At 62.7% G+C, this 43,304-nt stretch carries 43 protein-coding genes and 1 tRNA gene; 15 read left to right on the forward strand and 29 right to left on the reverse strand.

The window, feature by feature from the left end; translation table 11 throughout:
* Nucleotides 1-352 precede the first annotated feature (352 nt).
* Nucleotides 353-526: a DUF1328 domain-containing protein gene (locus tag ACTHNE_RS09505; protein ID WP_440269135.1), complete on the forward strand. Its 174-nt coding sequence runs from the start codon at nucleotides 353-355 to the stop codon at nucleotides 524-526.
* A 61-nt stretch (nucleotides 527-587) separates the two neighbouring features.
* On the opposite strand, the gene ACTHNE_RS09510 is transcribed toward ACTHNE_RS09505, so the two are convergent.
* The gene (locus ACTHNE_RS09510) at nucleotides 588-1,424 is read right to left on the reverse strand and encodes a class I SAM-dependent methyltransferase (RefSeq protein WP_440269136.1); all 837 of its coding nucleotides are present in this window, start codon (nucleotides 1,422-1,424) and stop codon (nucleotides 588-590) included.
* Between the two features lie 36 nt (nucleotides 1,425-1,460).
* On the opposite strand from ACTHNE_RS09510, the gene ACTHNE_RS09515 reads away from it, so the two are divergent.
* Entirely contained in the window at nucleotides 1,461-1,925 is a 465-nt protein-coding gene (locus ACTHNE_RS09515; RefSeq protein WP_324940630.1) for a GNAT family N-acetyltransferase, read from the forward strand.
* Here ACTHNE_RS09515 and ACTHNE_RS09520 read toward each other — a convergent pair.
* The 5 genes from ACTHNE_RS09520 to ACTHNE_RS09540 all read right to left on the reverse strand — a co-directional run bounded on the left by ACTHNE_RS09520 (nucleotide 1,914) and on the right by ACTHNE_RS09540 (nucleotide 5,150).
* On the reverse strand, nucleotides 1,914-2,762 hold the full coding sequence (locus ACTHNE_RS09520) for a lysophospholipase (protein ID WP_440269137.1): 849 nt from the start codon (nucleotides 2,760-2,762) through the stop codon (nucleotides 1,914-1,916). The two genes, ACTHNE_RS09515 and ACTHNE_RS09520, sit on opposite strands and share 12 nt — an antisense overlap.
* A 121-nt stretch (nucleotides 2,763-2,883) precedes the next feature.
* Nucleotides 2,884-3,633 carry a DUF4386 domain-containing protein gene (locus tag ACTHNE_RS09525; protein WP_324940635.1) on the reverse strand — a complete coding sequence of 250 codons (750 nt, stop codon included), beginning with the start codon at nucleotides 3,631-3,633 and terminating at the stop codon, nucleotides 2,884-2,886.
* Nucleotides 3,634-3,714: 81 nt separating this feature from the next.
* The gene (locus ACTHNE_RS09530; protein WP_440269138.1) at nucleotides 3,715-4,095 is read right to left on the reverse strand and encodes a hypothetical protein; all 381 of its coding nucleotides are present in this window, start codon (nucleotides 4,093-4,095) and stop codon (nucleotides 3,715-3,717) included.
* Nucleotide 4,096: 1 nt separating this feature from the next.
* Nucleotides 4,097-4,240 (reverse strand): hypothetical protein, encoded by a 144-nt coding sequence (locus tag ACTHNE_RS09535; RefSeq protein ID WP_324940639.1) that lies wholly within the window; start codon nucleotides 4,238-4,240, stop codon nucleotides 4,097-4,099.
* Nucleotides 4,241-4,316: 76 nt separating this feature from the next.
* A complete protein-coding gene (locus ACTHNE_RS09540) occupies nucleotides 4,317-5,150 on the reverse strand; it encodes a helix-turn-helix transcriptional regulator (RefSeq protein ID WP_324940641.1) in 834 nt (277 codons plus the stop codon).
* Nucleotides 5,151-5,312: 162 nt separating this feature from the next.
* Here ACTHNE_RS09540 and ACTHNE_RS09545 point away from each other — a divergent pair, with 162 nt between their 5' ends.
* Nucleotides 5,313-6,362, forward strand: a complete 1,050-nt coding sequence (locus tag ACTHNE_RS09545; protein WP_440269139.1) for an isocitrate lyase/PEP mutase family protein — start codon at nucleotides 5,313-5,315, stop codon at nucleotides 6,360-6,362.
* Nucleotides 6,359-7,285: a transporter gene (locus ACTHNE_RS09550; RefSeq protein ID WP_324940648.1), complete on the forward strand. Its 927-nt coding sequence runs from the start codon at nucleotides 6,359-6,361 to the stop codon at nucleotides 7,283-7,285. Before ACTHNE_RS09545 ends, ACTHNE_RS09550 begins: the two co-directional genes overlap by 4 nt.
* A 41-nt stretch (nucleotides 7,286-7,326) precedes the next feature.
* On the opposite strand, the gene ACTHNE_RS09555 is transcribed toward ACTHNE_RS09550, so the two are convergent.
* A complete protein-coding gene (locus ACTHNE_RS09555; protein ID WP_440269140.1) occupies nucleotides 7,327-9,123 on the reverse strand; it encodes a right-handed parallel beta-helix repeat-containing protein in 1,797 nt (598 codons plus the stop codon).
* A gap of 339 nt (nucleotides 9,124-9,462) precedes the next feature.
* Here ACTHNE_RS09555 and ACTHNE_RS09560 point away from each other — a divergent pair, with 339 nt between their 5' ends.
* The 4 genes from ACTHNE_RS09560 to ACTHNE_RS09575 all read left to right on the forward strand — a co-directional run bounded on the left by ACTHNE_RS09560 (nucleotide 9,463) and on the right by ACTHNE_RS09575 (nucleotide 13,865).
* Entirely contained in the window at nucleotides 9,463-9,837 is a 375-nt protein-coding gene (locus ACTHNE_RS09560; RefSeq protein WP_324940653.1) for a BlaI/MecI/CopY family transcriptional regulator, read from the forward strand.
* Nucleotides 9,837-11,429, forward strand: a complete 1,593-nt coding sequence (locus tag ACTHNE_RS09565; RefSeq protein WP_324940667.1) for a M56 family metallopeptidase — start codon at nucleotides 9,837-9,839, stop codon at nucleotides 11,427-11,429. The genes ACTHNE_RS09560 and ACTHNE_RS09565 overlap by 1 nt, the downstream gene beginning before the upstream one ends.
* Nucleotides 11,430-11,581: 152 nt before the next feature.
* Nucleotides 11,582-12,688 carry a hypothetical protein gene (locus ACTHNE_RS09570; protein ID WP_324940656.1) on the forward strand — a complete coding sequence of 369 codons (1,107 nt, stop codon included), beginning with the start codon at nucleotides 11,582-11,584 and terminating at the stop codon, nucleotides 12,686-12,688.
* Between the two features lie 172 nt (nucleotides 12,689-12,860).
* Nucleotides 12,861-13,865 carry a serine hydrolase domain-containing protein gene (locus tag ACTHNE_RS09575; RefSeq protein ID WP_440269141.1) on the forward strand — a complete coding sequence of 335 codons (1,005 nt, stop codon included), beginning with the start codon at nucleotides 12,861-12,863 and terminating at the stop codon, nucleotides 13,863-13,865.
* 94 nt (nucleotides 13,866-13,959) lie between these two features.
* On the opposite strand, the gene ACTHNE_RS09580 is transcribed toward ACTHNE_RS09575, so the two are convergent.
* Nucleotides 13,960-14,535 carry a TetR/AcrR family transcriptional regulator gene (locus ACTHNE_RS09580; RefSeq protein WP_324940660.1) on the reverse strand — a complete coding sequence of 192 codons (576 nt, stop codon included), beginning with the start codon at nucleotides 14,533-14,535 and terminating at the stop codon, nucleotides 13,960-13,962.
* A gap of 257 nt (nucleotides 14,536-14,792) precedes the next feature.
* Between ACTHNE_RS09580 and ACTHNE_RS09585 the strand changes: the two genes are divergently transcribed.
* Nucleotides 14,793-16,115, forward strand: a complete 1,323-nt coding sequence (locus tag ACTHNE_RS09585) for an alpha/beta fold hydrolase (RefSeq protein WP_440269142.1) — start codon at nucleotides 14,793-14,795, stop codon at nucleotides 16,113-16,115.
* A gap of 134 nt (nucleotides 16,116-16,249) precedes the next feature.
* On the opposite strand, the gene ACTHNE_RS09590 is transcribed toward ACTHNE_RS09585, so the two are convergent.
* Together ACTHNE_RS09590 and ACTHNE_RS09595 are read right to left on the reverse strand one after the other, a co-directional pair.
* Nucleotides 16,250-16,326, reverse strand: a tRNA-Arg gene (locus ACTHNE_RS09590).
* 168 nt (nucleotides 16,327-16,494) lie between these two features.
* A complete protein-coding gene (locus ACTHNE_RS09595; RefSeq protein WP_440269143.1) occupies nucleotides 16,495-18,399 on the reverse strand; it encodes a M61 family metallopeptidase in 1,905 nt (634 codons plus the stop codon).
* A 313-nt stretch (nucleotides 18,400-18,712) separates the two neighbouring features.
* On the opposite strand from ACTHNE_RS09595, the gene ACTHNE_RS09600 reads away from it, so the two are divergent.
* The 4 genes from ACTHNE_RS09600 (at nucleotide 18,713) to ACTHNE_RS09615 (ending at nucleotide 22,902) form a co-directional block, all read left to right on the forward strand.
* Nucleotides 18,713-19,363 (forward strand): outer membrane protein, encoded by a 651-nt coding sequence (locus ACTHNE_RS09600; protein ID WP_324947874.1) that lies wholly within the window; start codon nucleotides 18,713-18,715, stop codon nucleotides 19,361-19,363.
* Between the two features lie 517 nt (nucleotides 19,364-19,880).
* On the forward strand, nucleotides 19,881-21,746 hold the full coding sequence (locus tag ACTHNE_RS09605) for a PKD domain-containing protein (protein ID WP_440269144.1): 1,866 nt from the start codon (nucleotides 19,881-19,883) through the stop codon (nucleotides 21,744-21,746).
* 205 nt (nucleotides 21,747-21,951) lie between these two features.
* Complete coding sequence (locus ACTHNE_RS09610; protein WP_324937447.1) at nucleotides 21,952-22,314, forward strand: hypothetical protein; 363 nt, start codon at nucleotides 21,952-21,954, stop codon at nucleotides 22,312-22,314.
* Nucleotides 22,315-22,539: 225 nt separating this feature from the next.
* The gene (locus ACTHNE_RS09615) at nucleotides 22,540-22,902 is read left to right on the forward strand and encodes a hypothetical protein (protein WP_324937449.1); all 363 of its coding nucleotides are present in this window, start codon (nucleotides 22,540-22,542) and stop codon (nucleotides 22,900-22,902) included.
* 87 nt (nucleotides 22,903-22,989) lie between these two features.
* Here ACTHNE_RS09615 and ACTHNE_RS09620 read toward each other — a convergent pair whose 3' ends face one another.
* The 13 genes from ACTHNE_RS09620 to ACTHNE_RS09680 form a co-directional block, all read right to left on the reverse strand.
* A complete protein-coding gene (locus ACTHNE_RS09620) occupies nucleotides 22,990-23,484 on the reverse strand; it encodes a hypothetical protein (protein ID WP_324937451.1) in 495 nt (164 codons plus the stop codon).
* Entirely contained in the window at nucleotides 23,472-24,125 is a 654-nt protein-coding gene (locus tag ACTHNE_RS09625; RefSeq protein WP_440269145.1) for a hypothetical protein, read from the reverse strand. The genes ACTHNE_RS09620 and ACTHNE_RS09625 overlap by 13 nt, the downstream gene beginning before the upstream one ends.
* A gap of 29 nt (nucleotides 24,126-24,154) precedes the next feature.
* The gene (locus tag ACTHNE_RS09630) at nucleotides 24,155-24,460 is read right to left on the reverse strand and encodes an STAS domain-containing protein (protein WP_324937455.1); all 306 of its coding nucleotides are present in this window, start codon (nucleotides 24,458-24,460) and stop codon (nucleotides 24,155-24,157) included.
* A gap of 11 nt (nucleotides 24,461-24,471) precedes the next feature.
* Nucleotides 24,472-25,653 carry a methyl-accepting chemotaxis protein gene (locus ACTHNE_RS09635; protein ID WP_440269146.1) on the reverse strand — a complete coding sequence of 394 codons (1,182 nt, stop codon included), beginning with the start codon at nucleotides 25,651-25,653 and terminating at the stop codon, nucleotides 24,472-24,474.
* Between the two features lie 16 nt (nucleotides 25,654-25,669).
* Nucleotides 25,670-26,767 carry a protein-glutamate methylesterase/protein-glutamine glutaminase gene (locus ACTHNE_RS09640; RefSeq protein WP_440269147.1) on the reverse strand — a complete coding sequence of 366 codons (1,098 nt, stop codon included), beginning with the start codon at nucleotides 26,765-26,767 and terminating at the stop codon, nucleotides 25,670-25,672.
* Between the two features lie 161 nt (nucleotides 26,768-26,928).
* Nucleotides 26,929-27,513 (reverse strand): chemoreceptor glutamine deamidase CheD, encoded by a 585-nt coding sequence (cheD, locus tag ACTHNE_RS09645; RefSeq protein WP_324937460.1) that lies wholly within the window; start codon nucleotides 27,511-27,513, stop codon nucleotides 26,929-26,931.
* Between the two features lie 68 nt (nucleotides 27,514-27,581).
* The gene (locus ACTHNE_RS09650; protein WP_324937462.1) at nucleotides 27,582-28,460 is read right to left on the reverse strand and encodes a CheR family methyltransferase; all 879 of its coding nucleotides are present in this window, start codon (nucleotides 28,458-28,460) and stop codon (nucleotides 27,582-27,584) included.
* 248 nt (nucleotides 28,461-28,708) lie between these two features.
* The gene (locus tag ACTHNE_RS09655) at nucleotides 28,709-30,430 is read right to left on the reverse strand and encodes a methyl-accepting chemotaxis protein (protein WP_324937464.1); all 1,722 of its coding nucleotides are present in this window, start codon (nucleotides 30,428-30,430) and stop codon (nucleotides 28,709-28,711) included.
* 13 nt (nucleotides 30,431-30,443) lie between these two features.
* Nucleotides 30,444-30,929, reverse strand: coding sequence for a chemotaxis protein CheW (locus ACTHNE_RS09660; protein WP_324937467.1), 486 nt, complete (start codon nucleotides 30,927-30,929; stop codon nucleotides 30,444-30,446).
* 337 nt (nucleotides 30,930-31,266) lie between these two features.
* On the reverse strand, nucleotides 31,267-32,919 hold the full coding sequence (locus ACTHNE_RS09665; protein ID WP_440269148.1) for a methyl-accepting chemotaxis protein: 1,653 nt from the start codon (nucleotides 32,917-32,919) through the stop codon (nucleotides 31,267-31,269).
* 133 nt (nucleotides 32,920-33,052) lie between these two features.
* The gene (locus ACTHNE_RS09670; protein WP_440269149.1) at nucleotides 33,053-35,038 is read right to left on the reverse strand and encodes a chemotaxis protein CheA; all 1,986 of its coding nucleotides are present in this window, start codon (nucleotides 35,036-35,038) and stop codon (nucleotides 33,053-33,055) included.
* A gap of 168 nt (nucleotides 35,039-35,206) precedes the next feature.
* Complete coding sequence (locus ACTHNE_RS09675) at nucleotides 35,207-35,569, reverse strand: response regulator (RefSeq protein ID WP_192675358.1); 363 nt, start codon at nucleotides 35,567-35,569, stop codon at nucleotides 35,207-35,209.
* Nucleotides 35,570-35,583: 14 nt separating this feature from the next.
* Nucleotides 35,584-35,886: an STAS domain-containing protein gene (locus tag ACTHNE_RS09680; protein WP_324941275.1), complete on the reverse strand. Its 303-nt coding sequence runs from the start codon at nucleotides 35,884-35,886 to the stop codon at nucleotides 35,584-35,586.
* Nucleotides 35,887-36,075: 189 nt separating this feature from the next.
* Here ACTHNE_RS09680 and fliK point away from each other — a divergent pair, with 189 nt between their 5' ends.
* Nucleotides 36,076-37,206 carry a flagellar hook-length control protein FliK gene (fliK, locus tag ACTHNE_RS09685; RefSeq protein WP_324941279.1) on the forward strand — a complete coding sequence of 377 codons (1,131 nt, stop codon included), beginning with the start codon at nucleotides 36,076-36,078 and terminating at the stop codon, nucleotides 37,204-37,206.
* Entirely contained in the window at nucleotides 37,203-37,475 is a 273-nt protein-coding gene (locus tag ACTHNE_RS09690) for a flagellar biosynthesis protein (protein ID WP_324941282.1), read from the forward strand. Before fliK ends, ACTHNE_RS09690 begins: the two co-directional genes overlap by 4 nt.
* Nucleotides 37,476-37,586: 111 nt before the next feature.
* Here the strand turns inward: ACTHNE_RS09690 and ACTHNE_RS09695 are convergent, their stop codons facing one another.
* The 6 genes from ACTHNE_RS09695 to ACTHNE_RS09720 all read right to left on the reverse strand — a co-directional run bounded on the left by ACTHNE_RS09695 (nucleotide 37,587) and on the right by ACTHNE_RS09720 (nucleotide 43,178).
* Nucleotides 37,587-38,180, reverse strand: coding sequence for a mobile mystery protein B (locus ACTHNE_RS09695; protein WP_324941284.1), 594 nt, complete (start codon nucleotides 38,178-38,180; stop codon nucleotides 37,587-37,589).
* 6 nt (nucleotides 38,181-38,186) lie between these two features.
* A complete protein-coding gene (locus tag ACTHNE_RS09700; RefSeq protein WP_324941287.1) occupies nucleotides 38,187-38,651 on the reverse strand; it encodes a mobile mystery protein A in 465 nt (154 codons plus the stop codon).
* A 149-nt stretch (nucleotides 38,652-38,800) separates the two neighbouring features.
* Nucleotides 38,801-39,277, reverse strand: a complete 477-nt coding sequence (locus tag ACTHNE_RS09705; protein WP_440269150.1) for a chemotaxis protein CheW — start codon at nucleotides 39,275-39,277, stop codon at nucleotides 38,801-38,803.
* A gap of 7 nt (nucleotides 39,278-39,284) precedes the next feature.
* Nucleotides 39,285-40,361: a flagellar motor protein MotD gene (gene motD, locus ACTHNE_RS09710; RefSeq protein WP_440269151.1), complete on the reverse strand. Its 1,077-nt coding sequence runs from the start codon at nucleotides 40,359-40,361 to the stop codon at nucleotides 39,285-39,287.
* A complete protein-coding gene (locus ACTHNE_RS09715) occupies nucleotides 40,358-41,098 on the reverse strand; it encodes a flagellar motor protein (RefSeq protein ID WP_324941296.1) in 741 nt (246 codons plus the stop codon). Before ACTHNE_RS09715 ends, motD begins: the two co-directional genes overlap by 4 nt.
* Nucleotides 41,099-41,231: 133 nt before the next feature.
* Nucleotides 41,232-43,178 (reverse strand): chemotaxis protein CheW, encoded by a 1,947-nt coding sequence (locus ACTHNE_RS09720; protein ID WP_440269152.1) that lies wholly within the window; start codon nucleotides 43,176-43,178, stop codon nucleotides 41,232-41,234.
* Between the last annotated feature and the right edge of the window lie 126 nt (nucleotides 43,179-43,304).

Here is a 43,304-nt window from a genome sequence, read left to right on the forward strand (position 1 = left end):
CAGCCCTGTCTGTCCGCATGCCGCAGGTACCCGTCTCGACGATGCGCCAGTCTGCCTTCGCCGATGGCCCTGTGGCCTGCGAACAGACAGGGCTGGTGACGACGGCGATACTTATTCAGTGTTGCCTTAAACGCAATCGGCCAATGCAGGCTCCATAGAACGACGCATTCATCACCAACATCGCCCGCTCCTGCACGCGCCACGCACACCCTTTGCGCAAGCCCTTCACCTGACTGAATCCCTCAAGCTTCCACGTACGCCGCGCGTACGTGCCGTTCACGAGCGCACTGATCGAATCACCCTGCCGAACGCATCACCGCGCCAGGCCATTTCGATTTGCATGGAGGTTGTCATGCTCTACTGGGCCGCCGTATTTTTTGTCATCGCCATCATCGCCGCCGTGTTCGGTTTCGGCGGCATCGCCGCCGGTGCGGCAGGTATCGCCAAGATACTGTTCGTGGTGTTCGTCATACTGTTCGTGTTGTCGCTGATCTTCGGCGGCATACGCAGGGGACCGCGTCCGTAAGAACGCAGCCCTTCGCCACAGCTCAAACCTGCCGCAGCACCAGCCGGTGCTGCGGCATTTTTCAATCCGCGGGGATGCTTTGAAACAAAACCGTCCGCTGCGCATCGCATGCGCCAGCTGGCTTCAGCCATGCTTCCTCGGCGACCACCGTCGTGCATGGGCCCAACGTGCAAAGGCGAATGACGCGTCCAGCCGCTTCGCGCCTGAGCGCATCCAGCACCGTGCGCAGGATGCCGCCGGTAAACGGCGTGTACAGATAGAACACGGTGCCGCCCGCAATATCGGCCTCGCGCACGTCCTGCGCGAAGAACTGCGCGTTGTGTACCTGCAACGCCTGCCCGCATTGACGGGCGCTCGCGACGTAGCTCGCTTGCAGCTCGATACCGACGCAGCGCGCATCGGTGCAAATGGCAGTGAGCAACGTGACGTGGCCGAGGCCAGCGCCCAGGTCCATCACCACATCGGCCTGCGTCGGCGATGCCTGTTCGATGAAATCGAAAATATGCCTTGCCGGCGTGGGTTGGTAGAACACCATCTCGGGCCCAAGCTCGATCGCATCCGACGGTTCCTGCAAATCCAGCACGCCACTGATGAGCGCATCGAGCGGACCGTAGCCCTTGCCGTTGTCGCTACTGCGCAGCGAAGCGGCCCATGCACGCAATGATCCGGCGCCTTTGCCGCGCCGGATATCCTCGCGCAGTGTTTGGAAGAGCTGCTGGTTGATCGCCTCCAGCTCGGCCAGCAAGGCTTCACCGTGGGTGGACGACGGCAACAGGCCATGCACAAGCGCGCTTTCCAGTTGATCCAATACTTCGATGCGCCGCCCCAGTTGCTGCGGGTCGCGCAAGGATCGATCCTGTAGCCATGCGTCGAGTCGCGCGTTCCAGCCTTGGGTCATGATGTCTCAACGTTCTTTCGCAACAAGGAAAAAAGCATGGGCCAACCGCTCACCGTCCGAACCCTGATGGAGACGGATTTCGATGCCTGGCTGCCATTATGGGACGGTTACAACGCCTTCTACGGACGAACCGGCGCCACCGCCTTGCCGGCACAGATCACGCAGACGACATGGCGGCGCTTCTTCGACGCCTACGAACCCGTGCACGCGCTGGTGGCCGAACGCGATGGCGAACTGCTTGGCCTGGCGCATTATCTGTTTCATCGCAGCACTATCCAGTTGGCACCGAGCTGCTACCTGCAGGATCTTTTCACCCCGCCGTCCGCGCGCAGCATGGGCGTGGGTCGTGCATTGATCGAGGCGGTTTACCGGATTGCGGCGGACGCCGGCTGCCCGCGCGTGTACTGGCAGACGCACGAAACCAACACCACCGCGATGCGGCTTTACGACACGCTGGCGGAGAAGTCCGGCTTCGTCGTGTACCGCCATCTACTTCCCTGAGATCGACGGCAAGCGCCGCAGCCATTCGGCAAGCTGCGCCAGCACCTGGTGCCGGCCGGTCTCGGCTTCGTTGAAGAGCTCGTGGAACAAGGTATCGAAGAAGCGGCTGGTGAGCTGGTGGGTGGCCCATGCACCGTTGGCGAAGTCGCGGCTGCCAGACGGATCCACCAGGCGATCGCTGCCGGCCGCCAGCAACAAGCTGGGCACGCGCAGGCGCCATGCATCGGCGATGCTTGATGCACCGGCGCGAAAAATGAAGTCGGCCAGGCGCGGCGTGATCCAGCCGGTGCGCAAGGGATCGGTGCGGTACTCCTCCACCACACTTGTATCGTGCGACAGCGCTTCCACCGGCAGGCCGTTGCGCAATGGCAAGTTCGGCAATACGCGCGCCAGCACAGCCGCCAGCCGGCGCATCCAGGGCGGTTCGAACGAGCGCAAGGCCGGCGAAGAAAGCACCAGCCCCGAAGGTTCGACGCGCCCATCCAGCACCGCGCGCAGCGCGACCAGCCCGCCCATGCTGTGCCCGAGCAACAGCGGATGCCTGCCGGAGTGGATGGCGTAGTTTTCGTAGACGGCGGTGAGATCCTTCAGCAGGTCGTCGCTGTGCCGCAGGGCGCCGCGCCGGCCCGGCGTGCGGCCATGTCCGCGCTGGTCGTAGCTGCGAACGGTGTAGCCGTGGCTGACGAACCATTTGGCCAGTGCGTCGTAACGCCCGCTGTGTTCGCCCAGCCCGTGCACGATCAACACTGCGCTATGCGTGGCGCGGCCGGACCAGTCGCGCAAGAACAGCTGCTGGCCATCGGCCATGGTCAGCCATGTCGTACCGCCCCCGGTCATGGCATCTCCCGCCATCGACACGGGCGTCGCCTGTCGCCCCATAACCGCTCCCCCTGTTGGCTTGCGTACCTTACGCCTAGCATGGCTGGCGTGAGAACTCCCCACCGCAGGTACGCGCGCGTCATGGCGCCCACTGCGCCGTACGCGGGTCGGCCGCCCACGCGCGCCATGCCTGGACGTTCAAGCCGACGATGGCCAGCCATAGCGCCAGCGACGCTTCGCCCGGCAAGCAAGGAAACAGCAGATACGGCAACAGCGATGCCTGCAGCGATGGCGCAATGAAACTGATCAAGCCATCAGCGAAATAGCAGAATCCGGAAACGCCCAGCAGCAGCCCGATCAGGCGCGGCAGGAAACCGGAGCGGAAAATCAGGTAGCCGGCCAGCATTTCATCGACGCCATAGAACACGAACGAGATCAGCAATCCCGTGTCCTGCAACTGCACCGAAAGATACGAAAGCGCCTGCAACTGCTGCGGATTGAATGCCGCCATCGCTCCGCTTTCGGCGGCGAGTTTCAGCGGCACGTAGGCATTGACCATGTCGAGCGCTTCGATGGCCGTGCCGACCAACCCGCAAGCCATCGCCATGATCGCGACCACGCCATTGACGCGCCGGAACAGCATGAAGCTGATGACTTCGTCGGGCACGTTGCACAACAGCAGGATAATGTGCGCGGTAAATCCCATGCGGAACAGTGTTTCGTGCGCGGCGATGTTGTGCACCGTCGCCGCGGCGTCGCCCGGCACGATCAGCAGGCTGCGCACGTAGCCGATGTCGAATCCACCGGCCACGATCCCGATCAGGGAAACGATGCCGACGATTCTGGCCAGCACGAGCGGAGAGAACCGCTCCAGATCGGAATTCGACATGGCACTCCTGGCGAAAAGCCTTCCTGCCCTCCACCATGCGCCCGTCGGCGGGGATTTTCCCCGTGCCGGAAGTACTCCCGCTCAGTGCCGGGAATCGGCCTTGGGCAGTTGCAGTGCCAGGCCCTGGCCAAGCTCGTATCGGTCCACGCCGGCGGCCGCGGTTTCGCCGCGCTCGTGCACGCTCACGCGCCGGTCCTTGGTGATCACCCATAGGTCGGCATTGAGGCGATAGATAAGCTCCGCCTGGGTGCGTGCCGCCCGGTAGGCGCCGAGGCGCTTCTCCAGGTTGAACACGCGATCGACCACCATGCATTTGTCGCGCTCGCTGTAATGCTGTTGCAGCAGCGTCTGCACCCGGCTGGCGATGGCGTCCGGCGCCGTTACGTGAGTAGCGGCGCCGGACGCAAGCCGGCAGGCGCCAAGCATGCACATGATCACGACAAGGCGCGTGCCGGCGGTCACATTACGCTCCTCCCTTGGTGTTGGCTTCGCGCAGTTTTTCCGCGCATTCCTCGCAGCACACTTCCACCACCCGACCACCGATGGTGACCTTGATGGCGTTCTCGTCCAGTGCGTAATCGCACGCGGCGCAGGTTTTCTCGCTCATGGGATGTCTCCTTTGGTAACCCGTCAACGGGCACCATCAGGAGACCATTCGCAGCCGGGCTGCGCTGTCGAATTCTTTAGGTGTTTGCTTGCGAGGAGCGACGAAACTCGGCCGGCGAGCGTCCGTAGGCCTGGCGGAAGGCGCTGGTGAAATGGCTGTGGCTGGAAAAGCCCAGCTCAGCCGCCAGGGCCGAGAGATCGTCGTACTGCGCGATGGCATCGAGCGCTCGCGCCAGGCGCAATTGCAACTGGTAGCGATACAACGGCATCCCCTCGACCTGCCGGAACACCTGAGTGAGATACACCGGCGAGCTGCCGATTTCCTTGCCGATCTCGGCCAGCGTCCAGCGCCGCGACAGATCGCTGGACAGCAACACCTTCACGCGATCGGCCAGCCGCTGGCGCGCATGCGTGGAGGCCGGTTGCCTGGACGTGCGCGGCCCCAGGCTGCGGCATACCAAGGTAAGCACCAGTGCCTCGGCTTCCAGCGGCTCGATACTGCCGTTGTCCAGGCTATGGCGCAGCAACGCCACCAGCGCCTGCGCGCGGGCGTCGATGCAATGGGATTGCGTGCGAAAGGCAACGTCGCCCTGCCCCTGCAACAAGGCCTTCGGGGCCAGCTCGGCGAGCAGGCCCGGGGTCAGATCCAAAGACAGGCAGGAGTCGCCGCCATCCACCGGATGGCTGACCTGGTAGCCCTCCTGCGCGTTGAAAAACAGCACGTGGTTGGCGTCCGCCACGGCCTGGTCCGTACCCAGGTGGCGCATGTAGAGGCCACGATAGGGAAACACCAGTTGCGTGCTCGAGGCGCATTCTTCCGTACTGCGATGGCGGCAGGTGCCGCTGCAGTGGACGGTTCGCAGCGTCAACGATTCGGTCGACAGCAGCAGCTTGGACGTAAGCGTGGACATGGCGCGCTGGCGATGTCTTGGCGGAAGGTGCGCGCCAGCTTAGCAAGTCCGCTGTGGGAAGACCTGTGCCAGGACGATGGCTAAAGATTCTGACAGCGCGGCGGGGCCACCCAATGGTCTGCTTCACACACCCGGCGTCGGGTGAAAACACAGGCCAGGATCATGCACCGCGAACAGAGAATACGTGCCGAGCTTTTCCATCAACTGCATGCCGGCCCGGCGCCGCTGATGCTGCCCAATGCCTGGGATGCCGCCAGCGCCCGGGTGATCGAAAACGCAGGCGCCAAGGCGATTGCCACCACCAGCGCCGGCATGGCGTGGGCGCTGGGCTATCCCGATGGCGAGCAATCGCCGGTGCAGGAGCTGCTGGCGGCGTGCCGGCGCATCTGCCAGGTGGTCACCGCGCCGGTCAGCGTCGATATCGAGCGCGGCTATGGCCGCGATGCGCAAGACACCGGCGGCTTGGTCGGCGCGCTGATCCAGTTGGGCGTGGTGGGCATCAATATCGAAGACGGCACCGAGCCCGGCATGCAAACGCTGGCGCACCCGAGCGTACTGTGCAAGCGCATCGCCTGCGTGCGGGCTATCGCGCAACATCACGACTTGCCGTTTTTCATCAACGCGCGCATCGATACGTACCTGAGCAACCTGCCGCCGGAAGCGCGCCTGGAAGAAACCCGCAGGCGCGCACTGGCCTATGTCGACGCCGGCGCCGATGGCATCTTCGTTCCCGGCCTGGCCAATGCCGATGAGATCGCAACGCTCGCGCGAGTGCTGCCGGTACCGCTCAACGTCTACGCGGGTTATCCCCGCGCACCCGAGTCGCATGCGCTTCAACAATTGGGCGTGCGACGCATCAGCCTGGGCTGCGGCCCGATGCAGGCCACGCTGGCGCATCTTGGCGCCATCGCAGCGGAGGCGCTCGATGACGGGCGTTACGAGACGATGGGCAAGCGCATGCTGACCCCGGCCGAAGCGAATGGATTGTTCCGTTCCGTCGCACATACGGCGGAGCAAACGCGCGATGTGCCTTATGTCGGCATGGGCGATGGCCCGGTCGCCCAGCTAGTGGCCCGGCAGCGCCGCGCGCCGCTGCGCGAGATCGAATTGACCACGCGCAACAGCAACGCCACAGAACGCGCTCCGGCATGGCGGCGCCTGGTCGCATCCATGTTCGGCGACCGCGCGACGGCGAAGGCTGGTAGCCCATGATGCGCAAGCTTGCGCACGCGATGGCGTGGCTGGTGGTTGGGGCAGTGGCGCATGCAATGCCGGACACCGCTCGCCAATCGCTGGACGACGCATGGTGGACCGGCCCGATGATGGCCAATTCGGCCGCCGCCTTGCCGCAAGGCCATTTCCTGATTGAACCCTATCTGTACGACGTGCGTTCACCGCACATGGATAGCTTCGGTTCGCTCACCTACATGGAGTACGGCCTGACCAACCGGCTGATGGTCGGCATGATCCCGACCTTCGGCTACAACCGCACGGCAGATGGCCTGCACAGCAGCGGCATCGACAGCGGCGATCTGAGCGTGCTGGCGCAATACAGCCTCAGGTCGTTCCACGAAGGCAGCGCCATGCCGGCGATGGCGTTGATGGTGCAGGAGACGCTTCCGACCGGCCGCTACGATCAACTCAATCATCCAGCCGTGGATGCGCAAGGCAGCGGCGCGTACACCACCACGGTGCAGATGAATACGCAAACCTATTTCTGGTTGCCGGATGGACGCATCCTGCGCATGCGTTTCAATGTGGGTGGTTCCATTTCGCGCACAACCCAAGTCAATGGACTCAGCGTTTACGGCACGCCCGCGGGTTTTCACGGCAGGGCCAGGCCGGGCAACGCGCTAGGCGTCAATGCGGCATGGGAATACAGCATGACGCAGCACTGGGTACTGGCGTTGGATCTCTCGTATCGCTATGCGCGTGGCGCGCGAGTGGAAGGGGTTGCGAATGCGGTGCCGCTCGCCTACCGCTCACGCTCAAGCGCGTATTTCGGCTTCGCGCCCGCCATCGAATACAACTGGCGCAACAACCTCGGCGTGCTGGTCGGCGTGCGCGTATTCACCGGCGGCCACAATAGCCCAACCACAATCACACCGGCGATCGCGCTGAATTATGTGCATTGACGTCGCCCCGGCGTAAACCGGGGCGCAGCGCCGTTACGGCATCAGTTCTGATACGCCCCGCGATCGATCAGGCCGCTACTGGTGGTGCGCGACGAGCCCGCGTAGTCATACACCCCTTCCGCCGCCAAGCCGAGATTCACGCCCGTATTGATGGCCGGCGAACCTGCGGAGAGCTGCAGGTCGGGTGTCGTGGCGCTCCTGAACAGCGGATCGGCAAGCAGGCCGTTGGTTTCGTTCTTGCTCGCCTGTTGGAAACTGCCCAGGTCGGTATACGTAGTGTTGTTCCATATCCAATACGCCGACGCGCCCGCGTCGCTGGTATAGAACAGATCGTTTTTCAGTGTGACCGGTGCCGTGCTGGACGCGACGAAGCTGTTCACCAGCAATCCCTGGCCGTTGGCATACAGAATGTTGTTGGCGAACAGATTGTTGCTGGCGTTGTACTGCACCTGGAATTCGCCGCTGCCCGTCAGCAACGCATCGTTCTGGAACAGCGTGTTGTTGACGATCGTGCAATGGCTGGTTCCGCCGACCGAGGCCTTGTAGCCGCCGATGGAAATGCCCGCGATATTGCTGTAAAGCACCAGATTGTTGCGCGCAGTCACATAGCTGGTGACGCGACCGTAATGCTCGCTGGCCAGCTCGATGCCGAGATCCGCCGCCTGCACGTTGTTCCATTCGATGGTGATCTGCGTGCCGCCATCCACGTAGATGCCATCGGCGCTAGGCTGGTTGTTATACGCGGGATTGCTCGCAGAAGAAATGTTGTAGACGGTATTGCCCGCGATCCAGCCGTTGCGCGCCTGATCCAGGCTGCTGTTGGGCGCAGTTCCCTCGAAACCGATCGCCACGATGCCGATATTGTTGTTGTCGTGCACCTTGTTGTTGGTCACCTGCCAGTTCTGCACGTTACCGTTGACGGACAGCGATTCGCTGTAGCCGAGCGTCAAGTGATCCAGCTCGTTGTCATCGATGATCAGGTTGCTGATCGGCGTGGTCGCATTACCGTATACGGCCAATCCGAACGCATCGCCGGACGAGGTCTTCACCGTGGTCACGATGTTGTGGATGTGATTGTTGCGAATCTCGATGTGGTTGCCCGAGCCCACCACATAGATGCCCAGCGGCACCAGGCTCGAGGAATTGGAGGTGTAGTTCTGCAACTGCAAGCCGACCACGCGCACGTAGCTCACGTTCTGCAACGTCACCAACCCCTGCTGCCCTTGCGGTATGCCGAGCCCGGTACCGTCGATGGTGGCGGTCTGCCCCGGCGCGGAGGTCAAGGTGATATAGCCTGCCGTAGCAGAGCCCGAATGCGTGATCGTCACCAGTTCGTTATAGGTGCCACCGGCCACTTGCACCGTGGCGCCCGCGGGCACCGCATTCATCGCGTGCTGAATCGTCCGCCACGGCGCCGTGGCGCTGCCATTCGCGCTGTCGCTACCGGTGGTCGCCACGTAATACATGGCCCCGCTATACGTCGACGCCGCCACTGCCACCGCCGCTGCCCCATTCGCCAACGGCGCGGCTTCGGCCTGCGCCGTCACCGTCGCCGTGAACGAGGCCGGCGCACCCGCCGGCGCGGTATAGACGCCGCTGGTGGAAATCGTACCCAGGCTCGGCGCACCACCCGGCACGCCATTCACCAGCCAGGTAACGTTCTGATCGGTACTGCCCGACACCGTGGCCGAGAACTGCTGCGTGCCATTGGCAGGCAATGAAACTTGCGTGGGCGATACCGCCACGGTAACTGCAGCGCTTGCAGGCGTCGCCGCTGCAAAAGCGGACGACATCGCGGCGACCAGGGCGACCGCCCGTACTACGGAGAACGTGCGCATGCTTTCTTCGTCCTTACGAAAGGGAGAGGGATCTGGGGGTTTAAAGTGCCAGCGGTATCGAGCGCACTATGGAATATGTCGATGCTGCGAGCTGCGATGGTCTTCGCAATTGACGGGATACGTGCGAATCGAGCGCGATTGCAATGGATGAAGTTAATGTGACAACTGCGCATATCTTCGCGTCGAATATTTGCGAAGACCAATCGATCCGTCGGCAGCTTTTGCGGCTTCCGCTCTAGGCCGACCTACGCGCAACAGCCATCGATGAACTATCTCCATAGTTGACAAGCCGGAAAGTCCCGAGTATCTACTACGCCCATAGTTGCCAGGGGCTGCGCCTTGAAGATATCTCTTACCGACCGCGAAGCGGATGTCATGCAGGTACTCTGGGATCACGGGCCCTCGCTGGTTGCCGAAGTACGTGAGCGATTGAGCGATGAGCTCGCCTACACGACAGTGCTCACCGTGCTGCGTACGCTCGAGAGTAAAGGCTATGTCGGACATGAAGAAGAAGGGCGCGGGCATCGCTACTTCGCCAGCATCAAGCAGCAGGCTGCGCGCAAGAACGCGGTGCAGCACCTGACCGAGAAGCTGTTCAAGGGATCGACCGAGCTGCTCTTTTCACATCTTGTGTCGGAACAGAAGCTCAGCCCCGAGCAGATACGTCGCATGCAGCAGCTGTTGGCCGAGCGTTCCGACAAGGGGACGCCGTGATGATTGCCTGGATGGTGTATGCCGTCCTGGTGACACTCGCGCTGTGCGCAGCGGCGCTCGCAGCAGAACGCGCGGCCAAGGTTCGCCGGACGACGACGCGATGGGTATGGACCGCATCGCTGGCCGGCTCGCTGCTGCTGCCGACGGTGATTGCCACCGCATCGATTCGCCTCCCCCACGCTCTCAAGCCTGACGTTGCGCCAACGTCGATCGCCCTGCGCAATACGACGTCGGTACCGATGCCGCCCATGCTGCTTGGCCTGGAAGACACACAGGCGGGCGCGACACCTGTTCACGCCGATACGCTGATGCGCGGCATATGGGAAGCGGCCTGCGCGCTGATGATTCTGATCGTCACCTTGAATTCCGTGCTACTGCATCGGCGAAAGCGCGGCTGGCGCGAAGAATATTTGTTCGATGAACGTGTCCTGGTTGCACCGGATGCGGGGCCGGCCGTAGCCGGTCTGCTGCGTTCACGCATCGTCGTGCCGGCATGGCTGCTGCAAGCAAGCGAGGAACAACAGCGATGCGCGATCGCCCATGAGCGCTCGCATCTGGATGCGCGCGATCCGCAGCTGGTCGCCCTCGCGTTGGCTCTAGTGGCACTGATGCCTTGGAATCTCTTGCTGTGGTGGCAGTTCCATCGCTTGCGGCGCGCCATCGAGCTGGACTGTGACGCACGTATCCTGCAGTGCGGGCATGACGTCGGAACTTATTGCGAAGCGCTGATCCATGTGGGGCAGCAACAGTCGAGCCGCGTCGGTCTGGTACCGGCGATGTCCGATTCCGTATCGTTCCTGGAACTGCGTATCAGGCACATGCTGTACAAGCCGAAAAAATGGGCAAGTGCTTCGGTGGCGGCGTTGGTATTCATCGCGCTTGGCATGACGGCCTTCGCGGCGCAGGTAACGCCACCTGGCATCGTGTTGAACAACGACACGCTCGATCGCTACACCGGCTATTACCAGATCAGTCCCATTTCGCTCATTACCGTGACGCGTGCCGGCAACGGTCTCACCGTCAGGGTCAGCGGGCAGATCGGAGTACCGAAGCCATTCCATCTCGCTCCGCTCGACGAGACCCGGTTCGCCGTGGAAGGCGTGAACCCACTGGGGGTGATGCGTTTCCCTGGGGAAAAACCTCTGGATGCCACGGTGCATTTCATCACGGACGCCAATGGGCATGCCCTGCGGCTGGTCGCCAATCAGAACGGTCGCGTCATCTTGGACCAGCCGCGCATCGACAAGACCGCCGCTGACAGGATTAGTGACGCACTTGCAGCCCGCATCAAGGCGCAGAAACCATTTCCCGGCAGCGAGAAAGCGTTGCAGTTGTTCCTCAGCGATCCCGGCAGCGGCGCAGGCATGAGTGACGGTCTGGCCAGGGTACGTGCCCATAACAAGGCGTCGAGAGAGAAATTCCTCGCCGAGCTTGGACCGGTCGAATCCTACACTTTCACGGGCGTGACCAAGTTCGGCTCGGACCGTTATCTCGTCAAACGCCAGCACGATACGGAAACGGTGTTGTTGGTGGTCGATGAGGATGGAACCCTGGCGAGCGCCTTCCAATACACAGGAACCCGTACGTGGTGAGTGCCTGCCTATACAACTCAAGTCCGCTTCACTTCTTTCGATAGTCCTAGCCCCGCAGGACTGATAGCAATGCGCCTCATCCCATTCACTGTGGCCATTAGGGATGGCCGCAACAACATCTTCGCGCCCGCTTTCCCATCAGGAGTGATGATATGCAACGTACAGCGCCACGCTACCCCATTTTTCCGCGGATCAGTGCCGGGCTTCTTGTGGCAGCCTGGATCGGTTTCAGCTTCCTGTCTGTGCACGCTGCCGGCCTGAAGCCTGGCACTCATGCAGGCACGTTACAGGGCGCGCTCTATCGCATCGACATTCCGGCCCACTGGAATGGCGATCTGGTCATGGTGATGCATGGTTACCAACCCGTAGGCGCTCCGATTAAAACGCCCATGACCGCAGCCGATGCCACGCCTGTTTTTCTCAAGCTGGGCTACGCCGTGGCGCAGAGCGAGTACGTATCGCAAGGTTGGGCGGTGAGCGATGCCATCGTCGACAACGAGCGCCTTCGGCAATATTTCGTCCGCACATTTGCGCATCCAGCACACACCTATATTTATGGTTTCTCGCTGGGTGGCCTGGAAACGGCGGCGAGTATCGAGCGCTATCGGCACGCCTACACGGGCGCACTGATCACATGCGGCGTCACTGTCTCGACACCTGAATTCATGGCGCGGGCCGTCGTGACGCCATTGGTGGCCTTCGATGCACTGATCCCCGGGGTGTTGCCGGATCTTGCTACTCCCAACTCACCGCCCTTCATTCCTCCGGCCGTCTTCGCCAAGGCGTTACAAGAGCATCCGAACGAAGCGGCCATACTGGAAAAGCGTCTACAGGAAACCCCCGAAACGCTGCCAACGCTGTCGCTCTATTACATGGGACTGCGCGAGCTGGAGCGTCGGGCAGGCGGCATGCCGGTGGATAACCGCAACACGATCTATCACGGCTTCGGCGACGACGATGCCTTCAACCGTCGAGTACATCGTTATACCGGCTCGGCCGCTGCCATGGCTTACGCCCAGCGCAACGTGACATTGAGCGGCCAGATCGACACGCCGCTGGTGATGCAGTGGAATGCCTTCGACCCAACCGTTCCTTCACGATTTCATTCCGTCTATCCCGACCAGATCCGTGCGGCGGGTAACGGCAAGTTGCTGACCGTGCTCGCACCGGTCGGCGATGGACACTGCAACTTCACTGACGCGCAGACCGCTGCGGCATTCGAGGCGCTCGTGAACAAGGCAAGCCTTGGAACGCATTGATCTAGTCGGCGCCTGAAATGCGTGCCAGCGCAGCCGTAATTTGGAGATACAACATATGCATCTAGCCTCTGTTCATTTAGCTCGCTGTCTTGCTGTCGTATTTCTAATGGGGCTTGCGGCGCCCATCCATGCCCGGTCCGATAGCGGCCCGACGGATGCCAAAGATCCTGCTTTGGCACGGCTCGACAACTTTGCCTCGGATTTGAGCCGACAAGGCACGTTCTCCGGTGTGGTCCTGGTCGCCAGGCATGGGCACGTCTTGTTCGAAAAGGCATATGGAAAACGTGACGCCAAGCATGATGAGCCAAACACAATAGATACGCGCTTCAACCTCGCTTCGGCCGGCAAGATGTTCACCAGCGTGGCAGTGTTGCAGCAAATTGCCGCTGGGCGGCTGTCGCTGGACACCCATGTCGGTGACGTGTTGAAGGATTATCCGAACCGGAACTTTGCCGACACCGTCACCGTCCGCGAGCTGTTGACGCATACCAGCGGAGCAGATGATGTCCCGTTGCTGGGGAATGAAAATGCGGCCAATCGCGCGCGCATACATAGCGTCGCCGATATGGTCGCGTTGGAAAGCCATCAACCGCCCGCCTTCCCACCAGGCACGAAGCAGGTCTACAGCAATTTCGGATTCGTCGTTCTCGGTCGCATGGTTGAAGTCGTCTCTGGAGAGGATTTCCAGAGTTACCTGCGCCGCCATATCTTCGAACCCGCCGGCATGACGCACACCGGCTTTATCGACTGCACAACACCTGATCCAAAGCTCGCCGTTGGCTACACCATCGACAATGGCAAACTGGTATTCAACTGCGAAACCTTGCGCGGATTTCCAGCCGGCGACGAAGCATCCACGATTGGCGACATGTATCGCTTCGTCCAAGCATTGCAGTCGGGCAAGCTCATTCCACCAGCGCTATTTGCACAGGCAACCAAGACCTATCGCCAGTTCATGGGTCTTGGCTTTTTCGCGACCGATTACGGCCCCGGTCATCTCGAGCGCGACTTTCGCTGGGGGCATGGCGGCAGCGCCGGTGGCGTTTGCACCGATGTGCGCACTTACCCGCACACCGGCGAAACCGTCATCGTGCTCAGCAACGTTAGCCCGCCAGCGTGCTTCCCCGTCGCGAATTTTCTCCATCAGGACCATGCCAAAGCGCATCAAAAACATTGACGAATTCAAGGATACCTATCCCATCAGTATCATCGCCACTATCGATCCACTGCCAAACTCCGCCGGTAGTACAGCATCCGAAAAGCAGGCGCGACTAGACCGAGCCGCGGGCGGATTTTTTTGTGAGCGCCATCAACGCATCCATCGACCGCACAAAGGCGCCAGCGTCGGCGGTTGCCGCCTGAAGAATAAGCGCGCCCTGTAAACCGGCAACCCAATCTTCAGCGAAGTTTTTGGCACGTGCCGGTGGCATGCCGCTTTCATGGGCCAAGATAGCAATGGCCTCGATCCAATGACCAAATGCCATGCGCAGACCCTGTCGGCCATCCGGGCCAAGTTGCGAACTCGCCAATTGGCCGAGTACGCACAGTGTGCGCCCACCCGCATACCTGTGATTGAGGACGGCAATGATCTTCTGTATACGCGTTTTCAATGATCCGGGAGCGCGCGCCATGCCGAGAATTTCGGTGTCGATCACGGCGGTTGCCCGATCGAGAACCGCCTCGGCCATCTGAATTTTTCCGTCAGGGAAATAGTGGTAGAGGCTGGATTTCCCGAGCCCGGTCGCACGCGACAGGTCGGCCATGGAGGCGCCGTCGAAGCCAAGGTCGCGGAATACCGTGAACAACCGGTCAACGATCTCTTCTCTGGTGGTCAAGGCAGCGGGCATAAGGGCCTACCTACGGAACATTCGGTACAGGGATATTACCAGCGGGGAATTCAGCATGCTTTCCTTGACAAGTTCCCTTGGCCAGGAGCATTGTACCGATCGTTCGGTACACATCGTTCCGCTGAAACGTCCCGCCTGGAGAAATCCCCATGTCCCAGCTTCGTCCGACTTATCAAACCGTCTCCGTCTCCGATCGCCGCACCGGAACCGCGCTCAATATCTTTTATCGCGCCGCCGGGCGCGAAGATGCACCCGTCGTGCTGTTGCTGCATGGCTTTCCGACTTCGAGCCACCAGTACCGCAGCTTGATCGAACGCCTCGCCGACAAATATCGCGTGATAGCACCCGACCTACCTGGATTCGGCTTCTCGGATGCGCCCGAAGCCAAGCGCTTTGGTTATACGTTCGATCATCTCGCCGAAGTCATCGCCGGATTCACCGATGCCATCGGGCTAATAAGCTACGCGCTTTACATTTTCGATTATGGCGCGCCGGTTGGTTTCCGGCTTGCTGCGGCTCGCCCCGAACGCGTTTTGGCGTTGATCTCGCAGAACGGCAACGCTTATGAAGAAGGCCTCAGTGACGGCTGGAATCCCATCCGCACCTACTGGCAAGATCCCACCGAAGAAAACCGTGCCAACCTGCGTGCGCTTCTGAAATCCGAAACAACGTATTTCCAGTACAGCCATGGTGAGGCCGACGCTGCATTGATCGCGCCTGAAAGCTATACGCTGGATCAGCACTTTCTCGATCGGGCCGGCAGCGATGAAGTCCAGCTGGACCTGTTCGGCGACTACAAGACCAACGTCGCCAATTATCCCAAGTTTCACGACTATTTCCGTACCCATCGCCCGCCGACACTGGCGGTTTGGGGCAAGCACGACCCCTTCTTTCTGCCGGCGGGTGCGGAAGCGTTTCGTCGAGATATACCGGACGCCGAAGTTCATTTCATCGACGCTGGGCACTTCCCGCTCGAAACGCATCTGGACGAAGTTGCCGGCATCATCCGCAGCTTCCTCGCACGCAAGGTGGACACGGAGCATGGCAGCGCCTTGTTTGGCACTCTCGGTCCTGCGTCAGTGCCAACTGAGGCCGAGGAGATGCTCGATGGCATGACCGGCATCTTCGGCTTTGTGCCCAATCTCGCTTACGCGCTGGCGGTGGAACCGGCGGTATTGGAAGCCTATGCAACCCTGTTGCAGTCCTTGGGCAAGACCTCGCTCGATCCCATTGCCCAACAGGTCGCCATGGTTGCGGCAAGCCGTGCAAACGCTGCCGATTACGGCATCGCCGTGCACTCGACATGGGCGGCCAAGCTCGGGGCGCCGGCAGCGGTCGTCAAAGCGCTTCGCCATGGCGGTTCACTGGAAGATCCCAGGCTCGAGGCTGTTCGCCGCTTTGCCGACGCCATCGCATCAAATCGCACGCAAGTCTCCGATAGCGATATCAAAGCCTTGAAGGCGGCAGGCCTGGATAGTCGCGCTGCGGTATCCATTGCCATGGCTACCGCAGCGAAGGTACTCGTCAATGCGTTGGCGCACTTGTCTCAAGCGGATATCGACGAGGGTTTTCGCCAATAGTGGTGACGCATGGGGTGGCGGTGTATCACCAAAGGCCTGCATGTGCGGCGGCATGTTGCGATCCCATATGTTCTGGGCAGTGATCGACGCAGGTGAAATGCAGGCCGCACGCCAGGACAACGATGGATCGTCAATGGCGCGCCCGGAGGGATTCGAACCCCCGACCAATGGCTTCGGAAGCCACTACTCTATCCGGCTGAGCTACGGGCGCGTGGTGAGCGCTGGCGCGGGTGATCCGGTGGGATGGGCGCCGAGCGGAGGTGGAGTATAGCGGAGGTGGGTGGGGATGCCCATCGGCTCGATAGGTTTCCGTGAAATGGCGGACTTCACCCCACCCCAATCCTCCCCTACTGCACGTAGGGGAGGGAGCAGATTGCGCTTACTTCGCCTTGATCAGCTGGCTCAAGGTATCCGGCTTGCTGGTGTCGCGTTCCAGGTGCGGATACTTCAGGCCGCCGTGGTAGTCGATGCGCACGGTCTTGTACTCATCGAAATTCTTCACCAGCAGTTCCACCGGCTGGTTGCTGTCCTTCGCCGAGGCGGTGACTGCCTCCTTGATCGCATCCGGATCGTAGCTGCGGCCGTTGACGGCGACGATGGTCATGCCTGGGGAGACACCGGCCTTGAAGGCGGGGCTGTCCCATAGCACGTCGTTGATCGCGCCTTCCTTGCCGATGGACAGGCCGAGCGAATACATCAGGTCGGCGGTGTGGCGGAAAGATTCGACCGCCTTGATCGCGTCGGAAGGCTTGTCGGTGTAGACCAGCTTCCAGCCATGCGCTTCAACGCCGCCGATCAGCGGACCATGGCCGTCCAGGCGCGTGCGCAGGTAGCTCTTCCAGTCATACGGCGCGATGCCGTTGAGCGTGTTGACCACGTCTTCGAAGGTGTAGGGATCGACATCCCACGCGCCGGGATTCACACCGAAGAAGGCTTTGGCGAAATCGTCGATGCTCTTCTTGCCGCCGCTGAGTGCGCGCAGCTTGGCGTCCACGTCCAGCCAGATCATCTGGCCGGCAGAGTAGTAATCCTCGCTGGCTTGGTAGTTGCGGTACGGCAGAGGTCGGCGCTGGGCGATGGTGGGATCGTTGGTGGTGTCTTGCACGTTGCGCCAGCTCGCCAGGCCCGGACGGCCCTTGTCGTAGGTGGCGGCGACGGCGGCAAGCATGTCCTTGAACTGGTTGTCGGTCCACAGGCCGGAACGCGCGGCCACTACTTCGCCCCAGAACTGCGTCTGGCCTTCGTACACCCACAGCAGCGAATCGCCCATCGGCACGTTGAAGTTCGGCGTGGCCAGATCCGCACCGCGGCGATACTTGCCGTCCCATGAGTGGTTGAATTCATGCGAGAGCAAGTCGCGCATCACCCAGCTCTTTTCCCACTCGGTGAAGTAGCCGGGCGGCGTGCCGTTTTCGCTGGAACGATGATGCTCCAGGCCGTTGCCGCTCATCTTCTCGCTGAGCGAGAGCAAAAAATCGTAGTGATTGTAGTGATGCGCGCCGTACAGCTTGTACATCTGCTGCACCAGCTGCTGGTGGATCTTGATCTGCTCGGGCTTGATGTCCAGATACTTCGGATCGTCCGCTACGATGTTCAGGTGCACCGGCGTGCTTGCGCCGGGATCAAGATCGATGCGCTTGTAGTACTTGCCGGCATAGATCGGCGAGTCGACCAGATCGTCGTAGTTGATCGATTTGAAATGCACGGCCTCGCCATCCTGCGAGGCGACTTCCAGCGCGGAACCGAACTTCCAGCCGACCGGCAGCTTCACGCTCGGGTCGGTCTGGATCTGGCGCGCGTAGTAGCCGGCGGGATAGACGGTGACGGCGTTCCACTGCAGGTTGAGCATTTCCGGGGTCATCACCACGCGACCCTGGCGGGTGTCCTGCGGCGAGAGGAACTGGAAATCCACTTCCACCGAGGTGGCGCCCTGCGGCACGTCGACGTTGAAGGCGTACACGTTGTATTGGTCGCGCGTCCACGGCAACGTCTGGCCATTGGCCTTCACCACCAAGCCGGCGAACTGGCTGATCGGGCCGGTAGGCGAGTGATGGCCGGGAATCCATTCCGGGTACAGCAGCGTCAGCGGGCCGGCCGCCGACACCGGGATTGTTTCGTGTACCCGGAACACGCGATGCGCCAGATCGGTGGCGTCCACATCAATCTTCAGCGCACCGGCGCTGTAGGGAGCGTTCTGTGGCGCCGGCACGTCGGCATGAACGGCCAGGGCGGTGCATCCGAGCACGGTGGCGAGGATGGCGGCGGCAAGCGGGGTGTGTTTCAAGGGGGTCTCCTGGTGCGGCGAAACCGCCAACATGAACGTGAAGGCGGTGTAAGGCCACGATGCTAGCCATGTGCGCGCGCGCCGCTCCCCTGCCAGAGGTCACGCGCCGCCTTGCAGTGCCTGGAATTGCCGCCACGCACGGCCGCGCCCGGCACAAAGACAAAACTGAATCGCAAGGGCTGGGCCAATCCCCTGGCAAAGTTCGGTTCAGGACGGTTGTTACAATCTTGTTACGTCGCGTATCCCCGCGCGACCCCGCGCCGCGACTTCCCCATCGCGGCGCCGGGCCAATAAAAAAGAGATGGAGTCCTCCATGAATAAGCTAGCCCTCTCGGCCGCTGTGGCCGCTCTTGCCCTGTCCCCCGTGCTGAGCCAGGCCGCCGCCCCTGCGGATGACGCCAGCACCGCCACCTACGGCGCCAACGTCAATCCCAACTGGCAAGACAATTTCTTCGTTGCCGGCCAACTCGGCCAGACCCAGGCCCGCACCAGCCTGCTCGACCACAACAACAGCGTGTTCCAGAACGTCCGCTTCGGCTGGCGCTGGAACGGCATCGTGGGTCCGGAAGTCGGCTATGTGTATCTGGGCCGCCCCAAGACCGACGTGTTCGGCGACGGCAGCACCTCGTTCTCCGCCAAGCCGCGTGCGCTGACGGTCGGCGTCAACGCCAAGTACAACGTGTACGAGAACTGGTTCGTCACCGCGCATGCCGGTTACCTGCGCTCGAAGACCAAGCTCGATCTGGTGTCGGGTGATGTCGGCGCCAACTACACCACCTACAACAACGGCCTGTATGCGGGTCTGGGCGTTGGCTATGACCTGACCAAGAACTTCAGCGTCGGCGTCAACTACGACAACTACCGCATCAATACCGGCAACAGCACCAGCGTCGATCACGTCGGCATCGGCCGCAACCGCGTGAACGTGGCGGCGTATTCGGCGTCGGTGGAATACCGCTTCTGACAAACGCCAACGCGTCGATGCAAGCAACAACAAAAACCCCCAGGCAACCTGGGGGTTTTTTGTTTTTTTCGAAGCACGTTTCACCGGCGCTGCAAATCATGAGCGAGATGAGCGAGCGAAGACCATCGACCACACATCATTTGGATCGATTAACTGTGATGTGACGCGTGACACCTCTGTGAACACTTAAGAATATTTCTGGGTATACGTTTTCATACACACATCGATCATTGCAATCGAAATTTGCTTCCACTACGTTGCCGCGGTTCGTCGTGGGGAAAGGATCGTTTTTTGGCGAACGACTTTGTCACGGATATAGGTCGAACGCTTCGGCTTATAAGCAAGCATCGCTGACGTGCGCCCGTATGGATCGGGGGAGGGTAATGTCCGGCATGCGACAAAGCCTCGTTTTTTAGATCGGAGCAAAGCAAACCAGTCCCGCTTCAGCGGTAGTGCTGTGGCCTGAAAGCCGCAGGGCGGGTTTTTCTGTTCTCTTCTTTCTTAAATGGGGTAGCAAATGTCCGACTACATGAAGCTCGGCCTGCTCAAAGCAGCAGCCGTTTCGAGCTTGTTTGTGCTCGCCGCAAGTGCAGCTTTCGCTGCCGGCGATCCTGCGCCACAAGCAAGCACGCCGCAGATAAGCAATCCCTACTCGCCAGCTTATGCGCATCCTTACCGGCATGGCGTGGTACCGACGCTGGAGCGGCACGCGAAGATGAAGGCGTACCTGCAACAGATCGGTGCAGCCACGGGCCCGGAGACCTTGTCCTTCGGCGGCGGCATCGATGGCATCGGCGTCACCAGCGGCACGCCCAAGGTGTACCTGGTGTTTTACGGCACCCAATGGGGCACGCAGGGCACGGATGGAAACGGCAATGTCACCTTGTCCAACGATCCCAGCGGTGCTGCGCCCTACCTGCAGAAACTTTTCAAAGGGCTGGGTACCGGCGGCGAACTGTGGTCTGGCACGATGACGCAATACTGCGACGGCTCGTCGGTGGCTTCGGGTGCAACCTCCTGTCCTTCCGGCGCGCCCTTGATCGGCTATCCCACCGGCGGCGCGCTGGCCGGCGTGTGGTACGACAACACGCAAGCTTCGCCTTCGGCGGCCACGGCCGCGCAACTGGCACAGGAGGCGATCAATGCCGCGGCGCATTTCGGCAACACCACCGCCGCTTCGAACCGCTATGTCCAATACGTAATCATCTCGCCCACCGGAACCAATCCCGACAACTGGCTGACTGGCGGCTTCTGCGCCTGGCACGATTACAACAAAGATGCCGGCGTGAGCTCTCCCTACGGCGATATCGCCTTTACCAACCTGCCGTATGTCTCTGACCAGGGCAGCAGTTGCGGCGCAGGCTTCGTCAACGCCGGCAACAATGACGATGGGTTCTCCATCGTCGAAGGCCACGAGTACGCCGAAACCATCACCGACCAGAACCCTGCCGGCGGTTGGACCAACACCACCGGCTCGAGCTACAACGGCCAGGAAAATGGTGACGAATGCGCCTGGATCAGTTCCGGCCAGGGCGCCTCGGCCAATGTGAGCATGGGCACGGGCAGCTTTGCGATGCAAAGTACGTGGTCCAATGACACCAACCGCTGCGATATCTCTCACACCATCGTCAGCGGCGGCGGCAGTGGCGGCGGTACGCCCACGGCCAATTTCAGCTGTTCGGCCAGCGGCCTCAGCCTGAGCTGCACGGATAGCTCCACCGACAGCGGCGGCACGATCAATTCATGGTCGTGGACCTTCGGCGACGGCGGCACCTCCACCGCGCAGAACCCGACGCACACGTATGCCGCCAACGGCACCTACAGCGTGACCGAAACAGTGAAAGACAGCGCCAGCGGCAAGACCAGCTCGCTGACCAAGTCCTATGCCGTAAGCAGCGGTGGCGGTTCCAGCCAGTTGCTTGTCAACCCAGGTTTTGAAAGCGGGTCCAGCCCGTGGTCGATGACATCGGGCGTGTACTGCACCAACAGCAGTTGCTCGGGCGAAACCGCGCATAACGGCGCCGGCTTCGCATGGCTGGACGGTTATGGCAGCAGCCATACCGATACGGTGTCGCAGAGCGTGTCCATTCCCTCGGGCAAGTCCAGCGCAACCTTGCAGTTCTATCTGCATATCGACACGTCCGAGACCACCACCACGACCGCGTATGACACCTTGAAGGTGCAGGTGCTCAGCAGCAGCGGCACGGTGCTGGCCACGCTGGCGACGTTCTCCAACCTCAACGCCGCATCGGGCTATCAGGTACACAGTTACAACATGACGCCGTACATCGGCAAGACCGTCACGGTGAAATTCACCGGCACGGAAGACACCTCGCTGCAGACGTCCTTCGTGCTGGATGATGTCAACTTGAACGTGCAGTAGGCGCTACGCATCAGGTGCACGAATGACGGTTCCCTCCCCTGCATGCAGGGGAGGGAACCGATCGCGGCAAGCTGAGGTTCGACGCTGCAAGTGAAGCGCCATCTGCCGGCATCATTGCCAAGCCCTAAAGTTTGTTCCGCCCAGGCCGATAGTCCTTATCTGGCTGCTCTTCGCAGCATATTTCCCCTCCCCGTAAGGACTGATCATGAAAACCGTACTCGCCGCGGCCTTGTTGCTGGCCGCACCTATCGCCGCTCATGCCGCCTGCTCCGCCACCGATTTTGCGATCCAGGACGTCAAAGTCGCTTCGGTAGGCACCGGTGTCGCCACGCGCCTTAGCGTGAAAGGCAAACTGGTGAACAACTGCGCATCGCCTGCCGCCGCCCAGGTTCGCCTGGATGCGAAGGACGGTTCCGGCAATGTGCTCGCTTCCAAGGTGGGCTGGCCTGCCGGCACCACCAATGTCAGCCCCGGCCAGTCGGTGGATTTCGATCTGGGTCGCCTGCTGCATTACCAGTCGGACATGCAGAGCTACTCGCTCAGCGTGGTCGACGTGAAAGCCTGGTAAGCCTTTTTCAAGCATCGATATTGCGTGTGAACCTGCCGACGGTGCTAGCCCACACCGTCGGCTTTTTTTTGCTTGTTCGCAAGCCGGGATAATCTTCTGGACATTACCGTGCGTGCATGTATTGCAATGCCCGGATCGTCACCACCGCTAAAGTTCGCCCCGTTCGGGCCGATAGTCCTTACAAGCCGGTTTTTCCTAGTCACCTGGCCCTGTAAGGACTGACCCATGAAAATCCTACTCGCCGCTACTGTTTTGCTGGTCGCACCCATCACGGCCCACGCCGCCTGCGCCGCCACCGATTTCGCGATCCAGGACGTCAAGGTCGCCGCCGTCGGCACCGGTATCGCCACGCGCCTGAGCGTGAAAGGCAAGCTGGTCAACAACTGCACATCCGCGGCTGCCGCGCAGATCCGCCTGGATGCGAAGGACGGCTCCGGCAACGTGCTCGCCTCCAAGATGGGCTGGCCTGCCGGCACCACCAACATCAGCCCCGGTCAATCGGTGGATTTCGACCTGGGCCGCCTGCTGCATTACCAGTCGGACATGCAGAGCTACTCGCTCAGCGTGGTCGATGTGAAAGCCTGGTAAGCCTTTTTTCAAGCATCGATATTGCGTGTGAACCTGCCGACGGTGCTAGCCCACACCGTCGGCTTTTTTTTAAAAGCCTGCAGCCGGCTACTTCGGTGGCTTCGTGGACTTGAGCACCCAGAAGCGAACCCTGCTGAATTTCGGCCCCGCCCAGGCGTCCCACACCGTCTTGTCGCCATCGCTCTTGGCGCCCGGCCAGTTTCCCAGCGCACGCGACATCGAACGAGCATACAGTCCATGCGAGCGCATGATCAGCGTCTTGCCGCCGGACGAGTACGCGTAGCCGCCGGAATCTTTCACATCACCCGGATACACCACAAGCACGTGTCCGTTGGGATGGTCCTCGCTGCCGCCGACCACCAGCGCTCCTGCCTTGGCGAGGTCGGCCATTTTGCGACTGTCGCTGGCATCCAGCTCTTCCCAGTCATTGCTGCGCGCCAGAAATTTCACCAGATCGTTGGCGACCATGTAGGGCTGACCCGGCACATAGCCCTGAATCGCATGCCAGACGAAATTGCTGCAGGAGTGCAGCGAATCAGGCATGTTGTAAGCGGCTTCCAGAACAGTCTTCAATTCCGGCATGTCATATCGTCCTTGGTGTATTCGTCGGTAGCGTTCTGCGCGATGTAGGCATGTTGCGCAGGCATCCAGCGCAACACGGGCAAGTCATAATCTCCACCCATCGCAGGGTTGCTGACATGTACGTGGATTTCGCCCGGCATGGCGTCCGTCGATGATCCATAACGCAAGCTCAAGGTGCGCGGCTCGTCGAACGGAAATAGTTCCGGCAAACGCGCCAGGCAATGGCCATCGGCGTCAACAAGCTGCGGGCGCGGAAAATTCGGCCAGGTTTTTTCGCTGGGGTGATCATCCAGATAGGGTTGCGCGAATATCGTCAGCAGCCACAGCCTGGGAGGCGTTTTTGCCGATGCCAGCGGACATGCCCTGACATAAGGCTTATAGCTATCCCATGTTGCCGCCAGCGGTCCGTGGTAACCCGCTTGGGATGGCGGCGCGCACTGCGCCTGGGACAACGTATGGAAGGAGGATGGCGCCGGATGGGGAGATGCCAGGGCGCATGCCGTCAAAGCCGCGCCCCACACGGCCAGGCTTCCCTTCATTACCGTTGATCTTACAAACTGCCAGCACATGCCATGGTCCTTCACGTTATGCAGGCCTACAACTTTATCCGATAACCCCTCTCCCTGCGCAAGACCATGCATCAGGGCACGCGCCGATGCGCCGCGTCACATCAGTGCAACGTAAACAACTTGTCGAACCCCGCCACGCGCAGCGTGCCGCGCAAGGCGCTGTTGGCATTGACGATACGGATCTCCGCGCGATCGCCGCCGGCGTGTTCGCGCAGCAGCAGCAGCATGCCCAGCGCGGAGCTGTCCATGCTTTCCACTTCGCCCAGGTCGATCACGTAGCTGCGCGATGGCTTGCGTTCGCCCAGGCACGCATCGTGGAAACGGCGGTGCACGCTGAAATCGAAATGCTGGCCCAGTTGCAGGGTCAGGCAATCCTGCTCGGTGTCGTGTTGTACGTTGAGGCTCATGACGGCGTTCCTTAGAAGAGTTCGATCTCGCCGGCATCCATGCTGTTCTGCAAGGCCGGACCGCGCGAGCGGATGCGGGCCTTTTCGCGCTGCAGCGCCAGGCGCTCGCGGACGCGTTCGGAATGCTGGCGCAATACCTGTGCATCGAATACTTCGCAGGCCAGCGTCTCGATGTCGCGCGTGGTGTCGGCGGCAATGCCTTGCAGCTCGACCAGTCGCACGCGCGTCTGGTTGAGCAGCTGGCTCAGGATGTCTTCGAATTGCAGCGAGCGAATGGTGGTGGATACGTCGTTGCCGAGGCCGCGGTTGATTTCCACCACCTGGTCGGCCACCGCGCTGGTGCGCGCATCGCTTTCGGTGACGTGCGCCATCATGGCGTCGATGTCGCCCTTGGCGGAAAGCGCCACGTTCAAGTCCTGCGAGGCCAGTTCGCCGACCAGGCCGCGCACCTGCTCCATCGCGATGCGCGCGCGCTCGACGTGGCTGCCGATCTGTTCGTTGAACTGGTTGGAATGGCTGGCGAGATTACGGATTTCACCCGCCACCACCGCAAAGCCGCGGCCGGCCTCGCCCGCACGCGCCGCTTCGATCGCGGCGTTGAGCGCCAGCAGATTGGTTTCCTCGGCGATGGTGTTGACGTTCTTCAGCAAGGCGAACACCGCATCCATTTCCTTCGACATGCCGTCGATGCGATAGACGATGCGCAGGCTCTCGCGCGACAGCTGCACGATCAGGCCCACGAAATGCTCCAGCAGATCGCCGGTGCGCGCCGCGAAATCCTGCACGGACACGCCGCCGTTCTGCACGTCGATGATCTGCTTCAGCAGCGACTGCTGCATGCCGGTCTTCTGCGACAGGCCGTCGAAGCCACCGCCCAGTTCGGACACCGCATCGCGCAGCAGGTCCAGCGCCTGATGCAGCTCGCGCGAGGCGTGGCCGAGCTCGTCGACCAGTGCGCCGCGGATGTCTTCGAGTGCTTCGCGCACCGGCGCGTGGTCGGGCTCGGGCGCCACTTCCACCACGGTGGCGGCGGACAGGCGGCGGCATTCGAAGATCCACACGGCGCACAGCGCGGTGATCAGCACGGGCGCCAGCCACATCGGATCCCAGACCAGGCACAGCAGCAAGGCAACGAGGCTCGCGGCGATGCCGATGAACGGGCGTGGCGCGGAGGTGGGCAGGATAGCGGACATAAGCGATTCCGATACGTCAGGATGCGGCGCGACGTGCGCCGGCAATGGGTTGATGCGCGAGCACCAGCAGGCGCGCGGCAATGTCTTCGAGCGGCAGTTTTTCGTCGGCGGCGCCAAGCTTCCACGCGGCACCGGGCATGCCCCACACCACCGAACTCGCTTCGTCCTGCACCAGCGTCGGCGCGCCGCTCTCGCGCATTTCCAGCAAACCACGCGCGCCGTCATCACCCATGCCGGTCAGCAATGCGCCGATGGCGGCGGCGCCGATGCTGGCGGCGGTAGAACGGAACAGCACGTCCACGCTCGGCTTATGGCGATTCACTTGCGGACCGTCGTGCAGGCGGCAGACATGCTTGGCGCCATCCCACATCACCAGCAGATGCTCGCCGCCGGGTGCGATGTACGCATGGCCTGGCTGGATCGGCTGGCCATCGCGCGCTTCGCACACGCGCATGGCCGAGCAGTGGTTCATGCGCGCAGCGAACGGGCCGCTGAAAGCGGCGGGAATATGCTGCGTGATCACGATCGGCGGTGCATCCGGCGGCATCGCCTCGAGCACCACGCGAATCGCTTCGGTGCCGCCGGTGGACGCGCCGATCGCGATGATGCGCTGGCTGCCGCGCGTGCCGGGCGATTGCGAGCGCGGCAACACGGCGTCGGCGGAGAGCCGCGGCGCCACCTCGACCTTCTGCACCTGCGTGTAGGGCCGCGGGCGCGTGCGTGCGGCAAGTTTCACCTTGGCGCAGATCTCCTGCGCGCTTTCGGCAAAGCAATTGGCCAGGTCGCTGGACGGCTTGGTGAAGAAATCCACCGCGCCGATTTCCAGCGCGCGCAAGGTCACTTCCGCGCCGCGTTCGGTCAGCGAGGACACCATCACCACCGGCATCGGGCGCAGGCGCATCAGGTTTTCGAGAAAGGTCAGCCCGTCCATGCGCGGCATTTCCACGTCCAGCGTAAGCACGTCCGGATTGAGCTGTTTGATCTTTTCGCGCGCAATCAGCGGATCGGCGGCCGCGCCGACCACCTCGATGCCCGGATCAGAATCGAGCATGGCCGACAGGAGCTTGCGCACCAGGGCGGAATCATCGACGACCAGGACACGAACTTTTTCCATTACCGCTTTCTCGCTGTGTGCTTCGTTAGTCTTTCCCCTCCCTCTGCATGCAGGGGGAGGCCGGGAGGGGTGAGCTCTTGCTCTCAAACAGCCAGGCGAAGAGCCTGACCCCACCCCGGCCCTCCCCTGCATGCAGGGGAGGCAGTCAGAAGTGGAGTTCTCTAAAACAGCTCCACCTCACCCTTTATCGGATCGTTCGCCAAACGCTTGAGGTAGCGCTGCTCGTTGGCCGCCAATTCCGCGTCGCGCTGGCTGCGCAGTTGCCTTACGCGAACCCTTCCGCTGGACGGGAAATACTGCAACTGGCGCGGATAGATGTCGCCCACGTCCGCCGCCACCACCGGCAGGCCTTCGGTTTCCAGATAGCGTTTGACGAAGGCGATGTTGCGCTGGCCCACGTCGGTCATCTGGGTCAGCACGCGGCCGCCGCCGAAGATCTTCACGGTCAGCGATTCACGCCTGCCGCCGGCCTTCAGCACGGCGTTGATCAGCTGCTCCATGGCGTCGCTGCCGTAGCGCGCCGCGCGGCCCACGGCGACCGACCAATCGTTGCGTTCGCCGCTCATCGGCTCGGGCAACATGAAATGATTCATGCCGCCGATGCCGCGATCGTTATCGCGAATGCAGGCCGATACGCACGAGCCGAGCACGGTGGAGATCATTTCCTCCTGCGCGCTCACGTAGAACTCGCCAGGCAGGACCTTCACCGTCATGCAGTTGTGGGTGGGATCCCAGAATCGGCGCATGTGCTCGAACCCGGGCAGGACGGGCGCGTTGACGTTCGGTGCAACGGCGAGGCCTCGCACGGGGGCGGTCATGACACGCGCTTCCGGTAGACGGTGCGGCCGACCAGGTCGAACGCATCGCTCAAGCCGTGCATCGATTCGGAATGGCCCAGGAACAGATAGCCGCCCGGTACCAGCAGCCCCGCGTAGCGTTCGAACAGACGCTGCTTGGTCGGCTTGTCGAAATAGATCACCACATTGCGGCAGAAAATGGCGTCGAACGGCCCGCGCATCGGCCAGTCGTGCAGCAGGTTGAGCGGCTGGATGGTGACCAGCTCGCGCAGACGCTGATGCACGCAGGCGTAGCCTTCGTACTGGCCTTCGCCGCGCAGGAACCAGCGGCGGCGGCGTTCGGTGCTGACACCTTCCATGCGATCGAGCGCGTACATGCCTGCTTGCGCGTGTTCCAATGCCTGTGGCGAAAGATCGGTGGCGAGAATGCGCGCATCGACATGGCTGCCGGTGCGCTCCAGCGCTTCGGCCAATACCATCGCCAGCGCGTAAGGCTCTTCGCCTGTCGCGCAGCCGGCCGACCAGATGCGCAGCCGGCCGCCGTGCTTCTTTTCTTCCAGCCAGCGCGGCAGCAATTGCTCCACCAGCAGGTCGTAGTGATGCATTTCGCGGAAAAACGCCGTGACATTGGTACTGATCGCGCTGGCCAGCTCGCCCAGTTCGGCATCCGGATCCTTGCGCAAGAGCTCGCAATAGCTGGCGAATTCCTTCAGGCCCAGCGCGCGCAGCCGGCGCAGCAGGCGGCCTTGTACGAGCTGGCGTTTTTGTTCGCTCAGCGCGATGCCGCAATGCCGGTAGACAAAATCGCGCAGGAACTGGAACTCCGCATCGCCGAGCAGCGGGCCACCGCCGTTTGCGACGACCGCGCCGAAATTCGAAACAGCTGCCGTCGTCATATGTGCGACTCCTTCCGTCCGGTCGTGTGCGATGTAGCGATCGCGTGGCGAAAAATGGCTTGGCTACCCAGTGTCACGACGTTTACCTCGTATCGTTATGAGAGCGAATGGCTTCGCTCCTGCATCCGTCGCGCATGCGGTCGCGCAGCGTCGATGCCCTTCCCCCTTCGGCTGCGCATCCAGGCAGCCATCACCAAGCGCGTGCCGCTTCATGCGCTCCCTGCGTGACAGGGAGCGCATGGGTCATCTCAGAATTCCTTCCACACGTCGCTGTCGGCCGTTGCCGGCACGCTGCGGCGCGGCGCAGCCGGCGGCGCGGACTGGCGCACGGCGGCGAACACCGCTTCGGTTTCGGCCAGAATCTCGGCTGCCTTCGGCTTGGACGTCACGGACGCTGCCGCTTCCTCGCCCAGGCGGAAGAAGTTCACCTGGCGCGACAACTCGCCTGCCTGCTCGTGCATGGCGCGTGCGGCGGCGGAGGCTTCTTCCACCAGCGCGGCGTTTTGCTGGGTCATTTCATCCATCTGCGACACGGCGTGGTTCACCTGGTCGATGCCGGCCGATTGTTCCTGGCTGGCGGCTGCGATCTCGGCCACGATATCGGTGACCTTCTTCACGCTGTCGACGATGTCGGCCAGCGCCTTGCCCGATTGATCGACCAGTTCGGAACCCGCGCGCACCTTGTCGGCGCTATCGTTGATGAGCAGCTTGATTTCCTTCGCCGCACCCGCGCTGCGTTGCGCAAGGTTGCGCACTTCGGTGGCGACCACGGCGAAGCCGCGGCCCTGCTCGCCCGCACGCGCCGCTTCCACCGCGGCGTTCAGCGCCAGCAGGTTGGTCTGGAAGGCGATTTCGTCGATCAGGCTGACGATGTCGGAAATCTTGCGGCTGGATGAGTTGATCTCGCGCATGGCGGTTACCGCCTGCGCCACCACTTCGCCGCCGCGCTCGGCCTGTTCGCGCGCACCGCGGGCGAGCTGGTTGGCATGGCTGGCGTTTTCGGCGTTCTGCTTCACGGTGGAAGTCATTTCCTCCATCGACGAGGCGGTTTCTTCCAGGCTCGATGCCTGTTCCTGCGTGCGCTGGCTGAGGTCGTCGTTGCCGCGTGCGATCTGCTGCGCGGCAGTGCTCACGGCATCGGAGCCATTGCGCACTTCGGCGACGATATCCACCAGGCGCTGGTCCATCGTGCCCAGCGCGGTGAGCAGCTTCGCCAACTCGTCGTTACCTTTCACTTCGATCGTATGGCCCAGCTTGCCGCCGGCAATTTCGTTGGCGACCTTCATGGCGTAGTTGAGCGCATGCGAGATCGAGCGGATCAACAGCGTGGAACGCAGCAGTGCGAACAACAGGCCGGCGAGCAGCGCGATGATGGTGATCAAGCGGATGCGCGCGTAGTTCTTCACCTGGCTCTCGAAGATCTGCGCCGCTTCGGCGCGCTGCGCCTCGACCAGCTTGGACATCGAATCCTGGCGCTGCATCAACAGCGGACGCAACTCCATTTCGACCAGGTCGGACGCACCCGGATCGGCCTGCTTGATGGCATCGAGCACGTCCTGCTTGGCCTGCTCGTAGTCCTTGTCGGTGGAGTGCCAGTCTTTATTGGCTGCGGCCACCGCAGGACTCAGCGGCAGCTTGGCGAAGCGGTCCTTGTAGTCGTTCATTTCCTTCTGATAGCGCTCGTACTCCGCCATCTTCTGCTTCACTTGGTCAGGCTTGCCGACCAGCGCGGCCGCCTCGCTCATGGTGAGGAAGGACTTCAGCGAATCGCTGCGCACCACATCCAGGTATTGCGAGGGCACCAGTTCGGATTCGTAGATGTGCTGGGTGCCGGCGTTCTGCTGCGCCATGGAGTACAGCCCGATCGCCGCACCGGCGAGCAGCATCACGCCGAGCAGGCCAACCAGCATGATCAGCCGTGCTCGCACCGTGAGCGATGTGAACTTGAATGTAGGGAAACGCAATTTCATCAGATTTATTCCTTCAGGCTACGGCTTTCACATTGCCGACTGCATCGAGGGCGGCGTCGAGCATCTGCGCGTCCTGCGGTTGCAACAGCTTGTCTGCGTCGAGCAGCAACACCATGCGGTCGCTGACCGAGGTCAATCCTTTCAGGTATTCGGTATCCACCGTGGTGCCCATGTCGGGCACGGGACGGATCGCGTCGCCGGCCACGTCGAGCACGTCGGATACGGCATCCACCACCACGCCGAACTGGCGGCCGGCCACGGTGATGATCACGGTGACGGTGGTGGCGTTGTAGTCCTCGCGGCTGAGGCCGAAGCGCAGGCGCAGGTCGATTACCGGGACGATCGCGCCGCGCAGGTTCAGCACGCCCAGCACGTAGTGCGGCGACTGCGGAATACGCGTCACCGGCGTCCAGCCGCGGATTTCGCGCACGGCCAGAATGTCGATGCCGTATTCCTCGTGCGCGAGGTTCACGGTGAGGTATTGCGCTTGGTCTGACATGTTCGCCTCGTCGTGGGAGCAGCCAAGTGGTGCCCCGGTACGAGAGAGAGATCGGCGGACGGGAGGAAAACTTGAGGTGCAACGGAGGGAGAAGTGGGATGCGGAAGGGCGTCAAAAGCTTGGCTTGGCGCCATTTGGCTGGCGCTGGCGGGCAGGCCGGAATATCCAAGCTACGGGGATCCGCTCCCTCCCCTGCGAAGTGGGGGAGGGTCGGGGTGGGGTGAAGCAATCTCGCGATGAACTCAAGTGATACGACAGGCTCGTACAACCCCACCCCAGCCCTCCCCTACTTCGCAGGGGAGGGAGCACGTCGTGGCGAGATTGAGGAACGCGGCACTTATTCACCCACCGCAGCAAACACACTCGCCGCCAAAGCCGGCTTGCGTACCACCGCCGCATCCCTTGCGGGCGCCTGCGCACCACCGCGCACCCGGAAAAACCCCATCTGCGCATGCAACCGGTCCGCCTGTTCCTGCATGGCGCGGGCGGCCGCGGCGGCCTCCTCGACCAGGGCGGCATTCTGCTGGGTGGCTTCGTCCATCTGCATCACCGCGCGGTTCACCTGCTCGATGCCGCCGGCCTGCTCCTGGCTGGCCGCGGCGATCTCATCGACGATGTCGACCACTTTTTTCACGCTGCCGATGATGCCGGCCAGAGCTTTGCCCGATTCGTCGACCAGCTGCGAGCCGGCCTGCACCTTCTCCACGCTGTCGCCGATCAAGGTCTTGATTTCCTTGGCGGCGCGCGCGCTGCGCTGGGCCAGGTTGCGCACTTCGTCGGCGACCACCGCGAAACCGCGGCCGTGCTCGCCGGCGTGCGCCGCTTCCACCGCGGCGTTCAAGGCCAGCAGGTTGGTCTGGAAGGCGATCTCGTCGATCAAGCCAACGATGTCGGAAATCTGCGCGCTGGCCTGCTGGATGCCCTGCATGGCGGTGCTGGCACGCGAAGCGACGTCGCCGCCACGTTCGGCCTGCACGCGCATGGCCACGGCCAGCTGGCTGGCGTGCTGAGCGTTGTCTGCGCTCTGTTTCACGGTGGAGGTCATTTCCTCCATCGAGGCGGCGGTCTCTTCCAGGCTGGAGGCCTGCTCCTGCGTGCGGTAGCTGAGATCGTCGTTGCCGCGCGCGATCTGCTGCGCAGCCGAGGTGACCGTCTGCGCGCTCTGCTGCACTTCGCCGACCACCTCGGTGAGCTTGCCGCGCATGCGGCCCAGCGCATCGAGCAGGCTGCCGGGCGCCGCCACCAAGGCGTCGTCGCTGCGCAGGTCGCCATCGGCGATGCGCGAGGCCAGCGCCAGCGCCATGCTCGGTTCGCCACCGATGCTGCGGCGGATGCTGCGCATGGACTCCCCCACCACCAGCAATACCAGCAAGGCGACCAGGCTTGCGCGCAGCAGCCTGCGTTTCAGCATCTGCACGAACTGCGCGTCGATATCGACGAAGTAGGCGCCCGCCGCCACGTGCAGGTCCCATGGCTTGTAGTAAGCGGTGTAAGTCATCTTGTGCTTGTCGCCCTGACTGCCGGGCATCGGCCACATGTATTCGGTCAGGCCGTGCCCATCGCGCTGATCCGCGGCAAGCATCTGGCGATAGAGGAATTTGCCGGTGGAATCATGGTCATCGCGAATGCTCTTGCCGTCCCGGTTGGGCATGATCGGATGCATGTGCATGATCAGATTGGAATCGAACACGTACACGTAGCCGGTGCCGTCGTTCCAGCGCAGTACGGAGACTGCCTCCATCGCGCGGCGCTGTGCTTCGCTTTCGTTGAATTCGCCCTTCGCGGCGCGCATGCGGTAGCTGTCGATCAACGAGGTGGCGGTGGCGACTTCATCGCTCAGTGCGCGCTCGCGCGCCTGCATCAGCAGGGATCGTCCATCCATGCACGTCATCACGGTAAGGACCACCAACCCGGTTATGACCACGGCGATGACCAGCCACACCCGCGCCGAAAGGCTGAGGCGTTCGAGCGTTTTCAATGGGGACTTCATGACGACGAACCTTCAATGACATGGGAAGACGGGGCGCACGGCCCCACCGCACTCCATGCACGGCCTCGCGCGACTTCGTATGCGCGAGATTTGGACATGCGCAGCTTCCCTCCCAAGCTGCGCAACTTTTTTGCTAGGCCGCCCGGCGTCGCGACTGCAGGCGGATCAATCCGGCCACGTCGACGATCAGGGCGACCGAACCGTCGGCCAGGATGGTCGCGCCGGAGATGCCGTCCACGCGCCGGTAATTGGCTTCCAGCGATTTCACCACCGCTTGTTGCTGCCCGACCAGTTCGTCGACGAACAGGCCGATCTGCGTGCCGTCCGCCTCGACCACGATCACCAGGCCGTCTTCGATGTTCTGGCGCGCATTGGCGCAACCGAACTGCTGGTGCAGGCGCACGATCGGACGGTATTCGCCACGGAAGCGGAACAGTTCGCCGCCGCCGGTGACGCTGCGCACTGCATCGGCGCGCAACTGGACCGATTCCACGATCGACACCAGCGGCACGATGTAGCACTCGCCGCCGACCGCCGCACGCAGGCCGTCGATGATCGCCAGCGTCAACGGCAACGTGATGGTGAAGGTGGTGCCCTGCCCCGCGCGGCTCTTGATGGCGACGTTGCCACCCAGGTCCACCACGTTGCGGCGAACCACGTCCATGCCCACGCCGCGGCCGGAGAGATCAGTGGTGACCGCCGCGGTCGAGAAACCGGGCTGAAAGATCAGCTCGCCGACCGCTTCGTCGCTCAGGTTCTCGCCGCTGGAAATCAAACCTTTCTGCACCGCCTTGGCGACGATCGCGTCGCGGTTGAGTCCCGCGCCGTCATCGGAAATTTCCACCACGATGGAACCACCGCGATGGAAGGCTTCCAGGCGCAGCGTGCCCACATCGCCCTTGCCGGCGGCGCGACGCTTGTCCGGCGTTTCCAGGCCATGGTCGATCGCGTTGCGCACCAGGTGCACCAGCGGATCGCCGATTTTTTCCAACACCGTCTTGTCCAGTTCGGTGTGCTCGCCGACCAGATCCAGCTTTACCTGCTTGCCCAGCTTCTGGCTGAGATCGCGCACCAGGCGCGGGAAGCGGTTGAACACCGAACCGATCGGCAGCATGCGGATGCCCATCACGCTTTCCTGCAAGGCGCGCGTGTGGCGCGCCAGTTGGGCCAGGCCGTGTTGCAGCATGGCCAGGCGCGAGGGATCGAATTCCTCGCGGAACTGATCGAGCATCGCCTGCGTGATCACCAGTTCGCCGACCAGGTCGATCAGGCCGTCGATCTTGTCGATCGCCACGCGCACGGAACCGGCATCGTTGCTGCTGGCTGCCGCGCTGCGTGAAGTGCCTGCCGCCGCGCCCGCATTCGTGGCCGGCGCCGCCACGGCTTCGACCACGGGTGCGGGCGGTGGCGCGGCGGCAACGAGCGGCTCGATGCTGAGATCGCATTCGTCTTCGACCCATTCGAACACCGCCGCGATGGCCTCGCGCGTGACCGCACCGGTCAGTTCGAGGCGCCAGCCCAGGTGGCATTCGGAAGGGTCGAGCGCGTCCAGCGTGGGCACACGATCCCACTGTGCCTCGACGACCAGCTGACCGAGCGCAGCCAGTTCACGCAACAGACGCAACGGGTCGTTGCCGCCGGCCAACATGCCAGCGTGGGGACGGAAGTGAATGATCCAGCCGCTGGATGCGGCCGGTTTTGCCGCAGCCTTGTTCGCGGTTGCAGGAACGCTGTTGCCCGCCGCCGCCGCAAGCTGCTGCTTGAGGTTTTCGCTATCGGCATCGGCCAGCGGCTGGCCGTTCTGCGCGCGGTCGAACATGCCGCGCAGGCAGTCCACCGTATGCAGCATCAATTCGATGATCGGCTTGTCGATCGCACGGCGGCCGTCGCGCACCTGGTCCAGCAGCGATTCGGCTTCATGCGTGAGCGCCGCCATGTCGGGAAAACCGAACGTGGCCGAACCACCCTTGATCGAGTGCGCGGCGCGGAAAATGCTGTGCACCAGCTCCGCGTCGCCACCCTCGTCGAGCGCCAGCAGCGCCGATTCCATGGCGTCGAGTCCTTCGAGGCTTTCCTCGAAGAAAACTTTGTGGAATTGGGCGATGTTGATGCTGCTCATAAGAAAGAAACCCCGGAGATACGCAATCTCACCCGCCGTCATTCCCGCGAAGGCGGGAATCCATGTCCGCCTTTCGCCTCAGAGCAAATGGATTCCCGCTTTCGCGGGAATGACGTCAGGAAATAGTGGCGGCGCGGTCAAGACCTCGACCGTGACACCCGACGCTGCTCAACCAAGCACCCGCTTGACCGTCGCCAGCAACTGCTCCGGATCGAACGGCTTCACCAGCCAGCCGGTCGCGCCCGCCGCCTTGCCTTCCATCTTCTTGTCCGTATTGGATTCGGTGGTCAGCATCAGGATCGGCACGCCCTTGTATTCGGCGCGTGTGCGCAGTTCGCGCACCATGCTGATGCCGTCCATCACCGGCATGTTGACGTCGGCCAGCACCAAGTCGAACTTCGACGAGGACGCCGTATCCAGCGCCATCTGTCCGTTCTCCGCCTCGCTCACCTCGTAGCCCGCGCTACGCAGGGTGAAGGCCACCATGCCGCGCATCGATGCCGAATCGTCCACCGCAAGAATCTTTGCCATCTTCCACCTCAAGTTCAGGCCGGCTTCTTGGCCGGCAATGCCAATGCTTCCATCAGACCCAACTGGCCGGCCGCGTCGTACAACGGCACGCTCGCGCCCGCCCATTGCACGTGCCGCTCGCGCTTCTTCGCTTCGTGCTGGAACACCACCAGCAACTGCAGCGCGGCCGTGTCGATGCGATCCACCGCGGCGCCATCCAGCACGATCTGCGATGAGCCCAGCGCGCCCTTCAGTTGCGTGTGCAGTTCGCCGACATCGGCGATGCGGCAGTCGGCCGGCATGCTCACCCGCGTTTCGTGTTTGCTCTTGGCGCCCATGGCAGCTACCTCGCTGGGTTGGTCTGTATGGGCTTTATCGGCGCAGCAGGGGGCAGCTTTAGGGTTTTGTAGGTTGGGGTTCGCACCCCAAACCTACGGCCTAAAGTTCTATGCCGACGCGCCGATACCCACCTTCAAAGGCCCACGAACCGTGCCCAAACCCGCACGCCGCCGGCCAAGGAGCCACGCGTGATCATCCAGCCAACCAGCCTCGCCGCACTGACCTGGCTCGGTGCAGCAGCAGGTGCCAGTTCCGAGGGCTGGCGCATTGGCAACGTGCTGTCCGCGCGGCCGCTCGGCGTCAACGAACAGGGCTTGCTGGTGCTGCAGGTGGGCGCGCTGACGGTGGAAACCGAGGCGCCGGGCACCAAGCTGCCGCCGCAATTCCAGGTGCGCGTGCTCAGTGTGGGCGCGCAGCCGCAACTGGAAGTGCTGAGCGCCACCGCCCCGCTCGACAGCACCGTGCATCAAGCCCTGCGCGAACGCCTGCCGCAGCAGAACGGTTACGCGCCGCTGCTGGCCACGGTGACGGCGCTGTCGCAGTGGTCGGTCGCCAAGCAATTGCCACCCTATTTGCGGTCCGCACTGGCCTTGCTCGAGCACAGCATGAGCACGCCGCGCGAACTGGCCACGACCGAAGGCTTGCGCCAGGCGGTGAACCGCAGCGGACTGTTTCTGGAAGCGCAACTGGCCCAGGCGCCCACCAACGATGCCACCGTCGTGCAAGATGACATGAAGGGTGCGCTGCTGCGCCTGATGACGATCCTGCAAGGCCAGGCCACGCTCAGCGAAAGCAGCGGCGACGAAGTCGATCCACCCCTGCTCTATCGCGGTGTGACCCCGCAAGGACGCCTGCCGCTGCCGCCGGAATTGGCCACTACCAGCGACGCCACCGAGCTGCTGCCGCGTCTCAATACCGACGTGCAGGCGGCGCTCGCGCGGCTGGAAGTGGCGCAGTTGCAGGCCAATCCCAACCACTGGATCGTAGAGATTCCCGTGCAGCATGCGGAGGGCGCCGACGTGCTGCAGATCTCGCTCAAGCACGAACCGGAAGCCGAACGCGATTGGACGATGGGCTTTTCGCTCGACCTGCCATCGCTCGGCCCCATCGTCGGTGAACTGCAATTGCGCGGTTTGCGTCTGTCGGTGCGTTTATGGGCGCAGCTGCGGGAAACGGTGGATCGGCTCGAAGGACAGTTCGCGGATTTGCGCCAACGCCTGGACACCACCGGCTTGTTTCTCGATCAATTGAGCGTGCAGTTCGGATTGCCGCAAGCCGGCAACGGCATGAGCGCCGTGTTCCTGAAGGCCACCGTATGACCACGCCCGCATTGCCCGCGCCACAGCGCAAGGTGGTATTGCGCCTGCCCAATGGCGGCGACGCGAATCACCTATCCACCGGCGCCGCGGCGCACGATGTGGAGAACCTGTTTCGTCATGCGCATGCGTTGGGCCTGCCCTTGCATCACGATCCGCAGATCGCGGCATTGCTGGTGTCGCTGCGCATGAGTGCGGATGTGCCGCCATTGCTGTATGCCGCGGCGGCGGCGGTGTTGGCGAGTATTTATGAGGCTTCGAGCAAGGCGTGACGGCGTGCGGCGTGCCAGCCAAGGTTGATGTGACCCGGCCATGTCGCCTCGAACCGTTGGGTTACGCTGCGCTAACCCAGCCTACGCGAGATCAGCGAATCGTCGGGAATATCACGATCGCGCAAAGGCGAGCAGCGCGGCAAGGTCATGGCCGTCGGCCTTTCGTAAGCCATCGACGTATCGAGCCCGCACGTCGCTGGCGCTGAGCAAGTTCGTTCTTCCCCAGGTGAATCGGGGTTCGCCCAGGCTTACCACAAGGCGATCGGCGAGCAGGCGTGATAAGCGGCCATTGCCATTCGGAAATGGATGAATCCACACCAAGCGATGATGAAATCGCACGGCGAGTTCGTCCGCCGGGTAGGTACGATGTTCCAGCCAATAGCGAACGTTGTCGATGAATACGCGCATTTCCGGGTGAATGCGGTAGTAGTCCACGCCGATGTTGCGATCGCTCCGGTGATACTTGCCGGCCCAATCCCAGACATCCCCATACATCCGTTTGTGGACTTGGCAAATGAATGCCTGGTCGACAATGTCCGGCGCGGCGAGGCGTCGTGCGAACAGCCACCTTTCCGCCTTCAGGATGTTTTCCTGTTCCTCGCGATTCAACTCGGAACGGTAGGTGATGTACGCCGGCTTGAGGCCTTTGCGTTCCTCCGGGCTCAGCTCGGTCTGCCCGTCATCCGCATCGAAGAGGTCGATCATCGCTACTTATCGCCACAGCTTGCGGTAGTCGACCTCGTTCTCGATGTAGTCCTGCAGAAACTCCTCGCGAACCATGCCGTGCAGGGACTGGTTTTCCAGCAGCATGCTGTGCTCGACCGGCTTGAGTTGTTCGGCGGCGACCTTCCTCGCCTGCTCCTGCACGATTTCCTCCAGCGACGTGTTGGGTACCAGTGCATAGACCAGCGTGCAATGCATCGCCTCGGCGGCTTTGCGTAGCGTCGCCAGCCGGATCGAACCATTGATTTCGGAAGCCTCCAGCCCGCTCAAGGTTGCCTGGGTGACGCCCATGCGCCGGCCAAGCTGTTCGGCAGTCATGCCCAGCGATTGCCGGATCGCGCGAATCCACCCCTGGTTTGGACGCGCCAATTTCTGGCGCAGGCCGGAACCGTCGCCAAGGCGAGCATCCAGGTTTTTGCGGGCCTTGATGTGAGCGGGAGTGGCAGTTTTCATAGCTTGCAGCCTATATCGTTGCGCAAAAAATATAGGTTATAAACTATAAAAACTCAAATCGAAATAGGCTATAACCTATTTGTGGCGCCGCTTATCATAGGCTGTAGCCTATGGAGCGCGCTCGCCCGGCCATGAAGCCAACGGCTGGCCTACGCCGCTTCCTTGCCAGCCCGATCCAAGCGGCACAGCTTGGCCACATCCAGCAAGGCGACAAAACCACCGTGCCACCCCATCACCGCTTGTACGGGATCGTCCGCCCGGCCCGAGCGGGCGGGCGGCAGTTCGATTGCTTCGGGCCTGGGTTGCAGCAGGTCGCCGACGGCGTCCACGCGCACGCCCACGCGATGGGTTTCATGCATGCAGACGACGATGCGCGCGGCCGAAGGGTCGCTTGCAACAGAAGTATTCAGGCCGAGCCGTCGACGTCCGTCCATCACCGGCACGATGTTGCCACGCAGATGGCAGATGCCAAGCAGGTCATCAGCGGCGCCGGGCACTGGTGTCGGCGCGCCATCGCGGATGACCTCGCTCACGCGGCTGAGCAGCACGGCGTAGTGCTGGCCGTCGAGCTGGAACGACAGCCACGGTTCGCGTGCGATCGCTTCGAAGTTGGGCACCAGGCTCATCGTACTTTTATCCCTTGCTGTCCGGCGTGGTCGCGCGCGGAGCCGCCGGCGTGGTGATCAGCGATGCGACCGGGGTGATGATTTGCGGCGACGGCAATGCAGCGGGCGGCGTTACGACCAGCGGCGGCGTTGACACGGGCGCGCTCGGCTGCGCGGCAACGGCGGTTGGCGCCGGCGCGGTGGATTGTTCATCCGTCGTGTCGCTCTGCGCGTCTGCGGTCTGGTTGATCTGCGCGCTGTTGGTGTAGAAACGGCGCGGCGCAGCCTTGTCGCTCAGCACCACCACCAGCACGCGGCGATTCCTGTTGCGGCCTTCTTCGCTGGCGTTGTCGGACGCGGGCCGGTATTGGCCCCAGCCGACAATGCCCAGCCGCTCCGGCTCCACGCCGTGTTCGGCGAACAGGCGCGCCACGCTTGCCGCGCGCGCGGCGGAGAGTTCCCAGTTGGACGGATAGACGGCCGTATTGATCGGTACGTCGTCGGTGTAGCCTTCCACGCGCAGCGGATTGGCGAATGGCGCCAGGATGTCGCCCAGGCTGGTCAGCACCTGCGTTGCCGACGGCGACAAAGTTGCCACGCCGCTTGGGAACAGGATGTCGGTGCGGATTTCGATTTCCAGCCAGGTCGGCGTGCGGCGCACCACCACCAGGTTCTTGTCGATCAGCGGCTGCAGCGCGCGTTCCACTTGGTTGCGGATGCGCTCCAGGTTCTGCTGTTCGTCGCTGAGCTTGGTCTTGTTCTGGTCCGACGGCGTGCCCGGCGTGGTGTTCGGCGTGGCGATGTGCTGGGTCAGCACCGGCAGCAGGATCTGCGCCAACGGCGTGCGCGGAATCGGCGCCGGCTTGTTGGTGGGCACCGGCACGCTCGATTGCGGCGGATTGGGCGTCAGCGGCTGGATCACCGCACGCGAGCCGTTGAAGGCCGACGAAATCGCCTGCGCCAGCGCGCGGTACTTGGTGGTGTTGACGCTGGACATCGCGTACAGCACCACGAACAACGCCAGCAGCAAGGTAAGCAGATCCGCATACGGAATCACCCACGCTTCGTGATTGGCGTGCTCCTCGTGCTTGTGCCGGCGCCTCATACCAGGTAGCCCTGCAGCTTGCTTTCGATCTGCCGCGGGTTGTCGCCCTCGGCGATCGAGATCAACCCTTCGATCAGGATCTCACGCACCTGCGTCTGCTTGGTGATCAGCCCCTTCAGGCGCGCACCGATCGGCAGCAACAGCAGGTTGGCCAGGCTGATGCCGTAGATGGTGGCGACGAACGCTGCCGCGATGCCGTGGCCGAGCTTGGCCGGATCGGTAAGATCGCGCATCACCGCCATCAGGCCCAGCACCGCGCCGATGATGCCCATGGTCGGCGAATAGATGCCGCCTTGTTCGTACACTTTCGCGGCGTGCAGATCGGCCTGCTCGCGCGTTTCCACTTCCAGCTCCAGCACGCTGCGGATCGCTTCGGGCTCGCTGCCGTCCACCAGCAATTGCAGGCCTTTTTTCACCAGCGGATCGTCTTCCGCATCGATGTGCGGCTCCAGGCCGAGCAGGCCCTGGCGGCGCGAGATTTCGCTCCAGCCGATTACGCGGCTGATCAAATCGGAAGGATGCAGTTGCGGCGGCTTGTACACCATCTTCAGCATGCCCAGCGCGCGCTTCAGCACCTTGCCCTGCGTGTGCAGCAGCAAGGCGGAGATAGTGCCGATGAACACGATCACGAACGCGGCCGGATTCCACAGCGCGGAGACGTCGGTGCCCTTGAGGATCGCACCGACGATCAGCACGACGAAGGCGAGGATGGTGCCGGCGATGCTTATGACGTCCATATCGCTGCTCTCGATGGGTATGTTCTCGATGGGTATGTGTAGGTTGGGGTGCAAACCCCAACGTGGCAGCGCACACACATGGCGATGTTGGGGTTCGCACCCCAACCTACGCGGACGTGCTCGAAGATAGCCGTCATGCCGACACCTTCAACGAGGGCAACAACGCTCCCCCTTCCTGCGACAACGCAGCAAGATCCAGCACCAGCGCAAGTCGCCCGTCGCCGGTGACGGTGGCGCCGGCCACGCCGGGCACGCCTTCGAACAGCGGTCCCAGCGGTTTCACCATGACGTCTTCGCGGCCGATCACCTCGTGCACCAGGCAACCCAGGTGCATGTGGCCAACGTGCAACACCACCACGTTGCGTCCGCCCGCTCCGCCGGCGCCGGCCCAATCGGCCAGGTCGCCCAGCACCAGTGCGCGTCCGCGATGCGCGGCGACGCGGCGACCGTCGAGCATGTGGTCGTGCTGGGGCTGCAGTTCGAACACTTCGCTGACATTGCCCAGCGGCAGCGCGAACAGGCGATCGCCCACGCGCACCATCAGTACGCGCAGGATGGCGAGCGTCAGCGGCACAGTGAGCTCCAGCGTGCTGCCCGAACCCAACCGCGAATGCACTTGCAGCGTGCCGCCGAGTTCGGCGACGCGCGTCTTCACCACGTCCATGCCGACGCCGCGGCCGGAGATATCGGAAATCTGCGCGGCCGTGCTGAAGCCGGGGCGGAAGATCAACTCATAACATTCGACTTCGGACAGGCGCGCGGCCTGCGCCGCATCGATCACGCCCTTCTCCACCGCCTTGCGGCGAAGCACGTCCGGATCCATGCCGCGACCATCGTCGCTGACCGAGATCACGATGCGCTCGCCGCGCTGGCTGGCCGAAAGCTTGACCTTGCCCTTGCGCGGCTTGCCGGCCCGTTCGCGGCCGGCCGGATCTTCCAGGCCGTGATCGACCGCGTTGCGCAACAGGTGAATCAGCGGATCGGCCAAGGCTTCGACCAGGCTGCGATCCAGATCGGTGTCTTCGCCTTCGGTGATCAGTTCGATGTCTTTGCCGAGCTGGCGCGCAAGATCGCGCACGATGCGTGGAAAGCGCTGGAACAGGCGACCTACCGGCTGCATGCGCATGCCGAGCACGGCGTTTTGCAGATCGTCGGATACGCGATCCAGGTCGCCCGCCATTGCCGCCAGCGATTCGTTGTCGCTGCGCGAGGCCAGGCTCAGCAGGCGATTGCGCAGCAGCACCAGTTCGCCGGCGCGGCTGACCAGTGCGTCCAGGCGCGTAGTGTCGACGCGCACGGTCGTTTCGGCAGCCGGTTTGGCGGCTGCGCTTGCACGCGGCTCTGCGGCGGCGGCCACCGGCGCTGCCGCAACGGGAGCGGGTGCTGGCGCAGGCGCTGCGACCTGGCCTGGCGCGCCGCCGTGGCCATGCAGGCTGTCCAGCAATGCTTCGAATTCGTCGTCGCTGATGTCTTTCTTTTCGACCACCTCGGGCTTGGCGCCGGGTGCGGCACCTTTGCCGTGCAAGGTGTCGAGCAGGCTTTCGAATTCGTCTTCGTTGATTTCGTTGGAGACGTGCTTGGATGCGCCCGGTGCACCGCCTTGCCCGTACAAGGTGTCGAGCAAGGCTTCGAATTCCGCTTCGATCGGATCGGCCGAACGCGCCGGCTTGGCGGTCGCATCGACGCCCGCGACCGTTTCCACCGCGGGCTGCAGACGCGCGAGCAAAGCCTGCGGCGGCGGCGACATCGCCGCACCGCTGGCCAGCGCCGCCATCATGCCGTTGAGCAGATCGAGCGCTTCGAGCAACGCATCCATATGCGCGGAGTTCAGCACCAGCTTGCCATTGCGCGCATCGTTGAGCAGTTCTTCCGCGCAATGGCACAACTGCACCATCGGCTCGATGCCGAGAAAGCCGGCGCCGCCCTTCACGGTGTGGAACACGCGAAACACCGCGTTGAGCAACTCGCGATCGTGCGGCGAGGCTTCCAGCTCGATCAGCTGTTCGCCCAGGCGCTGCACCAGCTCCCCGGCTTCCACCAGGAAATCGTCGCGCAGCTCGCTGTCGAGGTTGGCGTCCATCAACATGGTTCCTTGATGGGCCCGCGGCTCTTTGTGGCAACGCGTACGCTCTCCTGGCCGTCATTCCCGCGAAAGCGGGAATCCATGTCGCTCTGATGCAACGAGCAAAGGTGGATTCCCGCTTTC

This window comes from Dyella sp. (assembly GCF_051954575.1).
Taxonomy (GTDB): domain Bacteria; phylum Pseudomonadota; class Gammaproteobacteria; order Xanthomonadales; family Rhodanobacteraceae; genus Dyella_B.

Bases quoted from the DNA above. Each gene is read 5' to 3' on its own strand.
- ACTHNE_RS09505 (WP_440269135.1), top strand. From the start codon at position 353: ATGCTCTACTGGGCCGCCGTATTTTTTGTCATCGCCATCATCGCCGCC.
- ACTHNE_RS09510 (WP_440269136.1), bottom strand. From the start codon at position 1,424: ATGACCCAAGGCTGGAACGCGCGACTCGACGCATGGCTACAGGATCGA.
- ACTHNE_RS09515 (WP_324940630.1), top strand. From the start codon at position 1,461: ATGGGCCAACCGCTCACCGTCCGAACCCTGATGGAGACGGATTTCGAT.
- ACTHNE_RS09520 (WP_440269137.1), bottom strand. From the start codon at position 2,762: ATGACCGGGGGCGGTACGACATGGCTGACCATGGCCGATGGCCAGCAG.
- ACTHNE_RS09525 (WP_324940635.1), bottom strand. From the start codon at position 3,633: ATGTCGAATTCCGATCTGGAGCGGTTCTCTCCGCTCGTGCTGGCCAGA.
- ACTHNE_RS09535 (WP_324940639.1), bottom strand. From the start codon at position 4,240: ATGAGCGAGAAAACCTGCGCCGCGTGCGATTACGCACTGGACGAGAAC.
- ACTHNE_RS09540 (WP_324940641.1), bottom strand. From the start codon at position 5,150: ATGTCCACGCTTACGTCCAAGCTGCTGCTGTCGACCGAATCGTTGACG.
- ACTHNE_RS09545 (WP_440269139.1), top strand. From the start codon at position 5,313: ATGCACCGCGAACAGAGAATACGTGCCGAGCTTTTCCATCAACTGCAT.
- ACTHNE_RS09550 (WP_324940648.1), top strand. From the start codon at position 6,359: ATGATGCGCAAGCTTGCGCACGCGATGGCGTGGCTGGTGGTTGGGGCA.
- ACTHNE_RS09555 (WP_440269140.1), bottom strand. From the start codon at position 9,123: ATGCGCACGTTCTCCGTAGTACGGGCGGTCGCCCTGGTCGCCGCGATG.
- ACTHNE_RS09565 (WP_324940667.1), top strand. From the start codon at position 9,837: ATGATTGCCTGGATGGTGTATGCCGTCCTGGTGACACTCGCGCTGTGC.
- ACTHNE_RS09570 (WP_324940656.1), top strand. From the start codon at position 11,582: ATGCAACGTACAGCGCCACGCTACCCCATTTTTCCGCGGATCAGTGCC.
- ACTHNE_RS09580 (WP_324940660.1), bottom strand. From the start codon at position 14,535: ATGCCCGCTGCCTTGACCACCAGAGAAGAGATCGTTGACCGGTTGTTC.
- ACTHNE_RS09600 (WP_324947874.1), top strand. From the start codon at position 18,713: ATGAATAAGCTAGCCCTCTCGGCCGCTGTGGCCGCTCTTGCCCTGTCC.
- ACTHNE_RS09605 (WP_440269144.1), top strand. From the start codon at position 19,881: ATGTCCGACTACATGAAGCTCGGCCTGCTCAAAGCAGCAGCCGTTTCG.
- ACTHNE_RS09610 (WP_324937447.1), top strand. From the start codon at position 21,952: ATGAAAACCGTACTCGCCGCGGCCTTGTTGCTGGCCGCACCTATCGCC.
- ACTHNE_RS09615 (WP_324937449.1), top strand. From the start codon at position 22,540: ATGAAAATCCTACTCGCCGCTACTGTTTTGCTGGTCGCACCCATCACG.
- ACTHNE_RS09620 (WP_324937451.1), bottom strand. From the start codon at position 23,484: ATGCCGGAATTGAAGACTGTTCTGGAAGCCGCTTACAACATGCCTGAT.
- ACTHNE_RS09625 (WP_440269145.1), bottom strand. From the start codon at position 24,125: ATGCATGGTCTTGCGCAGGGAGAGGGGTTATCGGATAAAGTTGTAGGC.
- ACTHNE_RS09630 (WP_324937455.1), bottom strand. From the start codon at position 24,460: ATGAGCCTCAACGTACAACACGACACCGAGCAGGATTGCCTGACCCTG.
- ACTHNE_RS09635 (WP_440269146.1), bottom strand. From the start codon at position 25,653: ATGTCCGCTATCCTGCCCACCTCCGCGCCACGCCCGTTCATCGGCATC.
- ACTHNE_RS09640 (WP_440269147.1), bottom strand. From the start codon at position 26,767: ATGGAAAAAGTTCGTGTCCTGGTCGTCGATGATTCCGCCCTGGTGCGC.
- cheD (WP_324937460.1), bottom strand. From the start codon at position 27,513: ATGCGCCGATTCTGGGATCCCACCCACAACTGCATGACGGTGAAGGTC.
- ACTHNE_RS09650 (WP_324937462.1), bottom strand. From the start codon at position 28,460: ATGACGACGGCAGCTGTTTCGAATTTCGGCGCGGTCGTCGCAAACGGC.
- ACTHNE_RS09655 (WP_324937464.1), bottom strand. From the start codon at position 30,430: ATGAAATTGCGTTTCCCTACATTCAAGTTCACATCGCTCACGGTGCGA.
- ACTHNE_RS09660 (WP_324937467.1), bottom strand. From the start codon at position 30,929: ATGTCAGACCAAGCGCAATACCTCACCGTGAACCTCGCGCACGAGGAA.
- ACTHNE_RS09665 (WP_440269148.1), bottom strand. From the start codon at position 32,919: ATGAAGTCCCCATTGAAAACGCTCGAACGCCTCAGCCTTTCGGCGCGG.
- ACTHNE_RS09670 (WP_440269149.1), bottom strand. From the start codon at position 35,038: ATGAGCAGCATCAACATCGCCCAATTCCACAAAGTTTTCTTCGAGGAA.
- ACTHNE_RS09675 (WP_192675358.1), bottom strand. From the start codon at position 35,569: ATGGCAAAGATTCTTGCGGTGGACGATTCGGCATCGATGCGCGGCATG.
- ACTHNE_RS09680 (WP_324941275.1), bottom strand. From the start codon at position 35,886: ATGGGCGCCAAGAGCAAACACGAAACGCGGGTGAGCATGCCGGCCGAC.
- ACTHNE_RS09690 (WP_324941282.1), top strand. From the start codon at position 37,203: ATGACCACGCCCGCATTGCCCGCGCCACAGCGCAAGGTGGTATTGCGC.
- ACTHNE_RS09695 (WP_324941284.1), bottom strand. From the start codon at position 38,180: ATGATCGACCTCTTCGATGCGGATGACGGGCAGACCGAGCTGAGCCCG.
- ACTHNE_RS09700 (WP_324941287.1), bottom strand. From the start codon at position 38,651: ATGAAAACTGCCACTCCCGCTCACATCAAGGCCCGCAAAAACCTGGAT.
- ACTHNE_RS09705 (WP_440269150.1), bottom strand. From the start codon at position 39,277: ATGAGCCTGGTGCCCAACTTCGAAGCGATCGCACGCGAACCGTGGCTG.
- motD (WP_440269151.1), bottom strand. From the start codon at position 40,361: ATGAGGCGCCGGCACAAGCACGAGGAGCACGCCAATCACGAAGCGTGG.
- ACTHNE_RS09715 (WP_324941296.1), bottom strand. From the start codon at position 41,098: ATGGACGTCATAAGCATCGCCGGCACCATCCTCGCCTTCGTCGTGCTG.
- ACTHNE_RS09720 (WP_440269152.1), bottom strand. From the start codon at position 43,178: ATGGACGCCAACCTCGACAGCGAGCTGCGCGACGATTTCCTGGTGGAA.